This window comes from Acetobacter persici, assembly GCF_018256955.1.
Lineage (GTDB): Bacteria > Pseudomonadota > Alphaproteobacteria > Acetobacterales > Acetobacteraceae > Acetobacter > Acetobacter persici.
Map to the genome: position 1 here is coordinate 57,672 of NZ_JAERKU010000006.1, position 55,593 is coordinate 113,264.

A 55,593-nucleotide genomic window follows, 5' to 3' on the forward strand; every position below is an offset into this window, starting at 1 on the left:
CTTGTGCGTTACATCTATCCGCATGCGGAAATTGGCAAAGGCATTGCCCTGAACGGCGTTGTGGTGGCCATAGGCGTGGCACTGGGGCCAACGGCGGCGGCGGCTATTCTGACAGTGGCTTCATGGCCCTGGCTGTTCTGGGTGAATCTGCCGCTGGGCGCTGTGGCGCTGGTCATGGCATTTTCCGCATTGCCTGCCGTGCCGCCAAGTGGCGCGCGCCCGGATATTGCGGGCAGCCTGCTCTGTATGCTGGCGTTTGGGGCGCTGGTTATGGGCGGAGACGGGCTGGCGCATCAGTCCGGCATTATCCTGTCTTTTGGGTTGATTATGGTGGGGCTGCTGTCCGGCCTGCTGCTTATCCGGCGGGAGAGCGGGCTTCCGCAGCCTATTCTGCCAGTTGATATGCTGGCCAGACCGGACTTTGCCATCGCGTTTGTCACCGGGCTTTGCGGCTTTGTGGCCTCCAATTTTTACATTATCTCCATGCCATTTACGCTGCATGATGTGCTGGGCATGAGTGCTGCGGAAACAGGTCTGCTGATCACGCCATGGCCGATCGGGATTATGTGCGCGGCCCCTCTGGTGCGGCGTCTGGCCGATACGGTATCCGCCGGGGTGCTGTCTTCCATTGGGTTGCTGATGACGGCAACCGGATTTTTTCTGCTGTGGAGCATGCCCGCGCACCCGACTGCTCCTGATATTATCTGGCGGACCTGGCTGGCTGGGTGTGGGTTTGGCCTGTTCCAGCCGCCGAACAACCGCGCCATGATGGTCTCGGCGTCACATGCGCGGGCCGGGGGCGCAAGCGGCATGGTGCAGGTGGCGCGTCAGGCTGGGCAAACCCTTGGAGCCATGGGGGTCGCGGCTTTTTTTGCATTATTTGCAGAGGGTGCTGCGCTCAACTGCCTGCTGACTGCGGGCTGCGTCGCGGTGTTTGCCGCGTTGCTGAGTTCCAGCCGGTTACTGGCGGGACGCCGGGCTGACAAGCCAGCCTGACAGAGCGGGTATTAAAAAATCAGACTTCAAAAAAGGCTGGCGCGCAGCAAGCGGCCAGCCCGGAGAATGCGCGATCAGATCTCGCTTTCACCAAAGATGCGGGTCACATCGCCGCTCCATGCGCCGTAATAGCGTTCCAGCCAGCGTTCCGCCTGCGTGGGGCCACCGGCGGCCATGGCGGTCAGCGGGGCCAGATAAGCCCATTCTTCCCGCTCGTTTTCATCCACAAAGCCACGGGCCTGAAGGCCATCCATGGCAATGCCGATAACCTGTGCGGCTAGATCCCGCACGGTGCCTTCACCCCACGGGGTATTCAGCGCCTGAGACGGCACCAGCGCCCGCAGCTTGGCGTAATCTTCCCACGGGCGCTCACACACCAGTTCATAAGCGGCTTCCAGTGCGGCATCATCATACAGCAGGCCAACCCACAGGGCGGACTGGGCCAGCATCATTTCGGCGGAGCCCGCATCGGCGCCGCGCATTTCCAGAAACTGCTTGAGGCGCACATCGGGGAAGGCGGTGGAGATGTGGTTTTCAAAGTCAGCCAGAGTAGGGGTGACATCCTCCAGCCCGTCCTGACGGTCCCCGTTCATCCATGCGCGGAAGGAGCGGCCGGAAACATCGCGCATCTTGCCGTCACGGATAATGAAATACATGGGCACGTCCAGCACCCATTCCGCATAGCGTTCAAACCCGAAGTCTTTTTCAAACACGCAGGCGGGCATCCCGGCACGGGCGTTGTCCGTGTCTGTCCAGATGCGGGCGCGGTTGGAGAGGAAGTTGTTGGGCTTGCCCTCAAAGAACGGTGAATTGGCGAACAGAGCCGTGGCAACGGGTTGCAGGGCCAGAGAGACCTGCATCTTGCGCACCATGTCCTGCTCAGACCCGAAATCCAGATTGACCTGCACGGTACAGGTCCGCTGCATCATATCCAGACCCAGCGCGCCCACTTTTGGCATGTAATTGCGCATAATGGCGTAGCGGGATTTGGGCATCCACGGCTGGTCGGCCCGTGTGGCGGTCGGGTGGAAGCCAAGCGGGCTGAAGCCTAGTCCCAGTTTGCGCGCCAGCGGGCGCACGGACTCATAATGCGCGGCCAGTTCTTCCGCGGTTTCATGCAGTGTGCTCAGGGGGGCGCCGGAGAGTTCAAACTGTCCTGCCGGTTCCAGAGAAATGCCAGCGCCCTTCTGCTCTTCAATGCCTTTCAGGCCAATAATCTTGCCTTCATCCAGAATGGGCTGCCAGTCATCCGGTTCCACTTCCTGAAGGCCGTCCAGCAGCGCCTCTATGCCTGCCGGGCTGTAAGGAGGTGTTGCGTAAGCCGTGCGGCCGGCCTGCGGACTGGTGCCGTTTGCCGCAGCCTCCGGGCGGACCCAGCCGAATTTTTCATGCTCCGTGCCAATGCGCCATGAATCGCGGGGCTTGCATCCTTTGGCAAAAACCTCGGCCAGCTGAAAAACTGAACGAACGGGTGTGTCGTCGTGGGCATCGGCGTGAGACATTAGAAATCACTGTTCCTTGAAAAACAGCCCGGCAGCAGGAGGCGGGCCAGAACGAAGGTAAGGGTATTCTGACTAATCCTGCGCGGAGCGCAAGCCGTCGCCCATAAGCGCCAGTCCTGCGGCCACCGCCGTATCAGCCCGCAAAACCAGCGGCCCCAGAGAAATGGGGGTGATAGCCGGACGCGCAAGGAGGGCGCGGCATTCCGTATCGGAAAAACCGCCTTCCGGGCCAATTAGCAGGCCATCGCCCGCGCGGGCATCGCGCAGGGTGGCGTGGAGCGTAACGCCACGGTCCTCCGCACGCTCCATCGCGGTAAACAGACGGGCCTCCTCCGGCCATGCGCCCAGAAGGCTGGCAAGGGGGCAGGGCTCGGCAATGGTCGGGATATCCAGCCGCTCGCACTGCTCGGCGGCTTCCGTGGCGATGGCTTCCAGCCGTTCCGGGTTGGTGCGGTGGGTGTTGGTGCGTTCTGTCATGACGGGCAGGAAGCGCGTCACCCCCAGTTCCGTCCCCATACGCAGGACCATATCGGTCGCATCGCGCTTGAGGAGTGCGAAGGCCAGAACAAGCTCCGGCCGGGGAGAGGGTGGGCGCAGGGGCTCCGTCAGGCTCAGGCTGCCGCGATCCTTGCGAATCTCGCCCAGAGTGGCCAGCCATTCCCCCATTTCCGCATTAAATACCCGCACAGGGTCTCCGGCCTTTTTCCGCATGACGGTGCCCAGATAGCGGGCCTGCGCCGGGCTGAGCAGGCAGGATGCGCCTGCGCGCGCGGCACCTTCGGCAGCGTCCAGCGGGATGAAAAGGCGGGGGAGATGCTCGGGCGAACTCATGGCATTCAGCAATCAGGCAGGGTGCAGAGGAAGGGGAGGCACGGTCCGGGTGGATCGGTCTCGGAATGATCGCCTGATGTTTAGGCGGTAATCCACGTCCGCGCAAAGAGGTTCATGCCAGAGCGCAATTTATGGCATACCCCCGGCACCTGTTGTGTTTGCTTAAAGGACTGCCTGTATCGTGTCAGCGTCTTCCGGTCATACCGATATCCGGGTAACGGGCTGGATTGCCCGCCTGCCTCCGGCCCTGCGTCCTTATGCCCTGCTGGCGCGGCTAGACCGGCCTATTGGCACATGGCTGCTTTTCCTGCCCGGTGTCTGGGGGATTCTGCTGCCGCAGGGTGTGCCGGTTGCGGAGCGGGTAAGGCTGATCGTGCTGTTTGGCATCGGCAGTCTTGTCATGCGGGCCGCAGGCTGCGTGGTGAATGATATGTGGGACCGGGATATTGACCGGCAGGTAGCCCGCACCGCAGGCCGTCCGCTGGCGTCCGGCGCGTTGCGGATGCGGCATGCGGTGCTGTTTCTGGCTCTTCTGCTGGCGATTGGCCTCGCGATCCTGCTTCAGTTGAACGGGTTGTCCCAGATTCTGGGGGCGTCTTCTCTGGTGCTGGTGGCGTTGTACCCTCTGGCCAAGCGGTTCACATGGTGGCCGCAGCTTGTCATGGGCTTTACCTTCGGGTTTGGCGCGCCGCTGGGCTATGCTGCGGCGGCAGACCATCTCTCCCTTGCGCAGCTTGCCTTATATGTTGCGACTATCGTCTGGCAGCTTGGGTTTGATACCATCTACGGCTTTCAGGATATGGAAGATGATGCCCGGATTGGCGTAAAATCCACCTCGCGCCTGATGGTTGGGCGGGCAAAGGGCTTTATCGGCACCTGTTACGCCCTGATGGTAATTTTGCTGGCTGTGGCCGCAGGCCTTGCGGGCACTGGCAGGCTGTTCTGGCCGGTTCTGCTGCTGCCGCTGGTCCTGCTGTGGCGGCAGGTTGCGGGGCTGAACCCGCAGAATCCGGCGCTGTGTCTGGCGCAGTTCCGTGCCAACCGGGAAATTGGTCTGGCGGTGGCTCTGGCCTTTCTGGCGGGGCTTGTTGCTGTGTGAGCGGCTGATGCCGGTCCGGACTGGGCCGGTACTAGTCTGTCGGAAAAGTAATGAAAGGGGCGGGATCAGGTTATGATCCCGCTCTTTTTGGTTTTTAAAATAATTCATTCAGAATACTGATTTGAAAATGAGAAATATTCTCATTATGTAAGAATAAATTGAGATTTATCCTGAAAATCCTTATAAAAAGCAGATGCGCAAATTTACAGCTCTGACTGAACAGGAAATTCTTGCTCTGGCCATTTCCAATGAGGAAGAGGACGGACGCATTTATGCCGATTTCTCCTATACATTGCAGGAGAATTACCCCGACACCGCGAAAATTTTTGCGGACATGGTGCATGAGGAAGATGACCACAGGCGGCATCTGATTGATGTCTATGTCCGGCGGTTTGGCGCGCATATTCCTCTTATCCGCCGTCAGGATATTGCCGGGTTCATGCCGCGGAAGCCCGCCTGGCAGATTCAGGGGCAGGGGATTGAGGTCGTGCGGCGTTACGCGGAGGACATGGAGCGCGATGCCGCCCGGTTTTACCGTCAGGCCGCCCTGCGCACCAATGATGCCGAAACCCGGAAACTGCTGGGGGATCTGGCCACAGCGGAAGACCAGCACGGCCGCGCCGCCAGTGATATGACCTCCCGCCATCTGACGGAAGACAAACGTGAAGACGAGGATGAAAACGCCCGTCGGCGGTTTGTCCTCCAGATTGTTCAGCCCGGTCTGGTCGGGTTGATGGATGGGTCTGTGTCCACACTGGCCCCGGTTTTTGCGGCAGCCTTTGCCACGCATGACCCGCACAGCGCGTTTCTGGTCGGGCTGGCGGCCTCGTTAGGGGCCGGGATTTCCATGGGTTTTGCGGAGGCACTCTCGGATGATGGTGCCTTGTCCGGTCGCGGCAAGCCGCTTATCCGCGGGCTTGTGTGCGGGACAATGACGATGGCGGGCGGCATTGGCCATACCCTGCCGTTCCTGATTGACTCCTTCAGCGCCGCAATGGTGGTCGCTGTTGCCGTTGTGGTGGTGGAACTGTTCCTGATTTCATGGATACGGTGGCGGTATCAGGATACGCCTTTTGGCTCCGCCATTGTGCAGATTGTATTTGGCGGTGCGCTGGTTTTTCTGGCGGGTGTGCTGATCGGCAGTTCCTGAGCCTGAGCCTGAGCCTGAGCCTGTCTCTTTCTCTGTGTTTGCGCCCTGATAGCGCTGCCTCTGTTATCCGGCGTCTGCTGGTGGCATACTGTGGGTGCCATAATAAAGGCGCAGGCAAGAGGTTTGCTGGCGGCCTGTGGTCACCAATGGGAATGACAGCGCGTATGACACCACGTTCCGGCAAATTTTCCGCCCTTTGTCTCGCTCTTTCTGTAGGGGGCAGCGTGAGTGCACTGGCCCCTGTTGCTCCGGCTCTGGCGCAGGCCGGGACACAGAGCGCTGTTCAGAGCGCACAGCAGGCGGAAGCACCGGAGGGCATCACGCTCTCCGCGTCTGACAAGGCATGGCTTGGCAAGATTGAAAAGGCGCTCAACAGCGTCACGACCTTTCAGGCGCATATGCAGCAACTGGATGCGGACGGTAAGCGTACCACCGGCATTGTCTGGATGCAGCGCCCCGGCCAGATGCGGCTGGCGTATGACCCGCCAACCCCGCTCCTGCTTGTCGCCAGTCAGGACAAGGTGGTGTTCCGGGATAACCAGCTTGACCAGACGACCGTGATCCCGATGGATCGCACCCCGCTGGGGTTGCTGCTGCGCAAGCATGTCAGTCTGGCGGAGGATGTGACCGTCACCGGCTTTCAGCACGAGGGCGGCCTTGTGCAGGTAACGGTTGTGCGCACATCCTCCCCCGGTGATGGCAGCCTGACGCTGGTGTTTTATGATAACCCGGTCTCCCTGCGCTCATGGAGCGTGGTGGATGCGCAGGGGCGCGAGACCCGTGTGACTCTGTTTGATGTCAAAAGCGGAATTACCATTCCCGCCGGTACGTTCACGCTGCCTGCGCAGCCGGAATAAGGCGCACAGGCAGGCCACGGCTCTGCCCTGAGATTAAGGGCAGGGGTGGTAAAACAGAGGCGGCAACCCGATATCAGGGGCGAATATTTTCAGGACAGGCAGGTATGGCGGCACGGCGCACAACAGCTTCAGACATGGCGGTGGGTGAGGACCTTTTTGGAGGTCAGGCACCGTTGTCCGACCATGCGCCGTCGTCGGCCCATCCGGCACGTCCTGCCCCTAACCAGCCTCTGGCTGACCGCCTGCGTCCTGACAGGCTGGAGGATGTTGTCGGGCAGGCGCATCTGCTGGGGCCGGATGGAACGCTTACCCGCATGCTGGAGCGTGGTTCCCTTGCCAGCCTGATTCTCTGGGGTGGCCCCGGTGTGGGGAAGACAACCATTGCCCGGTTGCTGGCGCAGGCGGCTGGCCTCCGGTTTGTGCAGCTTTCTGCCGTATTTTCCGGCGTGGCGGACCTGAAAAAAGCCTTTGAAAACGCCCGCAGGCAGGCGGAGGCCGGAGGCGGCACACTGCTGTTTGTGGATGAAATCCATCGCTTTAACCGCGCCCAGCAGGATGGTTTTCTGCCCGTGGTGGAAGACGGGACGATTGTGCTGGTGGGGGCCACGACGGAAAATCCGTCCTTTGCGCTGAATTCCGCCTTGCTTTCCCGCTGTCAGGTTATGGTGCTGAACCGGCTGGATGATCCGGCGGAGGAAGCTCTGCTGGCCCGGGCGGAGGAAGAAACCGGCCGCGCGCTACCGCTGACAGAAGAGGGGCGGGCAACCCTCCGCGCCATGGCGGACGGGGATGGCCGGTATCTGCTGAACATGGTGGAGCAGATTCTGAGCCTGAAGACGGATGCGCCGCTGGATGCGCAGGCGCTGGCCCGCCTGCTGGCAAAACGCGCCGTGCTGTATGACCGGGACCGGGAAGAACATTACAACCTGATTTCCGCCCTGCATAAGTCCATGCGGGGTTCGGACCCGGATGCGGCCCTGTACTGGTTTGCGCGGATGCTGGAAGGCGGGGAAGACCCGCGTTACCTCGCCCGGCGCATGACCCGCTTTGCGGCGGAAGATGTGGGCATGGCGGACCCGCACGCCCTGCCGCTGGCCATTGCCGCGTGGGAAACCTATGAACGCCTTGGCTCCCCCGAGGGTGAGCTGGCTCTGGCCCAGCTTGTGGTGCATCTGGCCACGGCCCCCAAATCCAACGGCGTTTACAAAGCCTATGGCGCGGCCCGGCGGGCGGCCAAGGCCACTGGCAGCCTGATGCCGCCTGCCCATATCCTCAATGCCCCGACAAAACTGATGCAGGATATCGGGTATGGGAAGGGCTATCAGTATGACCATGATACGGAAGAGGGCTTTTCCGGGCAGAACTATTTTCCGGACGGCATGAAGCGCCAGACCTTCTATAATCCAACCGGAAAAGGCTTTGAGCGGGAGATCCGCCATCGTCTGGAAACATGGTCCCGCTTGCGGGATCGGCGTCAGTCGTGAATATCGTCGCATGAGTGTTGTGATTCTGACTGTCAGCGAGGACGAGGCGGATATTCGCCTTGATCGCTATTTTCGTCGCCATTACCCGCATCTGACGCAGGGTGCGCTGCAAAAACTGTGCCGTACCGGGCAGATTCGGGTGGATGGCAAACGGGCTGAGGCCTCGACCCGCCTGCAACCGGGCCAGTCTGTGCGGGTGCCGCCTATCCCGATGGCTGCTAAACCGGCGAAGGATGCCCCGCGCCCGCTGGATGAGCGGCTGGTGCGTGAAATTCAGGGCATGGTGCTGTATCAGGATAACCACCTGATTGTGCTGAATAAACCGGCAGGTCTGCCGGTGCAGGGCGGCCCCGGTATTACCAAACATGTGGATATGATGCTGGACGGCCTGCGGGCTGAAGCGGATGATCCGCGCCCGCGTCTGGTACACCGCATTGACCGGGATACATCCGGCTTGCTGCTGCTGGCCCGCACGCCCGGTGTTGCCGCCAAGCTGGCGGAAGCCTTCCGTGGGCGGGACGTAAAAAAGACCTACTGGGCTGTTGTGGTGGGGCGTCCTGACCCGATGGAGGGTGAGATTGATCAGCCTCTGGCGCGGCTCGGGGTTGGCGCAAACGCTATTATGGTGGCGGCAGACCGGAAAGACCCGGACGGTCAGTATGCCCGGACGGCCTATGAAGTCGTGGATTCGGCTGCGCGTAAATTTTCATGGCTGGCGCTTTCTCCGCATACGGGCCGGACGCACCAGTTGCGCGTGCATTGTGAATCGCTCGGCACCCCGATTCTGGGTGACCCGAAATATGGCGGGGGAACCGCGCATGTTGATGGCTTTGCCGACCAGTTGCATCTGCATGCCCGGCAACTGGATATGCCACATCCGGCCGGAGGGCGTCTGACGGTGACGGCCGAACTCCCGCCGCATATGCGTGAGACCTTCCGTTCTCTGGGCTTCACGCCGGGGGCTACGCCCAAACCGTCTCGTCGCGGCGGATAACAGCGACTTCTGGAACGCAGGAGGAAGGCCCATGCGGCTGAAATGGAAGATCGGTCTGGTGGCCGGAGCTGCCGTGCTGTTGGTGGGCGGCGGCAGTGTTCTGTCCGCCATGCAGGAGGCGGACTGGCTGCGCGTCCGGCTGGTAGCGGCTGTAGAGGAAAAAACCGGCCGCCATCTGGCGATTGACCATCTGCATGTCTGGCTTCTGCCGTTCCCGTGGGTGGAAGCGCGTGGCGTGCATCTGTCCGGCGTGGCAGAGGGTGATAGCGCAGCAGGCGCACCGGAGGAGCAGGCAGCCCGCACAATGCTGGATGTGGCGGAAGTGCGTGCGCGCCTTGGGCTGTTGCCGCTGTTCAGCCATCGCATTGTTTTTAATGATGTCAGCCTCATTCAGCCGCATGTTTCCCTGCGTCGCCTGCCGGATGGCCGGGCGGACTGGGTGTTTACGCCGCCTGTGCGGCCGGAAACCGGCGGGGGCAGCACGTCCTCGGGCCAGATGCACTGGGATGTCAGTGTTTCCACGCTTCGCGTCTCCAAAGCGGATGTGCGGTGGGATGATCAGCTCCGGCGCAAGACGGGCCAGATCGGGTTTGAGCGTATTCAGGCAAGTGATCTGGACGGCGCAGCCCCCACGTTTGACGTGCGGGGGGAAAAGGGGAAGGGCCAGTTTGTGCTGACAGGCCAGACAGGCCGCCTGCTGCCCGCACGCGCCAGGGACTTCCCGGTACAGTTCAAACTGGCGCTGAATGTTGCGGGCCACCCTGCGGGGCTTGCGCATCTTGATGGCAGGATCACGGACCCTGACGGCGCTCGGGTCTACGCGCTTCAGGCCGGAGGGTCTCTGGGGCAGTTGCGCGATCTGGAGCAGTTTTTCCCGCGGGCGGACTTGCCGGACGGGCAGAATATTTCCGTGGATGCGCAGATTGCCGGGGCAGGCCAGCAGCCCGTGGTGCAGGGGCTGCATGTGCATACCGGGCAGGTTGAACTGGGCCGTTTTGTGCCCGGCAGCAAGCTGACCCGCGCCATGCTGGACGCGACAAAAGCGGAGGACCCGCTGACGGTGCAGGCTGACGGCCAGCTCGGGGCGCAGGCTCTGGGGCTGCGAGGTTCTCTTGGCACGCTGGCGCAGATGACGGCGCTTGCCCTCGCGCCGGAAAAAACGGAAACTCCGGTGGACCTGACCCTTGTGGACGGGGCTTCCAGCCTGAAAATGGCTGGCACGCTGGGTGGTGGCCATTCGTCCGTAGAGGTGCATGGTGTGCTGGACCAGCTTGCTCCCGGCGGTACCTACCCGACAGCAGAGAGCGTGAAGGTGGATGGGCATGTGGAAGCCGCATCCACACTGGCGCTGGTGAAGAGGCATGCGCCGCAGGATCTGGTGCGCGGTCTGACGCTGAACATGACTGTGGAAAGCCCGCACGTCAGTTGGCGAGACCTGAGCTGGTCTCAGGTCACCAGCCATGTGGTGGTGCAGAACGGGAAGCTGGTGGCGGACCCGGTGCAGGCTGAAGGCTCAGGCACCGCGCAATCCGCCCGGTTTGTTTATGATGCCTCCGGCAACAGCCCGGCCTATGAGATTGCAATGCACCCTGTCGTGCTGCCGGTGGCGGCTGTGCAGGGCTGGATGGGGGTACCACCCCTGATGCAGGGGGCGCTGATGCTTGTCGGCGCCGTTAGTATGCAGGGGGATGATACTGAGGTACGGCGGCGGACGCTGGCCGGGCATATCGGCGCGTCCGTGGTGGATGGCTCCATTGGCGGGGCGGCGCTCCGCACTCTGCTGGGGCCGGATATCCCGTTGAAAGGCAAAATGCCGGTGCGCTGCTTCGGTACCCACATGCAGCTTGCTGATGGAACGGCGCAGATTGATCTGCTGGCTATGGAAACCCCGTTCCTGTCCCTGCACGGCCACGGCACAGTGGGCCTGGGCGCGCACACGCTGGACCTGCATCTCTCGCCGCGCGTGTTGCTGGGCGGGGCATCCGCGTCTTCCGACCTGCGGGTAACAGGCACGCTGGACGCACCTGTGCCAAAAATGGAGCCTTCTTACGGCGGGCGTTACGGGTTGAATATTGGCGGGAATGACGGGGGGAATGACAATTGCCCCACGCTGCTCTCCGCCGCGCGGGAAGGTGGGGCTGGCCCCGCGCCCACGGCCCCCCAAGCCGGGAAAGAGGGCAAGGTGATGAATATGCTGCGTGGACTGGGGCTGTTCAAATGACCGGCTCCGAGAAAGCGCCTACTCCGGCAGGGGCGCGCAAGCGGTTCTGGAAACAGGCCAGCGTTGTGCCGGAGCAGGACGGGTTTGCTGTCCAGCTTGACGGCAGACCCGTCCGCCTGCCGGAACGGACCGTGCTGGCTGTGCCCTCCCGCCCGCTGGCGGAGGCACTGGCGGCGGAATGGCAGGCGGCTGGCCTGACCGTAGGCGGATATTTCCGGCCGGAAGATCTGCCGCTGACCCGGATTGCCGGCTCCATGCTGGAGCGTATTCCCGGCGCGCGGGCGGGCGTGATCGACAGTCTGCTGGCGTATGCGAGCAGTGACCTGCTGTGTTATCGCGAGGCCGGGAATTCCAGACTGGCCCGGCGGCAGCGGGAGCTGTGGTCTCCCTGGCTGGACTGGTGTCAGGATACGTTCGGGATGGCGTTGCGCACTACGGAAGGTGTGATGCCCATCACCCAGCCGGACGCTACCATGCGGACGCTGCGTGCGCTGCTGGAGTCTCTCCCGGATGCGGAACTGGCCGTGCTGGGGGTTGCCGTCCCCGCGCTGGGGAGCCTCTATCTAGGGCTGGTTCTGGTTAAAGGGCCGGGTACGCCGGAGGAACTGGTTGCCTGCGCCACGCTGGATGAGCGGGAGCAGATGGCGATCTGGGGTGAAGATACGGATGTAACGGACCGTATTGCCATGCGCCTGCGGGATGTGGCGGACGCTGCCCTTTTTCTTGAACTGCTGCGTAAGGCGTAAAGCGTAAGTAGTAAGGCTTCCTGCTACTGCTGGCTGCGCCCGTGTTTTATGTGTTGATCGACACGCATCTGCCATGAATTTGCCCCGGTCTGCCTCCAGACAGAACATCACAGACTGATGAACGGGAGCGTTCTCTCAGCCTGAAAAGACGGTCATGTCACCGGATGAGGAGCATGCAGATGCGATATGAATCCACGGGTGGAGAACCTCGGCATCAGGTCCCGTCACGTTCCGGCTCCCGGGCGCGGTTGCAGGGGCGGGTGGCCCATGCTGTTGCAACCTGCGCCATGGGCTCCTGGTTTCTGCTGGGGCTGATCCCGGTCTTTGTCATCATCTATTCCATGAGCTGAAGCAGACGCTTCTGGTGACAGTGCAGTGACTCATCTTGCACAGGGGCCGGGGATTGTCTGATAGTCATCAGCGCACAGATTTTTTCAGGAGTTGTCAGAGTCCATGAATTACAGAACTGGTTTCCTTGCCGCAGCGGCAGTCATTGGTCTCTCCGTTGCAGCTCTGCCTGCCTCAGCACATCCCGGCCATGGGGGCTTTCCGCCGCCGGGTGGTCCGGGTGGCCCCGGCGGACCGGGTGGCTGCATGCCGGGTGGCCATGGTGGCGGGATGAGCATGCTGGAAGGGCTGGACCTGACCAAGCAGCAGCGCAAAAAGATCGACGCCATTCTGCGTGAAGCCCATGATCAGGATCACGGGGATGATATGCGGGATGATGCCTCCAAGATCCATCAGCAGATTCAGGATATCCTGACGTCTCCCGGCCCGGTTGATAAAGACAAGATTGCGGCGTTGCAGCAGCAGCAGGCGACTCTGCGGGCACAGGCTGAAGCCCGCCATCTGGACGTGGCCGCCCGCATCCATGATGTGCTGACGGCGGATCAGCTTGCGCAGGTCAAGGCGCGTCAGGCCAAGATTCATGACCTGATGGAGCAGCTCCGCGAGGTTGAACATCCCGCCCCGCCGGTTTCCGACAAGTAAAAGACAGACGTTTCTTGACTCGGTGAGAGCGGGGCTGTAACCCGTTCTCACAAATCAGGACCGCCACTCCGCGAGTGTTCGCGCAGTGGCGCGTCTCCTTTTGGGGTATTACGCTGTTGTTCGAGGCACTTTCAGGCAGGCTTTCAGGGGTTTTTGACGGGCTCGCCAAACGTGGCGCGCTGTCCGAAGCCGACGTTATGGAGGCAATGCGCGAAGTCCGTCTGGCTATGCTGGATGCAGACGTCGCGCTGCCTGTGGTCAAGGACTTTGTTAACAAGGTGAAGGAACGCGCCGTAGGGGCGGAGGTGCTGGAAAGCATTTCTCCCGGTCAGGCCGTTGCGAAAATTGTTAATGATGCCCTGATTGATGCCCTCGGCGGAGCGGGCGCCGTCCCGCTCAACCTGAACGCCGTGCCGCCTGTGCCTGTCCTGATGGTTGGCTTGCAGGGGTCTGGTAAAACCACAACATCCGGCAAGATTGCGCTGCGCCTGTCCACGCGTGAGCGGAAAAAGGTGCTGCTGGCGTCTCTGGATACGCAGCGCCCTGCCGCACAGTTGCAGTTGGCGCAGCTTGCCGAGCAGGCGCATGTCGCCTCCCTGCCGATTGTTGCAGGCCAGACACCGGTTGAAATCGCCCGGCGTGCGATGGATGTGGGTCGGCGCGAAGGCTATGACGTTGTTATTCTGGATACCGCAGGCCGTCTGTCCATAGACGAAGCGCTGATGGAAGAGGTCCGGCAGGTTCGTGCCGTGACCCAGCCTGCGGAAACCCTGCTGGTTGTGGATGCCATGACCGGGCAGGACGCCGTGAACACGGCCAAGGCGTTTAATGACGCCGTGGGTGTGACCGGCGTGGTGATGACCCGTATGGATGGTGATGCCCGCGGTGGCGCGGCCCTGTCCATGAAGGCCATTACCGGTGCGCCCATCAAGCTGACCGGTTCCGGTGAAAAGCTGGATGCGCTGGAAGAATTCCACCCCGAGCGTGTTGCAGGCCGTATTCTCGGTCTGGGTGACATTGCCGGGCTGGTGGAAAAAGCAGCTGATACCCTTGACCATGAAGAAGGGGAGAGGCTGGCCAAAAAGATGATGGCCGGCAAGTTTGATCTGGATGATTACGCATCCCAGATCAAACAGATCAGCAAGCTTGGGTCCATTTCCGGAATTGTCGGCATGCTGCCGGGTATGGGGAAAATCAAGGAAGCCCTTGGTGACAAGGATCTTGATACCTCCGTTCTCAAAACGCATCTGGCCATTATTTCATCCATGACCAAAGGCGAGCGTAAAACGCCAGCCGTTATCAAGGCGTCCCGCAAGAAGCGGATCGCAGCCGGGTCAGGGACGAGTGTTCAGGAGGTCAACAAGCTGCTCAAGCAGTTTGATATGATGTCCTCAATGATGAAGCGCTTTAACAAGCTCGGCATGAAAGGTCTCATGCGCCAGGGTATGTCCGCGCTCATGCCTAAAGGAATGGGAGGAGGGCCGCCGGGTGGTGGCCGTCCCTTCCGCTAAGGCGGCCTGTTTCTATCCGAAGTTTTTTCAGGGTTTTGGAGAAGTCTGAATGAGTGTTAAAATCCGTCTTGCCCGTGCAGGTGCCAAGAAGCGTCCTTACTACCACATCGTTGTGGCTGACAGCCGCTCCCCGCGCGATGGCCGTTTTATTGAAAAAGTGGGTTCCTACAACCCGATGCTGCCGTCCGACCACGCTGAACGCGTGCGTCTGGTGAACGACCGCATCACCCACTGGCTGGCTCAGGGTGCGCAGGCAACCGACCGTGTTGCACGTTTCCTCGGCAACGCTGGTCTGGCTCCGAAGCCTGCTTACAACGAGCAGCCGAAGCAGGCCGCTCCGAAGAAGAAAGCCCAGGAACGCGCTAAAGCTGCTGCTGCCGCTGCTGAAGCCGCAGCCTGAAGCCAGAGCGAGCTAAGCTGACCGGATCATGCGCGCAGACCTTATCCAGATAGGCGTTGTTGGCAGGCCGCATGGCGTGCGCGGGCTTGTGCATGTGCACAGCCACGCAGCCGATGCGTCCGCGCTGGAAGCCTACAGGGTTCTGGTGGATGATAAGGGGCGGGAATGGTCTCTGCGCTGGCGCGGGGCGGACGGTGTGGCGGAACTGCGTGATGCGCAGGGCACGCCACTGGCCGACCGGACTGCGGCACAGGCGCTGGTCAATACCCGTCTTTTCGTGCCGCGTGACGCGCTGCCCGAGCCTGAGGAAGAAGAATTCTACCATGCTGATCTGATCGGCATGGAGGCGCGGGAAGGCGACTGCTCTCTGGGGCAGGTTGTCATGGTGCATGATTACGGGGGTGGCGCCAGTCTGGAGCTGACCGGGGGCGTGCTGGTGCCGTTCACCCGTGCCTGCGTGCCGGAGATTGATCTGAAAGGGCGTGTGGTGACCATCGTGCGTCCCGTTGAGGTCTCTGGTGAGGAAGGGCGCGGTGTGGGGGCAGTAAAAGCGGCGGGGCCTGCGGCATGAGCTGGCAGGCAACGGTGCTGACGCTGTTTCCGGAGATGTTTCCCGGTCCGCTGGGGCTTTCTCTGGCGGGTCGCGCGCTGGAAAATGGTGTGTGGTCCTGCACTGCGCAGGATATGCGGGAGCATGGTCTGGGCCGGCATCGGGCGGTGGATGATTCCCCGTTTGGTGGGGGCGCAGGCATGGTCATCCGCCCGGACGTGGTGGATGCCGCTCTGGCAGCCACGCAGGTTCCGGTGGATGTGCCGCGTGTGTTTCTCACACCGCGTGGCCGCCCGCTCCGCCAGCAGGACGTGCAGCGTTACGCACAGGGGCTGGGTCTCGTACTGTTGTGCGGCCGGTTTGAAGGCGTGGATGAACGCGTGCTGGAAAGCCGGAAGATCGAGCAGGTTTCCATTGGAGACTATGTTCTGTCCGGTGGAGAGACAGCCGCCCTTGTGCTGCTGGATGCCTGCATCCGGCTGCTGCCCGGCGTGATGGGGTGTGAGGAAAGCGGGGTTGAGGAAAGTTTTTCCGAAGGCCTGCTGGAGTATCCGCACTATACCCGTCCCGCCGTATGGGATGGTCAGAACGTGCCTGAAGTCCTGCTGTCAGGAAATCACGCGGCAATTGCTGCGTGGCGCCAGACGCAGGCGGAAGAAATCACGCGGGAAAGACGGCCGGACATGTGGTCTGCCTGGCTGGCTCGCAGGGAGAAAAACGGGGCTGCTGCCAACGGGAAAAACGGGCAGACAGACCCAACAGGGGTTTGAGGAAGGATACCGAAATGAACATTATTCAGCAGTATGAAGCTGCAGAAATCGAACGTCTGACAGCTGCTCGCGCCGTGCCGGAATTTGCAGCCGGTGATACGCTCCGCGTGTCCGTGCAGGTTGTTGAAGGTGAGCGCAAGCGTCTTCAGGCTTTTGAAGGTGTTGTGATTGCCCGTTCCAACAAGGGCCTGAACAGCAACTTCACCGTGCGCAAGATCTCCAATGGTGAAGGCGTGGAACGTGTGTTCCCGCTTTATGCGCCGACCATTGCGGAAATCAAGGTTGTGCGTCGCGGTAAAGTGCGTCGTGCAAAACTGTATTATCTGCGTGGCCGTAGCGGTAAGTCCGCTCGTATTGCTGAACGTCCGCGTGACGTTGCAGCACCGGCAGCTGCTGGCTAAAATCACGTTGCAGCAGGCGGCCTCTGGGCGGCCTGCTTTACCGCAAAACCCGGTTGGGCTTCGGCCCGCCGGGTTTTTGGGTGCTGAGAAGATGAAGGCGCGGGTTTTTCGTCTGTTGGACCAGGGCTGAGTTCAGGCTGATCTGCGCGAGTCCGTGCCGTTCCATGAAAGGGGAGGGCCATGGCGCCGCGTACGTTATTCGACAAGATCTGGGACCACCACGTTGTCGAAACTTTGCCGGATGGCACCTCTATCCTTTATATTGACCGTCACCTTCTGCATGAAGTGACAAGCCCGCAGGCGTTTGAAGGCCTGCGTCTGGCCGGGCGTAAGCTGCGTCACCCTGAAATGACGATGGCTGTAGTGGATCACAACGTTCCCACGTCTGACCGCACCAAACCCATTGAAGAGCCGGAAAGTCGCAACCAGATTGAAACGCTGGAGCGGAATGTGAAGGAATTCGGGGTTCCGTATTTCCCGCTGCTCTCTGCCTCTCAGGGCATTGTGCATGTGGTCGGGCCAGAGCAGGGGATTTCTCTGCCGGGCATGACCATTGTGTGCGGGGATTCCCATACGTCCACGCATGGTGCCATGGGGTCTCTGGCGTTCGGTATCGGCACGTCTGAAGTCGAGCATGTGATGGCAACCCAGACCATCCTGCAACGGCCTGCCAAGAACATGCGTGTGACGGTGGAAGGGCAGCTTGCTCCGGGTGTGTCCGCCAAGGATGTCATGCTGGCGATTATCGGGCATGTCGGCACCGCAGGCGGCACCGGGCATGTGATCGAGTTTGCAGGCTCGGCCATCCGGGGGCTGGACATGGCTGGCCGTATGACCATCTGCAACATGTCCATCGAGGCTGGGGCGCGTGCCGGGCTTGTCGCCCCGGATGACACGACGTTTGACTATGTGCGCAACCGTCCGTTTGCCCCCAAGGGCGAGGACTTTGAGAAAGCCGTCGCTTTCTGGCGCACACTGGCAACGGACGATGGCGCGCATTTTGATAAGGAAGTTTCTCTGCGCGCTGAGGATATCGCTCCCAGCCTGACATGGGGCACCAGCCCGGAAACCGTTCTGCCCATTACCGGCACGGTGCCGGACCCTGCACAGGAAGCGGACGAGTCAAAACGTGCGCAGATGCAGCGTATGCTGGATTATATGGGGCTTGAGGCCGGGCAGAAAATTGCGGGCACGCCGGTGGATGTGGTGTTTATCGGCTCCTGCACCAACAGCCGGATTGAAGACCTGCGCGCTGCGGCTCAGATTGCCGCAGGCCGGAAGGTGGCGGACGGCGTGCGCGCCATGATTGTACCGGGTTCCGGGCTGGTCAAAATGCAGGCGGAAGAAGAAGGTCTGGACAAAGTCTTTCTGGATGCCGGTTTTGAATGGCGTGAGGCCGGGTGCTCCATGTGTCTGGGGATGAACCCGGACAGACTGACGCCGGGGCAGCGCTGTGCGTCCACCTCCAACCGTAATTTTGAAGGACGTCAGGGGCCGGGTGGGCGGACGCATCTGCTGTCCCCCGCCATGGCGGCTGCTGCGGCGGTCACGGGCTGCCTGACGGATGCGAGGGAACTGGTCTGATGGAAAAATTTACAACCCTGTCTGCTGTTGCTGCCGCTCTGCCGGAAGACAACATTGATACGGACAAGATCATTCCGGCCCGCTTCCTGAAAACCACGCAGCGCACGGGTCTGGGGAAATATGCGTTTGACAGTATGCGCTATCGCCCGGACGGGTCTGAAAATCCGGATTTTATCCTGAATAAGGAGCCCTGGCGGAAAGCAGAGATTCTGGTCACATATGACAATCTCGGCTGCGGGTCTTCCCGTGAGCACGCGCCCTGGGCGTTGCTGGATTTTGGGATCCGCTGCGTGATTGCACCGTCTTTTGCGGATATTTTCTTCAATAACTGCTTTAAGAACGGCATCCTGCCGATCCGCCTCCCGCGTGAAATCTGTGATCAGCTCATGTCGGACTCCACCATGGGCAGCAATGCCCGGCTGACCATTGATCTGCCCCGGCAGGTCGTGATCCGCCCGGATGGTGAGGAAGTGCCGTTTGAAATTGATCCGTTCCGCAAGCACATGCTGCTTGAGGGGCTGGATGATATTGGCCAGACACTTCAGCACGAGACTGAAATTAAGTCCTTTGAACAGAAGGTTGCCGGGGAACGTCCCTGGATGCCTTCAATCACCCTTGATTGAAGAATGGGAAAAACCATGACTGCACAGCCTGCAAAACTGCTTGTTCTGCCCGGGGATGGTATCGGGCCGGAAGTGATGCGGGAAGTTGGCCGCGTTATCACATGGCTGGAAAAGAACCGTGGCCTTGCGTTTGACATCACGGAAGATCTGGTTGGTGGCGCGTCTCTTGCGGAATATGGCGAACCGATCCGGAATGAGGTGATTGAAAAAGCCCGCGCGGCGGATGCGGTTCTGTTTGGCTCCGTGGGAGACCCGCGCTGGGGGCATGTTGGTTTTGAAAAGCGGCCGGAAGTCGCCATTCTCAAACTCCGGCAGGAGCTGGAGCTGTTTGCTAACCTTCGTCCGGCCAAGGTGTTTGACGCGCTTGTGGATGCCAGCACGCTGAAGCCCGATGTGGTGCGCGGACTGGATATCATGATTGTGCGTGAGACAGTCGGCGGCATTTATTTTGGGGACCCGCGCGGGATTGAAACCCTGCCGGACGGCACCCGTCGCGGTATCAACACGGAAGTCTACACAACGCCGGAAATCGAGCGCGTGGTGCGCGTGGCGTTTGAAATGGCCCGCAAGCGCTCTGGCCATGTCTGTTCCGTTGAAAAATGCAACGTGATGGAAAGCGGTCTGCTGTGGAAAGAGGTTGTGACTGACCTCCATGCGCGTGAATTTTCTGACGTCAAACTCACGCATATGCTGGCCGATAACTGCGCCATGCAGCTGGTGCGTAACCCGCGCCAGTTTGACGTGATTGTCACCGGCAACCTGTTTGGAGACATTCTGTCCGATCTGGCCTCTATGCTGACAGGCAGCCTCGGTATGCTGCCGTCCGCCACGCTGGGTGCGGTGCAGTCTAACGGCAAATGTGCGGCCCTGTACGAGCCGATCCATGGCAGTGCGCCGGATATCGCCGGGCAGGGTATTGCTAACCCGATCGCGCAGATCCTCTCCTTTGCTATGCTTCTGCGCTATTCGCTCAACCTTCAGGAAGAAGCGAAGATGGTGGAAGAGGCTGTCTCTCACGTGCTGGAAAGCGGGTTGCGGACAGCGGATATCATGAGCGACGGCATGGCGCGCGTTGGTACATCCGTGATGGGTGAAGCCATTGTCCGTGAGCTGGATAAACTCCAGAAATAAGGTTTTCTTTTCAGGTGGCTGCTGTGCGGCCTGAAAAAAAACGGCCCCCGGTGTGAGAACGCCGGGGGCTTTTTTTGTTTGCTCCAATTTGTTGGGCCGGTGGGTAGACTGTTTTTCAATACGGTGAAAAAACAGTCTGTATGATCCATCAGATTTTTCCGGGAACAGTAAGAATGCGTTTGAAACGTTTACTGCTAGCAGGGGCTGCCTCGGCGCTGCTCATGGCAGAGGCCGCACAAAGCGGGCTGGCACAGACGGCTGCCGCCGGTGCCGCGCCGGTCATTACAGCCAATACAACTATAGCGTTTCTGGATGATATTCATGGTGCGCAAGCCATGGCATGGGTGCGGGCCCAGAACTTGCACACCACCAGCACGCTGGAAAAAGACCCGCGTTACGCCGGATTTTACAAGACCGTTCTGTCTGGCCTTCAGGCGCCGGACCGTCTCGCCATGCCGTCTCTCATGGGTGGGGCTGTCTGGAATTTCTGGCAGGATGCAGCCCATCCGCATGGGATCTGGCGGGAGGCCACTCAGGCCTCTTACCTGAAAAAAACACCGGACTGGACCGTGCGTCTGGATGTGGATGCTCTGGCAAAACAGGATGGTATCAACTGGGTCTTTAAAGGAGCAAATTGCCTTGCTCCTGCGGATGAGCACTGCCTTGTGGCGTTGTCCAATGGTGGGGAAGATGCTGAGACGCTGAGGGAGTTCAACACAAAAACCAGCCAGTTTGTGCCGGATGGTTTTGTATTCTCCCGTTCCAAGCAGACCGCGGCATGGGTCGATGCCAATACGATTTTGCTGGCGCGTGACTGGGATGGAAAAGGCACAACGCTGACGCCGTCAGGCTATCCGTATGTGGTGAAAACCATGGTACGGGGTACGGCGGCCGGGCAGGAGGCAGAGCTTTATCGCGGCGAGCCTTCTGATATGGCGGTCATGCCGATGGCGCTGACAGATGGAGACGGGCACCAGCTTGTGCTGATCCAGCGGAACGTGAACTTCTTTGAAACCCGTTATGCTGTGGTGGAGGGCGGCAAAAGCCTGCGCTGGCTTGCGCTGCCAGCAAAAAGCGAAATTCAGGGGATGCTCAAAGGGCGCCTGATCGTCTCTGTGGAGGAAGACTGGCACCCGGCCGGGCAGGCTGCAATTCCGGCGGGGAGCCTGTTGTCCGTTGACCCGGCCGCAGCGGAGCGGGATGTGCAGGTCATTTTCACTCCCGGTGCGTCTCAGTCCATTGATCAGGTGGGTGTTACGAAAAACACCGTGGTTGTGAGCCTGTTTGATAACGTGCGTGGGCGGGCAATGCGCTTTACCGCGCCGCAGGCTGGTCAGCCATGGCAGGCAACGCCGCTTGCGCTGCCGGATATGACCTCCATCCATATTGTCGATACGGATCACGCATCGGACACAGCGTTCCTGAGTGTGGAAGGGTATCTGGAGCCGTCTCAGCTCTGGCTGCTTGAGGGGAAGGGGCAGCCGCGCAAGGTCAAATCCGCTCCGGCGCGGTTCAAAACGGATAATCTGGTTACGGAGCAGTTCTGGGCGACTTCCACGGATGGTACCCGGATTCCGTATTTCATCGTGCATCGGCGTGACATAAAGCTGAATGGTGCCAATCCGACTTTGCTGACAGCCTATGGCGGCTTTCAGGTCTCTTACACCCCGCTTTACGCGCCGGAAATTGGCCAGCTCTGGCTGGAGCGTGGCGGTGTGTATGTGGTGGCGAATATTCGCGGTGGCGGGGAGTTCGGCCCCGCATGGCATGAGGCAGGCCGTAAATCAGGCAGACAGAAAGTCTATGATGACTTCGCCTCCGTCGGGCGTGATCTGATCAGCCGCAAGATTACCTCACCGCGTTATCTGGGGATTCGCGGGCGTTCCAATGGTGGCCTGTTGTCCGGGGTGCAGATGACGCAGCATCCGGACCTGTGGAATGCCGTGATTATCGGTGTGCCGCTGCTGGATATGGAGCATTTTGAAACCATGTCTGCCGGGGCTTCATGGGCTGCGGAATATGGGTCTATGTCCGTCCCGGCAGAAGCCGATTTCCTGCGGTCCATTTCTCCGGTGCAGAATCTGAAAGCGGGTATTTCCTATCCGGAACCGTTTATCTTTACAGCCACCAGTGATGACCGCGTTGGCCCCGTCCATGCGCGCCGCTTTGCTGCGCGGCTTGAGACAATGGGGAAGCCCTTCTTCTATTATGAAGATATTGAAGGTGGCCATTCCGGAACGGTGAACGCGCCGGAAGTTGCGCATGAGCGGGCGCTGGAAGCGGTCTATCTGTCTCATCGTCTGATGGACAAGGAATAAAAAAAGGGCGGGACACACTACGTGTCCCGCCCTTTTTAGCGTTCTGTGTGCGGAAGCTTTAGAAGCCTTCGCGCTCGAGACGCTTGCGTTCCATTTTACGGGCGCGGCGCACAGCCTCAGCAGACTCACGTGCTTTACGCTCGGAAGGCTTTTCGAAATGACGACGCAGCTTCATTTCACGGAAGATGCCTTCACGCTGCATTTTTTTCTTGAGCGCTTTGAGAGCCTGATCGACATTGTTGTCACGGACGAGAACGTGCACTTGGCCACTAACCCCTGTTTCAGAAAACCCGGATAACCCCGGTTTTGACGTGATATGGAAAAGACTCGGTTCAGCACTTCCGTGCCACCGATTCCTCTATTGGCGGCGTCTATAGCACGGGCTTGCAGAAAGACACAATTCGTTCTTGCTTCCAGGCAACAAACTCTTGTGAGGGCTGAACAGGGCTGTAAGGAGGCTGGTATGGCTATTTTGAAAATTGCCCGGATGGGGCACCCGGTTCTGCTCAGACGGGCGGAGGACGTTGCGGACGTCACCGCGCCGGAGATCACATCTCTGATTCAGGATATGATGGAAACACTGAAGGATGCCGGGGGTGTCGGGCTTGCGGCGCCTCAAGTCCATGTTTCAAAAAGGGTTTTCCTGTATTTTGTGCCGGAAAGCCGGAGTGAGGGAGAGGATGACCCATCCTGCGACGTACAGGTGCTGATCAACCCGGTGCTGGAACCCGTGGGGGAAGAGCAGGTGCCGCGTCTGGAAGGGTGCCTGTCCATTCCCGGCCTGCGGGGGGAAGTTCCGCGCTACAGGCGGGTCCGCTATGCGGGATATGATCAGAAAGGCAAGCCGGTGCAAGGCGTAGCCTCAGGCTTCAGAGCAAATGTCATGCAGCATGAAATGGATCATCTGGACGGGATTCTTTATCCCATGCGAATGGATGATCTTGGAAAGCTCGGATTTGATGCCGAGGTAACGCGATACGGAGTGCGGACATGACCACCACAGGATGGGGCAGGGTCGAGCAGGCAGTTTCTCTGGCTGTAGCCGGGCTGGCAACGGGCAGTATGCCATTCCCTGTTGAGCGGGATGCCGTGCGGGATACGGCGCTGCGCAAACTGGCTGCTGTTGCCGGGCAGCGCGGGTGGAGTGTGCAGGTTCTGCGGGATGTTGCCGGGCCGGAGGCAGACCTGCTGTTCCCCGGTGGGCCGGTGGAAATGGTCGAGGCCTGGTCAGACCTGTGTGACCGGGAGATGGTTGTTGCTATGCAGGAGACTGCGGAGCCCCGCCTGAGCCACCGTGTTCGGCAGGCCCTTCTGCTGCGTCTGCCGGTGGATCAGGCCATGCGGGCCGGAGCCAGAAGCGGATTTGCCACGCTGGCGACACCCTGTGCACGCGGCGCGTTGCGGCGTTCCCTGATGCGCACCGTCAATGCCATCTGGCAGGCGGCGCAGGATGAGTCCTCGGGCATGACGTATGTGACCAAACGGCTCACGCTCGGGGCGGTCTATGGGGCGACTCTGCTCTACTGGCTGGCGCGCGGGCAGGATGAGGCCGCTCTTGCGGCCTTTATTGATCGCCGGCTGGCTGGTGTGCTGCGTCTTGGGCAACTTCGCGCACGCCTGAGCGGCAGAAAGGCCCCTGTGCGTCCGGCTCCAGTCTGAGGCGCGGCGCGTGCAGCAAGGCGGCAGACGCTGATGACATCAGGATATCGCCCACATGATGAGGCCGGTGCCGGGCTGCTCTTTCTGCGGGAAGAGCAACTCAGACTGGCTCAGACCATGATGTTTCTGGCAGGGCGCGATATGGCGGCTGCCCTTGAACCGATTCTGACAGAAGAAAAACTGGGAAGCGCGCATTATCGGGTTTTGCAGGTGCTGGCGTTCAGCCCCGGTATTCCGGTCAGCCGCCTTCAGGACACATTGGGTGTTACCAAGCAAAGTCTGGGCCGGACGCTCGGCGAATTGCAGGACCGTGGCTATCTGGACAGTGAAACCGGGCTGCGGGACAGACGACAAAGGTTGTTGCGGCTCAGTAAAGAAGGGCAGGCTGTGGAGGCCCGTCTGTTTGCCGTTGTGCGCCAGCGCCTGAGTGCGGCCTATCGGGAAGCTGGAGGGGCCGCGGTGGAAGGGTTTCGGCGTGTGATGCACGGAATGCTTTCTGAAAGCAGCCGCGCCATGATGGCGGATGACGCCGCCGGACGAAGAAAGGGACGCAATGGAACTTAGTCACCGTGAGAGTGTCCCGGAAGAAGGAACGGCCCCCCATGTCATTGTGGTGGATGATGATCCGCGCCTGAGGCGTCTGCTGCAACGCTATCTGTCTGAACAGGGGTTCCGCATCAGCGTTGCGGCCAGTGCGGCGGAGGCCCGGCAGGCCTTACAGGGGATTCAGCCGGACGCCATGGTGCTGGACGTTACCATGCCGGGTGAAAACGGACTGGAACTGACGCGCGCCTTGCGGGATGCCGGGCAGGATCTGCCCATTGTGCTGCTGACGGCGCGTGGTGAACCCGCTGACCGGATTTCTGGTCTGGAAGCGGGCGCGGATGATTATCTGGGGAAGCCATTTGAACCACGGGAATTGCTGTTGCGGCTCAAGGCGCATCTGCGTCGTCTGACGCCCGCACCCGCCGCGGACAATCTGCGTATTATCCGTTTGGGGGAGAAAGAGTTTGATCCTGTCCGCGCCTTGTTGTCCGGCCCGGAGGGGAATGTGCATCTGACAGGGGGGGAGGCGGCTCTTCTGTCTGTTCTGGCGCGTCACCCGAACGAGGTTTTCTCCCGCGAGGAAATTGCTCGTGCGCTGGATATGGCGGAAATTGGCGAGCGTGCCGTGGATGTGCAGGTTACGCGCCTGCGCCGGCGGATTGAGCCGGACCCGCGTGAGCCGCGTTTTCTGCACACCATTCGCGGGCGCGGTTACGTGCTCAAGCCCGGTGTGCAGTGACATATTTTTGTCAGTGATGCCGCGATGAAACGGCGCGCACTCAAACTTTTTCCCTCAGGGGTGCTCAGGTCCCGTGGTGTGGAAAAATCCGTGCGGCGGGTGCTGCCCCGCTCCATGTTGGGGCGCTCTCTGCTGATTGTCCTGATGCCGTTGCTGATTACGCAGGCCATCTCGCTGGAACTGTTTTACGGAAACTTTCTCCGGGTTGTCTCCCGTCGGCTGTCAGACAGTGTGACGGCCGATATTGTTTTGTCTCTCAACGCGCTGGAACATCTGCAAAAGCGGAGTGACAAGGACTGGTTTGTGGCGCAGGCGCGGGACCATCTGCAACTGGTGGAAACATGGCATCCTGGAGCCCGTCTGCGGCGTTTTGGGTTTAACCACATTACCGGGCCGATGGATGATGATCTGGCGCACGCGCTGGATACCGCCATTGATTATCCGTTCTTTGTGAACTGGAAGGTGGACCCGCATACCGTGAAAATTTCCATCCAGTTGCCGGACGGGGTGCTGGATGTGGATGCCCCCCGCAAGCGGCTGGATGTGGGGCAGATCTGGCTGTTTGTCGGCTGGGCGCTGAGTAGTTCCATTCTGCTGTTTGTGGTGGCTAGTCTGTTCATGCGCAATCAGGTGCGGGCTATCCGCCGTCTGGCGCGCGCTGCTGAACAGTTCGGGCTGGGGCGGGATATTGGTCCTATCAAGCTGGAAGGCGCGCAGGAGGTGCGGAAGGCGGCTGTGGCGTTCAACCGCATGCAGGACCGGATTTACCGCTTTGTCTCCCAGCGGACCGGCGTGCTGGCCGGGGTCTCGCACGACTTACGCACGCCTCTGACCCGCCTGCGCCTTTCTCTGGCCATGATGCCCCGCAGCGGCACGGTCAAAGGCGAAGAGCTGAGTCAGGAAGTGGATGATATGATCGGTGATGTTGCCGAGATGGAACACATGATCGGCAGCTATCTGTCTTTCGCCCGTGGCGAGGGCGCGGAAAACCCGGAGCAGGTGGAAATGGCGCCGTTTATTGAGGACGTTGTCACAGCGGCCCGCCGGGCCGGGGCGCGGGTTGAGTCTGTGACCGTGCAGCCGGGTCTGTATGTCCATATGCGACCGGACGCCATGAAGCGCGCTCTGACAAACCTGCTGGACAATGCCCGCAGGCATGGGGGAGCAATAGCGGTCACCGCCTACGCGATGCAGGAAGGGGCCTGTATTCTGGTGGATGATGACGGGCCGGGTATCAGCCCGGAGCGGCGGGAGTCCGTCTTTCGGGCTTTTGAAAGTGGCCGTGGAGGTGGCACCGGTCTGGGCCTGACAATTTCACGCGATATCGTGCGGGCTCACGGGGGCGATATGGAACTCGAATCCTCGCCCGCCGGAGGGGTGCGCGTCAAACTGATCCTGCCCTAGGGCAGGAGGTCTGAGGCTGAAGGAATAGAGCTCAGCCAAAAAACGGTTTAGAGCGTATTCCCCGCACCGAAGTGGCCCGGGCCGCTATTGCCGCCCATCATACCCGTGCCGGTGCCGCCACCGCTGGAATTCATCATATTCTGCATCGGGTTGTAACGGCCCACATTGCCCAGAATCTGCTGGAGAATGTTGATGCTGGTGCCCGGTGTCGGCGTGACCTTGCTGATCATGGCCACAGAGCGGCTGTCTTTACGGTTCAGGGTCCGCAGGCTTTGCAGGGTGCCTGCGCCGTCAAACTTCAGGACAACGACCTGCTGCTTATCAATACCGGGGAAATCCAGCGGCCGCATGTAGGTCGTCATGGAAATGTAAATCCACGTGTTATCGTCAAAGGCACCCTTGGTGGTGGGGGAGCCCAGCAGATCGACCGCATCCGCACGGGTGCTGGAACCCGGTGTCAGCTGATTATAATCATCTGCCTCGATAAGGGAGCCGCGCGGCACGGGAGTGGGTGCAAACACGGAGCAGCCGGAAATGACGAACGCAGCCGCCAGCGCCCCACAGGCGGTGCCGAAGCGCGTCATACTTTTCTTGCGGTGCGGTGTCATGCGGTAAGGCGTCCCCAAATCTATGCGGTCACTCTGAGAAAGACCTACTCTGTCGGATGCCCCAACGGGCTCTGTGCGTCAATTCCTGAATTGTGCAGAGGGCGGGTTTTCAGGCTGATCATTGCGCTTGGGGCGCTTTATGTTAGGCCTGCAGAAAGGTGCTCCTGTAAATCCGCAGCAGGAGGCCGGTCTGTTTTTCCAGAAGCCAGAGTTTCAGGAGGTTTCCATGTCGCATAAGCCGGAATTTTCCCGCCCCGTTGCCGTGCGTCGAATCGGCGCATCAGGGCTGGATCTTACGGTCGAGGCTACGCCCGCCGAGTGCGCGCAGATTGCCAGACGTCTGGGTTTGCCTGAAATCAGCATGTTCCGCTGCAAATATACCCTCACTCTGGGGCGGCGGGATCTTGTGTCCGCCCACGGGGCGCTGGCGGTGCGTTTTAAACAGACGTGTGTGCGCACACTGGAACCGTTTGAGGATATGCTGGCAGGCTCCTTTGCGGTGCAGTTTGTGCCTGAGGAGCATTTTGAAGAAAGTGCCGCACCCGATCTGGAAGCTCTGGACGAGATTCCCTATGAAGGGGAATCGATTGACCTTGGGGAAGCTGCGGTTGAGCAGTTTGCACTGGATCTTGAGCCCTATCCCCATGCTCCGGACGCCAGTCTGCCCGAAGGGCTTGTCATAAGTGAGGAAGAGGCGGAAAAGCTTGGCGCGCAGGAAGCTGCGACGCAAAAAGTGAATCCGTTTGCCGATCTCGCACGGTTGCGCCGCAAAGATAGCTGACGTGCTGCGATAGGTTTTATTGCGCTCTTGCTTGCGAAAGAGGCGGCTCTCTGCTAGAGGCCGCCCTCAATCTGGTGATTAACCTGTTTTGTCTTTCGGTGGTGTGGATTGTCCACGGTGCCGGTAGTCTTTGATCTGTTTGGAGGGGCTCGGTCCCATGGCTGTACCCAAAAGAAAAACTTCGCCTTCACGTCGTGGCATGCGTCGCAGCCATCAGGCTCTGCGTGTGGAGGCTCATGCTGAATGCTCCAACTGTGGTGAGCTGAAGCGCCCGCACAACATCTGCAGCCACTGCGGCCATTATGACGGCCGTGAAGTGATTGCGGCTGGCAAGGCACTGAAAGTCGCTGTTCGCGCCTGAGGGCAGATGGCTCACATTGCCATAAGGTAATGTGTTGTTACGGGAGTAAGGCATCTGCGGCATGGCAGAGAAGCAGGCATGAGCGATAGAGAGATTTCCGAGAATTCCCCCGCTGAACAGAGTGAGGTTTTCAGCCTTGCTGTTGATGGAATGGGGGGGGACGGAGCTCCCGACGTGGTCGTTGCCGGGCTTGCCATCGCAGCTGATCGCCATCCCGGGATGCGCGTGCTCCTGACGGGTGATGAAGCCCGTCTGCGTCCGCTTCTGGCGAAATATCCCAAAGCGGAAGCAATCTGCACCATCTGGCATACAGATGCGGCCATCCCTATGGACATGAAGCCTACCGCCGCCCTGCGGGTGCGTCGGTCCTCCATGCGTCTGGGGATGGATGCTGTTGCAAGTGGCCGCGCCAGAGGCGTGGTCTCTGCCGGTAACAGCGGCGCCATGCTTGCTCTGGCAAAAATCGTCGTTAAGACCATGCCCGGCATTTCCCGGCCCGCCATGGCCGCCATCAGTCCGACAATCAAGGGTGATGTGGTTATGCTGGACCTTGGGGCCAACGTGGCGTGCGACTGGCGCAATCTGGTTGAATTTGCCGTGATGGGCGAGGCCTTTGCCAAGGCTGTGCTCGGCCTGCCCGCACCCAGCATCGGGCTTCTCAACATCGGCTCGGAAGAGCTGAAAGGTGATGAGAAGCTGCGTGTTGCGTCCGAGGCGCTACGTGAAAGCCCGCTTGCGGCCCAGTTCCACGGTTTTATTGAAGGTCACGACATTACGGCGGGCACGACCGACGTGGTGGTGACGGACGGTTTCACCGGGAATGTGGCCCTCAAGACCGGGGAAGGTGCGCTGAAAATGGCGTCCTCCCTGCTGCGGCAGGTTTTCAATCGCGGTATTATTTCCAAAATTGGCTATCTGCTTGTCCGGCCCGGCCTTGAGCGCATGAAGGAATGGCTTGACCCGCGCCGCTATAACGGTGCGGTTTTTGTCGGCCTGAACGGCGTTGTGGTCAAATCTCATGGCGGAACAGACGCCGAGGGATTTGCTGCGGCTGTGGATGTGGCCATGGATATGGTCACGCATGGATTTAATGATGGTATTCGTGAGCGCCTGACCCATATGGGGGCGCTTCTTTCCCGTCAGCAGGCCTCGCTTGAGCGTGAGCCTGAGACGACGGCTTCCTGATCAGATACGGGTTCAGGGCCTGAATGTCAGGCAGTCCTGAGTGCTGGTGTCTGGCAATGAAAGAACGGTAATGGCGAGACGTTCGCTTCTGGTAGGGTTTGGCGGGTTCCTGCCGGATCGGGTCGTGTCTAACGATGAACTGGCAGTCCGGCTTGAAACCTCCGATGAATGGATAAAAACCCGTACCGGCATCACCCAGCGCCATATTGCGGGTGAGCACGATACGGCGACCAGCATGGGGGCTGCCGCAGCACGCCGGGCACTGGATTACGCTGGCCTGAGTGCTGACGATATTGATGCCGTCATTGTCGCGACATCCACGCCCGATCAGGCTTTCCCGGCGACGGCCGTGCGGATTCAGGCCGAACTGGGAATGACGCAGGGCTTTGGATTCGATCTGGCCGCAGCCTGCTCCGGGTTTGTGTATGGTCTTTCCACTGCTGATGCGTTTATCCGGGCCGGACAGGCACGGAATATTCTGGTGATCGGCAGTGAGGTCTATTCTCGTATTGTCGACTGGTCCGACCGTGGCACCTGCGTGCTGTTCGGGGATGGAGCCGGCGCCGTTGTGCTCTCTGGCTCCGATGCGCCGGGCGATAAGGGGCTGCTTTCCACCCACCTGCATTCCGATGGTACAGCGGGGGACCTGCTGTATGTTGATGGTGCAGTAGGGCGCCGGGATAAAAGCGGTTACCTGAAAATGAGCGGGCGTGATGTGTTCCGGCATGCCGTTGCCAAGCTCTCTTCCTCAGTTGATGAGGCTCTGAAAGCCGAAGGTCTGGATTATTCAGACGTCAACTGGCTGGTGCCGCATCAGGCCAACATCCGCATTATTGAAGGTGTGGCGAAAAAACTGAGCCTGCCCGCCGAGCAGGTGGTGATCACGGTTGACCGGCACGCCAATACTTCAGCAGCCTCTATCCCGCTGGCTCTGGATGAAGCCGTGCGCGATGGCCGTATCCAGAAGGGTGATCTGGTGCTGATGGAAGCGCTGGGTGGCGGCCTGACCTGGGGTTCAGCGCTCGCCCGTCTCTGACGGTATTTTCAGAATTCTGACGGCAGGACGACGGGCGACCTCACGATAGAATTGACGAGGTCGTCCAACGTGTTACTTTCGTCAGTATGGAAACTGTCACGCGTGCCTCTCTGGTCGAACAGATCTATCAGCAGGTTGGGCTGTCCCGTAAGGAATCGGCTGTCCTGCTGGAAGATATTCTGGAAACGGTCATGCTTGCGCTGGAGCGCGGCGAAAGCGTCAAGCTCAGCGGTTTTGGTACTTTTTCCGTAAGGCAAAAAGGCCAGCGCTGCGGACGTAATCCAAAAACGGGTGAGGAAGTGCCGATTCTTCCTCGTTCCGTTCTGGTTTTCCGCCCGAGTCAGTTGCTGCGTGCGGCTATTAACCACGAGCCGCTTGAGGGTGGCGAGGCATATGACGATGAGTGATACCGACCAGCTTTCCTCCATGATCGACTCTTCCGGCCTGCCGGATGATGAAAATGGTGTGCAGACCCGCACGGAAAAAGGTCCGCTCGCGTTCCGCACCATTAGCGAAGTCGCTGATGAACTCCATGTGCCGCAGCATGTTCTGCGATTCTGGGAAACACGGTTTGAGCAGGTTCGCCCGCTGAAGCGCGGTGGTGGCCGGCGCTATTACCGCCCGGCAGACGTGGACCTCCTGCGCCATATTTCCGATCTTCTTTATGCCAAGGGCTACACGGTAAAAGGTGTGCAGCGCCTGTTACGTGAAGGGGCGGTGGAAACTGACGCCGCACCGCAAAATCCTGTTGTGACGGAGACTGTCGCTGACGTGCTCCCTCACGAACCGGCAGCACCAACATTCGAGGATGCGCAGGAGGGTGTATCATCTGCAGCAGAGCCAGCAGAAAATACGCATGTCGTTGAAAATTTTGCTTCTGCGGACATTTTAGAAGAGCAGCCTGCTGATGCTGATGCTGATGCTGATGCTGATGCTGATGCTGATGCTGATGGAGGCGGCGTAGAAGATGCCATCGGTCAGCTTCATCACTTCGCCGATCTTCAGCAGGAAACGCAAATTGTGCTGGGTCAGCCGGATGAGGTTGCTTCCCCGCAGGATAATGCTGTTGAGGCTGCATCTGCATCTGCATCTGCACCTGCACCTGCACCTGAAACCGCGTCTGCCGAGGTTGTTCGTCGGCTGGAAATGCGGAATGTACGCCTGAGAAATGATCTTGCGGACATTCTTGTTGAACTGGAAGCGTTTCGGGCCCGCATTACTGCGTGAAAAAATCCGCAAGGTGGCTTGTGCGGCGTGAAGGGGCCTGCTAAACACCCTTTCACCAAATGGACGGGCAGTAGCGCAGTCTGGTAGCGCATCAGTCTGGGGGACTGGGGGTCGTGGGTTCGAATCCCGCCTGCCCGATATTTGTCCAGTTGGTCTTCTGAAAATTTCAGAGCAGTTTGACGGGTGTTCAGAACATGAACACCCTTTTTGCTGTTCAGGCTTTTATGGCGTTATTGCCAGACGTCCAGCGGCGCCAGAGCAGATTGAGTGCTGCCATTGCCGCAGGCCCGACAAACAGGCCCAGCAGGCCCCATGTTTCTGCACCTCCCAGAATACCCAGCAGTACCCACAGGAAGGGGAGCTGCGTGCTGCCACCAATAAGCACCGGGCGGATAAAATGGTCGGCGACGAAAATGACCACTGCACCAATACAAAACGTCACAATGCCAGCCAGAGAGGCCGCTTTTGCAAGAATCAGCAGAGAAACAAGGCTGACGGCAATCATGGCGCAGAAGGGGATCATGGCGGCGACTGCTGTAATGACACCAAACAGGGCAGGGTGGGGCGCACCGGCAAGAGTGTAGACAATCCCCATCAGCACGCCTTCCCCGATACCAACCAGCACCAGCCCCAGCACAGTCCCGTGAACAGAGGCGACAATCTGGCGGGCGATTGTTTCACCGCGCTTTCCAAAAGCACGGCGGGACGCAATGCGGCACTGGCGGATGACAGAGGTGCCATCTTTATAAAGAAAAAACAGGGTCACGATTGAAAAGCAGAAAAGCGTGCCTCTGTGCGCAATCTGGGAACCGAGGGCTTTGGTAATAGCCATCCCTTTGCTGTCCAGCGCGCCCGTCAGGCTTGAGACATCTTCCGGGTTGGACAGGTGCGCCTGCCACCAGTTGATAAGCGTCTGGCTGCCGAAGGGCAGGCGGCTGAGTGCATCAGGCACCGGCACACCGTTTTTCCGGGCGTCTTCCAGCCAGCTCAGGGCGCTCTGGGCTTCTCCCACGGCTTCCAGCGTGATGAGCATGAGCGGGATGACAAAAATAAGGGCCATGGCGGCGGTAAAGAGAAACGGCAGGGCCGAGCCATTGGCGGCTTTAGGCCACGCAGCCTGAGCGCGCGTGTAAAGCGGCCATGTTGCGATGGCGAACACGCCCCCCCAGACCAGCGCGGGCAAAAACCCGTGGATGGTGTAGAGGGCAACAGCGAAGATGAAAATTGCCAGAACGTTCCGCGCTGTTTCCTGTCCCTTCCGGGAGCGTTGGCTCGGCTTGACCAGAATACAGCGTGGGTGCCCGGAGACTGTGGGCTGGCTTGTCGTGTCTGGCATATGGGGCGTTTCTCCTCTTACCCAGTAAACATATCATTTCTGACAAGTTTGCGCGTTCGCACGCTTTCGGTCGAGCAAAATATAGAGCGGCACGGGTGCTGCACAGGGCCGTTTTATTTTAAGGATTGCAGTCTTATCCCCCTATCTCTGGAGGGAGCGCTGCCCGTATAAGCAATCTGTCATGCTCAAAAATTTTCTTACTGTTGGCGGCTGGACCATGCTCAGCCGTATCCTTGGTCTGGTGCGGGATCAGCTTCTGGCAGCCTTTATGGGTGCGGGCGCGTTGCAGGACGCCTATCAGGTGGCGTTCCGGTTGCCGAACATGTTTCGGCGGCTGTTTGGCGAGGGAGCCTTCAATGCTGCCTTTGTCCCGCTGTTCTCGTCCGTCCTGACGAAGGAAGGGGAGGATGAAGCCCGGACATTTGCGCGTCGCGCTCTGGGCGTCATGCTGGTCTGGCTGCTCTTTCTGTGTGTGCTTGGGGAGATTTTCATGCCGCAGGTCTTGCGGCTGATTGCTCCCGGCTTTTCGCAGGCGGGTGAGCGGTATGCGCTGGCCGTCAGTCTCAGCCGGATTACCTTTCCGTATCTGGTGCTGATCTGCGCGGCGGCTCTGGTTGCCGGTGTGCTCAACGGCCTGCATCGCTTTGGCATCGCCGCGGCTGCGTATCTGGCCTTTAACGTGGTCGGGATTGCCGCCATCCTGTTTGCCTCGTCCTTTTTGCCGAATGTGGCCTATGCCGCAGCATGGGGGGTGACGGCCTCTGGCGTGGTGCAGCTTGGGCTGCTGCTGTGGGCTGCGCATCGTGCAAATTTCGGGCTGATGCCGCTTCGCCCCGCGCTGACGCCCCGCATCCGTCTGCTTGTGCGCCGCATGGTGCCGGGACTGGTGGGGAGCGGGGTTGGGCAGATCAACCTCACCGTAGATACAATCATCGGCACGCTCCTTCCTTCGGGCAGTGTTTCGCTGATGTATTTTGCGGACCGGATCAACCAGTTGCCTCTGGGTGTGCTGGGTGCCGCGGCGGGGACAACCCTGCTGCCGGTGCTGACGCGCCATCTGGCCGCCGGTGAGCATGATGCCGCACATTCCGCCCAGAACCGGGCCATGAGTTACGTTCTGCTTCTCACGCTGCCTGCGGTGGCCGGATTACTGGTGCTGGCAGGGCCGATCATGATTGTCCTGTTTGGTCATGGGTCTTTTACCGAGCGTGATGCGCTTCTGTCCGCACAGGCTTTGCGGGCCTATGCGATCGGCCTTCCGGCATTTGTGCTGGTAAAAGTCTTTTCCCCCGCTTTCTTTGCCCGGGGTGATACCCGTACACCGGTGTATGTCGGTATTGGTATTCTGGTGCTGAATTTTCTTCTCAATCTGCTTTTCATGAAGCCTCTGGCCCATATGGGGCCACCGCTGGCCAGCAGTCTGGCGGCGTGTGTCAATGTGGCGTGTCTGGCACTTCTGCTCCTGCGGCGTGACGCGTTGCGGGTTTCCGGAACGGAGCAGATCAGAATGGTCAAGACGGCCTGCGCGGCGGGTCTTATGGGGCTGGTGCTGGTCGGCGTTCAGGCTGTTCTGGCGTTTCCTGCCGGGCTGATTCTGCGCGTTCTCTGGCTGAGTGGCATGGTGGGGCTGGGGGCTGTTCTGTACGGTGTGTTCCTGCATCTGTCGGGCATTATGAATGGCGCGGACATTCTGGCGCGTGTGCAGCGCCGTCTGCAAAAACGCCGGAGCTGAAAGACGGGACGAAAGAACCATGACAGAGATTGTTCTGGCGCATCAGGTTGATCTGCAAACATGGCGGCAGGCGGCGCGGCACTATGCTCTGGCAGGTGTGCCGCCGGAGGCTCTGTCCTGGCGTGTTGCACAGTCTTCTGAAGACATGCCGCAGGTTTTTCAGGCCTCTGCGTCTGCACAGGCAGGCTCTCAGGCTGTTCTGCACCTGCCGCGCAGGCTGGTTGAATGGATTCTTCTGGGGCTTCAGTCCGCACAGGCTGAGAGGTTCGACTTACTTTATCGTCTGGTGTTCCGCGTGGCGCAGGAAAATCTGGATCTGGCAACCGCTTTGGATGATCCGGACGTGCGCCGTGTTGGGCTGCTTGTGGAGACTGTTAAAGCGGAAACGGAGCGTTTTCGGCTTGAATTTGCGGAGATATTTGCAGACCCCGCCCGGACCGTCTGGGAGACGACGCCTGCTGCGTATGTGGTGGAAGGGAACGCCGCGTATTGCATGGCGCGGTACGCCCGCCCGTGGGAGATCCGCACCCCGTATCGCAGAATGAAGTGGGACGGTAAAACGCTCTGGTTCGGTGCATCTGCTGCCGACACGACTTCTGAACCGCCGGGCGGATGGCAGCAGGCCGGTCACGGTCTGTGGCAGGACTGGCCCCGTACGGTTCTGACCCCGGACAGGGCAGAGGTTGAACAGACAGCGTCACTGGAGAGCCTGGGAGCGGAAGCCATGGACTGCCGGGCCTGTGCGCTCTGGCGTGCGGCCTCCCGCACTGTTTTTGGAGAGGGAGCCTCCTCAGCGCGTGTGATGCTGGTGGGCGAGCAGCCGGGGGATCAGGAAGATCTGGCAGGGCGACCGTTCGTAGGGCCTGCCGGGCAGGTGCTGGAACGCGCGCTGGAGGAGGTCGGGTTAAGCCGGAGCACGGTCTACGTCACCAATGCGGTCAAGCATTTTCGTTTTACATGGCGCAATGGCCGGCGGCTGCACCAAAAGCCGGAGCAGGACAACGTGCAGGCCTGCCAGATGTGGCTGGATGCGGAGCGACGGCTGGTCAGGCCAGCCTTGATTGTCATGATGGGTGTTACCGCAGCGCAAAGCCTGCTGCATCGACCGGTGACGATTTCTCGTGAGCGGTCCCGTATTTTCCCGTTGAGTGACGGCAGTCAGGGGCTGGTGACCGTCCATCCGTCCTATCTGCTGCGGCTGCCCAGTGAGGCGGATAAAGAGCGGGAATATGCGCGTTTTGTAGAAGATCTGAGGCGCGTCAAAACATTTATGGATAGCCTGCCCTGAGAGCTCAGGGCGCTTATGGTAAGAAGTAAGGTCAGTCTAGAGTGTTCACTTCAGGCTTTGCGCGCTTTATTGATACGGGCGTGCAGGTCTTTCCCCGTTTTAAAGAACGGGATGTATTTTTTAGAAACCTGAACTTGCTCACCTGTTTTCGGGTTACGGCCAATACGCGGGTCACGCTCTTTAATGGAAAATGCCCCAAAGCCGCGTAATTCCACCCGATTATTGTCTGCCAGACTCGTAGAAATAGAATCGAAGACAGTATTGACGATCAGGTTGATGTCTTTGAGCTGAAGATGCGGATGTTTCTGCATAAGAGCAGCAATAAGCTCGGACTTAGTCATGGTCCACCTTCCACATTCTGGACAGTCAGCCTGCCGGACGAACAGGGCGCCAGCGGATCTGCGTAACAAAAAAGGACGCCATATTAAAAAAGTGCGCAACCGGCCCTAAAGCTGGTGCGCACTCCAAAATTCACTAAGCCGGTATGATCCGTCAATACATAAATAGTCTGACAGTACGAACCAGAGGAATACTGTCAGACTTTAAAGATCAGGCTGTCGCTTTTTTGCTGCGGCGGCCGCGTGTGGCCCCTTCTTCACCTTCCGGTGTTGCATGAATTTTGCGGCCCAGACCAATTTCACGGGCCAGAGTGGAGCGACGTTCCGCATAGTTCGGAGCAACCATGGGGTAGTCAGCCGGCAGGCCCCAGCGCTCACGATACTGTTCCGGCGTAATGCCATAGGCGCTCTGCAGGTGGCGCTTGAGCATTTTCAGTTTCTTGCCGTCTTCCAGACAGACAATGTAATCCGGGAAAACAGAGCGTTTGACCGGCACGGCAGGCTGAAGCTTTTCCGGTTCATTCTGCGGCTGGTCAGCCGTTTTCAGAGCCTGATACACATCGCGGATCAGGGCGGGCAGCAGGGCCGGATCGGTCTGGTTGTTGGAAACATGCGCAGAAACGATTTCTGCCGCCAGATCAAGAATATTGGGATAGCTCTGGTTCTCTGTCATAACAATTCCGCTTATTTGTGGGGCTGAATGACTCACCCATACTATTCCAATTCTTGTTTGTGAATAGAGAATATAACAATGTGATTGAATAAAATTGAATATAGAATGAAAAACAGTCCTTGAAGAGAGTGAAGAATGGGGATGTATGCAAGTAAAATAAATATTTGGTAATCTGTTTTATGATTGATTTGTCTGCTTTGGCTTGTCTTCAGGCATGGGTCGGGTAATAGCTGGCGTTTGTTTTCAAGGCTCAGGTATTTGCAAATGGCATAATTGACTTTACGGTTCAGCCTACTACCAAAACGCTCTTGCTGCGTGCAGGCAGTCTTTTCAATAGACGTGGATTGGCTGCGAGAACCCTTTAATATTTGTAAGATCCCGGAAATAAGGACTGTTGGAAATGGCCTCTTGTCGCGCTGGCAGTAAACTGATTGTGCCTGTTGTGCTGTCTGGCGGAACGGGAAGCAGGTTGTGGCCAATGTCACGGGCCAGCTTTCCCAAACAGCTCTGGTCGCTGGTGAGTGAGCGCAGCATGCTTCAGGAAACAGTTTTACGGGGTCAGGCCGCCGGTTTCGCGCCGCCCGTGATTGTTTGTAATGAAGAACATCGTTTCCTTATTGCAGAGCAGTTGCGGGAAGTTCTGGTAGAGGATGCCAGCATTATGCTGGAGCCGGTTGGCCGCAACTCCGCACCGGCTATTACCGCAGCCGCTCTCCTTGTCACGCAGACGCACCCGGATGCTGTGTTGTGGATGATGGCTGCGGATGCGGATATCAAGAAGTCCGAAGCCCTGACACAGGCCATGACAAAAGCTGTGCAGGCCGCGGAGGCTGGCCGTGTCGTGACGTTTGGGATGGCGCCCACCCGGGCTGAAACCGGATATGGTTATATTGAAAAAGGTGCCCCGCTACCCGGCGTGGACGGGGTTTTTGCCATCAAATCTTTCCGTGAAAAACCCGCGCAGGCGGTTGCGGAAGAGTTTTTGAAAGACGGCAATTATTTCTGGAATTCGGGCATGTTTGTCTTCCGGGCTGATGTGCTGCTTGATGAAATGCGCCGCTATGCTCCGCAGGTTGTGGAGAGTGTGACTGCGGCGTTTGAGAAGCGGAAAACGGATCTCGATTTTATCCGGCTGGATAAAGCGGCTTTTGCTCAGGCTCCGGATATTTCCATTGACTATGCCATTGCTGAAAAAACCCAGGTTTCCGCTGTCATCCCGGCTGATCTGGGCTGGTCGGATGTGGGGAGCTGGGATGCGTTGTGGGATATCAGCCCCAAGACACCAGATGGCAACGTGCTGCTGGGGGATGTTCTGACAGAAGACGCGCATGGCTGTTACATCCGCTCCGAAGGCCCGCTGACGGCTGTGACGGGTGTGGATGATGTTGTGGTCGTGGTGACTGCGGACGCGGTGCTGGTCACGCATAAAGACCGTGCGCAGGATGTTAAAAAACTTGTCGATCGCCTGAAGACGGATGGTCGGGGTGAAGCGTCTGAGCACCAGAAGAATTATCGCCCATGGGGGTTTTATGAAGGGCTGATCCGGAACGAGCGGTTTCAGGTGAAGCGGATTGTGGTCAATCCGGGCGGGAAGCTGTCTTTGCAGAAGCATTTTCACCGGGCGGAACACTGGGTTGTTGTGGGTGGCGTGGCACTGGTCACAAAAGGCGATGAGGAAATTCTGGTGCGGGAGGACGAGAGTGTCTACCTGCCGCAGGGTTGTGTGCATCGGCTGGAAAACCCCGGCAAAATTCCACTGACGCTTATTGAGGTTCAGTCAGGTGCTTATTTAGGGGAAGACGACATTATAAGGCTGGAAGACAGTTATAATAGAAATTGATAAATAAATAAGAATAAAGGCATAAAAAAAGCTCCCGAAAAAGGGAGCTTTTTTTATGTTATCTACCCGACTCGCTTTTGAGGGCAGGCAGGCAACCGAGTCTGATCAGCCTGATTTTAGCGAATACCGAGTTCGCTCATCAGGAAATCCCGGAAAACGGCAACGCGTTTGGAACTGCGCAGCTCTTCCGGATAGACAAAATAGGCATCCACGGTCGGGGTCGTGATGTCGGGCAGAATCTGAATAAGATCAGGGAACTGCGCGGCGGCATATGTCGGGATGGACCCGATGCCAAGCCCAGCAGCAATAGCGGACGCCATCGCTGCCATACTGTTCACTTCCAGACGGGCATTCTGCTTTGTGGGAGTGTGTTTTACGCTTTCAGCCAGCCAGTTGATATGGGCAACCGGAGGGTGATGCTCTCCGAATAACACGAGCTGATGCGCAGAGATTTCATCAATGCTTCTCGGCATACCGTATTTTTCGATATAGAGCGGCGCAGCAAAAATCGGCAGGTGGAAATCTGCCAGATGCCGCTGAATGAGGTCAGGCTGGCGGGGGGCGTGCATCCGCACGGCCACGTCAGCTTCTCTCATGCCCAGATCAAGATCGCTGTCTTCCATAATAAGGCAGATATCAATGTCTGGATTAGCAGCCATAAACTTGTGCAGCCGTGGCATAAGCCAGCAGTTGCCAAAGCCTGTGGTTGTCGTAACCCGCAGACGTCCTGCGGCTTTTTCCTTACTTTCGGTTAAAAGCGTCTGGGTCATTTCAAGTTTTGAAAAGACCTCACGCACCGTCTTGTGCAGCGTCTCGCCCTGTTCAGTGAGGATCAGTCCTCGGGCGTGGCGATGAAAAAGAGGAACCTGAAGGACGTCCTCCAGCGCGGAAATCTGCCGTGAAACAGCAGACTGGCTTAGGTTAAGCACATCTCCCGCGTGGGTAAAGGAACCGGCTTCCGCCACAGCATGGAATACCCGGAGTTTGTCCCAGTCCACGCACGCCTCCTGCAAATTGAATGAAGTTATAAGAGCATAATTATCATGCTTCGAATTTCATTACGTGCAGTAATTGCCCGGACTGGTCAAGGGATGACCTGTTATTCGGCTCCCAGTTCAGCAAGATACCGTTCCGCATCCAGAGCGGCCATACAGCCGGTTCCGGCAGCGGTTACGGCCTGGCGGTAAATTTTATCCTGCACATCGCCCGCGGCAAAAACACCGGGGATGGAGGTGCGGGTGGTGCCGGGGGTGGTCTCAATATACCCTTCCGTATCCAGAACGACTTGCCCCTTGAAGATATCGGTGGTGGGGGAGTGGCCGATCGCGATGAAAATTCCGTCCGCGGGCACGTCCTGCGTTGTTCCGTCCTGCGTATTTTTAACACGAATGGCGCTGACAGTCGGCGGTGTGCCGCTGGCCAGAATGTCTTCCACCGTTGTGTTCCACAGGATGGAGGTTTTCGGGTTTTTGAAAAAACGGTCCTGCAGGATTTTTTCCGCGCGCAGTGTGTCCCGCCGGTGCACCAGCGTGACGTGTGCTGCGTGGTGGGTCAGATACAGGGCCTCTTCCACAGCGGTATTGCCACCGCCCACCACCACCACGTTTTTGCCGCGGTAAAAGAAGCCATCACACGTGGCGCAGGCGGAAACACCGGCACCCTGCAAGGTTTTCTCGCTCGGCAGGCCAAGCCATCGGGCTTGCGCACCTGTGGCGATGATAACGGCCTTTGCGACATACTCCGTGCCGGAATCGCCATTCAGGCGGAACGGGGAACCGGATTTGAAATCGACGGAAGTAATGATGTCATATTCAATCCGTGTGCCGACATTCTGGGCCTGCTGCGCCATCTGGTCCATCAGCCAGGGACCCTGCACAGCCTCGGCAAAGCCCGGATAATTTTCCACGTCTGTGGTAATGGTCAACTGCCCGCCCGGCTGAAGTCCGGCCACCAGAACAGGAGCAAGGTTGGCGCGTGCGGCATAAATGGCGGCGGTGTAGCCTGCGGGGCCGGCGCCAATAACAAGCAGATCGGTAGTGATGGTTTCTGTCATGGGAGGGCTGACCTTTGCATGCTGAGAGTCATGGTGCGCCAGAACGCACTTTACATGCCTTGCGATATGGCGGGTGTGTGCAGGGAGAGCAAGAGCGGAACCCGTTTGCGGCCTGTGCGTGTGCATGGCATATACGCCCCAGAGTATCTGGAAAAAGGCTGCGGCGAGAAATGGATCAGGCAAGGTGACGGAACTGGACGCTGTTGACCTTCGTATTGTGGCGGAGCTTCAGGAAGACGGGCGCATGACCAACGTCGAGCTGGCCCGCCGTGTCGGAATTTCAGCCCCGCCCTGCCTGCGGCGCGTGCGGCGGCTGGAAGAGCTGGGGGTGATCCGTGGCTACCATGCGGACCCGGATGCCGGGGCACTGGGATGGCCGATTACCTTCTTTGCGCTGATTGGCCTTGATAGCCAGAAAGAGACAGTGCTGTCCGCTTTTGAGGACGAACTGTCCCGCTGGCCGGAGGTGCGGGAATGCCACATGATTCGTGGAGGCGGAGACTTTCTGGTGCGCCTGATTGCCCGGGACGCCGCGCATGAAAACTCGCTCACCCGGCGTCTGACAGAAGGCCCGCACGTTATTCGTGTGCAGACACTGCAAACCATCCGCACAAGTCTGGACCGGACCGGCGTTCCGATTTTTCCGGGTGAGGGCGGTGCCGCGTGATAGCGGCGGCTGTGGAGAAAGCGCCTGACGTACGGCCCGGGCCGGATATCAGCATCATTGTGCCGTGCTATAATGAGGTTGGTAACGTTGGTCCGCTTGTGGCCGCGCTGGAACGCGCGCTGGATGGCCGCCGGTGGGAAGTCATTTTTGTGGATGACAACTCGCCAGACGGGACCACGGCTGCTGTTCACGCCATAGCGCGGACAGACTCCCGCGTGCGGGGCCTGTGCCGCATTGGCCGCCGGGGGTTGTCTTCTGCGGTGATTGAGGGAGCTTTGTCGTCCTCCGCGCAGGTTGTTGCCGTGATGGATGGCGACATGCAGCACGATGAAAGCCGTCTTGGCGCGCTGATAGATGCCGTGCAAAGCGGGGCTTGTGATATTGCCGTGGGCAGTCGCCATGTAGAGGGCGGTGATAATTCCGGTCTGGCCAACGCCTGGCGGCATACCTTGTCTGATGGTGGGATCAAACTTGCGCAGATGCTGCTGCCCGTGCGGCTGGGAGACCCGATGAGCGGGTTCTTCGCCCTTCGGCAGGATATGTTTGCCCGGATTGCTCCGCATCTGTCGGGCACCGGGTTTAAAATTCTGGTTGATCTGTTGCTGTCGTCTCCTCAACCTTTGCAGGTGCAGGAAATCGCTTGCGGATTTCGGGCACGGGTTGCTGGTGAAAGCAAGCTGGACGCGCTGGTCATGCTGCAATTTGTCGCGCTGCTGCTGGACAAGCTGTGCCGCGGCTGGCTGCCTTTGCGGTTTGTGGCCTTTGCGCTCGTCGGGGTGATTGGGATCGGGACCAATCTGCTGGTTATGCAGTGTGCCCGCGCGCTTGGGGCGGACTTTCCTCTGGCGCAGGGGATTGGCACGGTTGTGGCCATGGTCGTGAATTTCCAGCTTGATAACAATTTCACCTACCGGGACAGACGTCTGCGCGGTGTGCGCTGCGTATGGGGTCTGTTGCTCTTTATGGTCGTCTGCTCCGTGGGAGCGCTGGCCAATGTTGGCGTTGCCGACATGGTGTATAATCAGAGCCGCGCCTTTAACGAGGCCAGTGTCGCCGGGGCTGTGATCGCGGTGGTCTGGAATTACGCAATGTCCTCCACCATCATCTGGCGCCCGTGATCCCGCGTATGCCACGCATTACCGGGGTACGGGCTGGGATATGGGCATGGGGCATCGCGTTAGGCGTTTTGACGCTCTGCCGCCTGATGATGGCAGCATGGGTACCGCTGACCCCGGATGAAGCATACTACCGGATCTGGGCGCTGGCACCGGCCGCCGGGTATCTTGATCACCCGCCGCTGGTGGCCCTCTGGATCCGGGCCGGACTGGCGTTGTTTGGGGATACCGCTCTGGGTGTGCGGGCCATGGGGCCTGTCTCAGCACTGGCCGGGACGGTGTTTCTTGCTCTGACTGCCCGCGACTGGCTAAAGACCCGTGCCCGGATGGGGGGAGAAAAGGCGACCCTCACGCCGGATGACGGTATGGTGCGAACCGGCCTGCTGCTGAACGGCACGCTTGCTCTTGGTGTCGGCACTCTGATCATGACGCCGGATACACCACTCCTGTTTTTTATGGCTTTGCTGGTCTGGAGTCTTGGGCGCGTCTGTCTGGCCGGGCAGGGCACTGGCTGGTTACTGGCCGGGCTGGCCGCTGGCCTTGGTTTTGAAAGTAAATATACCGCCGTGCTGCCGGTTGGTGGCGTGCTTGTCTGGCTTCTTCTGACCGGTGCCGGGCGTGCGTGGCTGAAAACCGTCTGGCCCTGGGCTGGCGGGGGCGTGGCTTTGTTGTGTGCTGCGCCTGTTATCGGGTGGAATGCCGCGCATGGGTGGGTGAGCTTTCTCAAACAGGGAGGACGCACCAGTGACTGGCATCCGGCCAAAATGCTCACTTATTTTGGTGAGTTGCTGGGCGGGCAGGTGGGGCTGGCTTCTCCGGGTGTGTTCGTGTTTTTTCTGGGGGGCGTCTGGCTGCTGTGGCGGCAAAAAGACAGCTTCTCCCGTCTTCTGCTCCTGATGATCGCCATCCCGGCTCTTGTCTTTGTGCAGCACGCATTTGGGGCGCGTGTGCAGGCAAACTGGCCGGTTGTGCTTTATCCTGCTCTGGCTGTGGCGGCAGTGCTGCCTGTCTGGCGGGGTGCCGTGGCATCCAGCCTGCTGGGGATGGCGCTGGTGTTAGTGATTGTCATGCAGGCTATTTTCTCGCCCGTTACACTCTCCCCGCATTTTGACATGACCTTGCGGCAGATGGGCGGCTGGCAGGACTTTGCCAGAACAGTCGCTGATCACACGCCCCCATCCTCTGTGCTGATTGCTGACGAATATGGTCTGGCGGCTGAGTTGTCATTTTACGCACCTCCGGGGCGTCCGGTGATGGCGGTTGAGCCGCGCTGGATGCTGTTTGATCTGCCGCGTGCTGCGTGTGGAGAGGGGTATCTGATTCGCAGCCACAGGCGGCATGACCAGCCGGATGCGACTCACTTTATCGTGCTGGATGAGGAGCCGTCTCTGGTCCGGCAGCGGCACGGAGTTGTGGCTGATACATACTCGGTTTTTCATGTGCAGATGCGGTGTGATGCCACAGGTCATGCGCGTGATGCCGTGACTCTGCCCTGAAAAAAGACGGGAAAAACCCATTCTGCCCGGAGGAATGCCGTGTCTGCTTGGACAGGGGCGCGGAACGGGATTACGATGTGACAAGAGTGACAAAAAAGGAAAGCGGGGCGTATGTCTTCTCCACTGAATGTGGCCGTCCAGATGGACCCTCTGGAGCACATCAATATTGATGGTGATTCCACATTCGCCATGATGCTGGAAGCGCAGGCCCGTGGGCATGCGCTGTTTGTGTATGAAGTCGGCTCCATGGCGCTGGGGGAAGGGGTGACAGAGCCCGGAGGAGTGGCGAGAGCACAGGTGAGTGCAGCCGTCCGCCCAGTGACAGTGCAGCGCGAGCGCGGCAATCATGCCAGCTTTGGCCCGGTCGTCCGTCGGTCACTGGGGGAAATGGATGTGGTGCTGATGCGTCAGGACCCGCCGTTTGACATGGCGTATATTACGGCCACGCATCTGCTGGACCATGTGCACGGTATTGGCCCCGATAAGGCGCTGGTGGTGAATGACCCGCGCTGGGTGCGGGATTCTCCGGAAAAACTGCTGGTGACCCATTTTCCGGGCCTGATGCCGCCAACACTGGTGACATGGGACGTGGAGGAAATCCGCGCATTCCGCCGGAAGTGGCGCGACATTATTGTCAAACCGCTATTCGGGAATGGTGGAAGCGGGATTTTCCGTATTCGTGAAGATGATCAGAATCTGAACGCACTGCTGGAAATGCATTTTGCCCGCTCCCGTGAGCCGCTGATGATCCAGCGTTACGAACCTGCGGTCAAAGCCGGGGATAAGCGGATTATTCTGGTGGATGGGGCACCGATCGGGGCCATTAACCGGGTTCCGTCTGGTGAGGATCACCGGTCTAACATGCATGTTGGCGGTGTTGCCCGTAAAGTTGACCTGACTGCGCGTGATAAAGAAATCTGCGCTGCAATCGGGCCGTTCCTGAAAGAGCATGGGCTGATTTTCGTCGGGATCGACGTGATCGGCGAGTATCTGACGGAAATCAACGTCACCTCACCGACAGGGCTTCAGGAACTGGAACGGTTTGACGGTATTAACGGCGCCGGACTGATCTGGGAGTGCATTGAAGCCACACTGAAAGGAAAGGCTGACTGAACGTCAGGAGGCTTTGTCGGCCTGAGTAGTAACCGATGCAGCAGAAGAATGTTCTGTCTGGTGTGTCGGGCCGTCCTCTGCGTCCGGGTCCGGCAGGACAGGGTCTTTACCAAAGCGATTGTCAAACCACTGCATCAGCGGGGATCGAAAATAGTAAATCGCAATCGATGACCAGATGATCAGTGAAAGGATGGCAATAAACAGATTTAGCATGGCAGTTTTCTTTTCACCCCGTTCTTTCAGAGCGGAACGTAAGGGCACAATGGGGCTGAAGACAAGGGCGCTTTTGTGGCAGGCATTATTTAATACAGGGAAGATGCGTTGTGGCTCTTGAAGAAATTACAGCAAGCAGGCAGAGAGAGAGCATGAGTGACGTTCTCCACGAATGCCCGCCCGGTCAGGGTGAAGATCCGGTGCCTCCTCCTTCACGCTCGGCGCTGGATGCAGAGGCTGTAAAAGTTGCCTACCGTCGGTGGGCCGCCGTCTATGATACCGTTTTTGGCGGTGTTTCGGGCGTGGGGCGCAAGCGCGCGGTTGAAGCTGTCAACGCGCTGCCAGGCACAAAGGTGCTGGAAGTCGGCGTGGGGACGGGGCTTGCGTTGCCCTGCTATACTCAGAACAAAAAAATTACGGGCATTGATCTCTCTGGTGACATGCTGGCCCGTGCGCGGGAACGCGTGCAGAAAGAGCATCTGACCAATGTTGAGGCCCTGCTGGAAATGGATGCGGAAGAGACCAGCTTTGCTGATGCCTCTTTTGATATTGCAGTCGCCATGTTTGTGGCGTCCGTGGTGCCGCATCCGCGCAAGCTGCTGAGCGAACTCAAGCGTGTTGTGCGCCCCGGCGGCCACATTCTTTTTGTGAATCATTTTCTGGCACCCAACGGTGTACGGGGCGCGGTTGAGCGCGGAATGGCGCGGGCGTCCCGCTCTCTGGGCTGGCATCCTGACTTTGCCATGGAGTCCCTGCTACCGCCGGATGATCTGGCACGGGCACAGATCCAGCCAGTGCCGCCGCTTGGTCTGTTTACACTTGTAACACTCGACCGGACGTAAAAAACCCGGTCCCGTCGCCCCTGCCGCCTTTTCTGCACAAGGCAGAGCAGACGGCGGCGCGGGACTTAACGGGTCGTCTGTCAGAATAAAAACCGTTATTATACATGTTTTACAGAGTCCGCAGAGCGTAAACGCGCTGTGGTCTGAGTAAGGTATAGGTTACGGAAATGACCTCTACCGGGCACACAGCCGGAACGGGAAGAAAAAGCATGATGAAGCAGACTGCATCGGGTACGGGTGTGGGAGCAGGGTATCTGCTTGTCGCCGCGGGAGCGGGACTGCTTGGTGGGGGTGCTTCCGTACTGCGGCAGGCCGGTGTGATGCCTGATCATGGTATCTGGCCTGTTCTCGAACATGTTCACGCCCCGCTGATGCTTCTGTTTGTTGTTCTTCCGGCGCTCGTTTGTGGGTTCAGTAACCTCTGGCTGCCCAGAGCCCTCGGCCGGACAGGGATGGTTCTGCCTGTGCTGAATGGTGCAGGACTTGGCCTGATTGCTCTCTCTGGTGTTCTGACGGTTGCTCTTGGTGCGCAGGTTCTGCTTGTGCTGCTCTGGAGCGCGGGGATGCTTTGCGCCATCATGGTTGTGCTCGCGACCATTTTTGACAGCCGTGCCGATTTTGAAGACGCACAGGCATTTTCTCCCTTCGTGTGGGGCGAAATGCTGGCGTCTGCGGTGCTGTTGCTGACGGTGCCAGTTCTGGCTGCCGTCATGACGCATCAGCTTCTTTCCGGGGCGTCAGCGGATATTCTCCCACTTCTGGATGGCTTTGCAGAGCCTGTTACACTCGTCACATTGCTCGCCGGGTTTGGTCTCGTGTTTGAAGCAGGGGCGAGAGGCAGCCGCTTTTCTGAAAAGCCGGTGGTTGCCATTATGGCCACGACGGCATCCGCTTCTGTCATTATCTGGGTGCGGGGCGTTTTCGCGCATGGGCTGGCTGCCAGTGTGCAGCAGCCGGGTGTGCTGACGTCACCTGAAAACGCTGTGCTGTCCGCCTCAACGTTGGCCTCTGTCCTTCTGGCCGCCTTGTGGATGGCGGGAACATGGCGCAGCCGCCTGTCCCTGCGCGTCCCGATGTTGTGGGGGCTTGGGTTTCTGGCCATTGTGTCCACGGGCTGGGTTGCGCAGTTTATGCAGGGCGAAGGCCTTCATTCTGCGCTTGAGGTCGGTGCCGTTTATGCGACGTTCTGCGGGCTGTATCTGTGGCGTGGTGAAAGTGGCGGATACTGGTATCCGCGCCTGCCAGCCATTTTGCAGTTCGTGCTGATGGCTGCCGCGACCGGACTGTCCTTTTCTCCTCTGTCTGCCGCAACGCAGATCTGGAGCGGCGCTCTGCTTGGCGCATCTCTCCTCTGCTTTCTGGTGACGATGGGTATGAGCCTCTTCCAGAACCGCAAAGCGGAGAGCGATTATGTCGGCACCTCTGCCCCGTCAGCCATGCTTTCTTCTTCTGAAGGAACAGTGCAGTCATGAGTGAGACTATCGCCAGCGCCGCCCCAGCGGAACGTATCCGCTTTAAGGCCGACAGAGTTGGCACCACAGCGAAAGACTGGGTGCAACTGCTTAAGCCGCGCGTAATTTCCCTCGTGGTGTTTACCGGCGCGGCCGGGATGATTATGGCTCCCGGCCATCTCAATCCGTTTGTGGCGGCGGTGTCCATCCTGTGCATCTGTCTGGCGTCCGGCGCGGCAGGGGCCATCAATATGTGGTATGACCGCGATATTGATGCCGTAATGCAGCGGACCATTACGCGGCCTATCCCGGGTGGGCGTATTCCGCCGCAGGAAGCTCTGGCTTATGGCGTAGGGCTGTCCTGCCTTTCCGTGTGTCTGATGTGGATGGCGACGAACGCTCTGGCAGCCGGTATTCTGGCCTTCTCGATCTTCTTTTATTCCGTCATTTACACCATGTGGCTCAAGCGCTCCACGCCGCAGAATATCGTGATAGGCGGGGCTGCCGGTGCCTTCCCACCCATGATTGGCTGGGCAGCCGCAACCGGCCATATGGCGGTGCTGCCGGTCGTGATGTTCGGGATTGTGTTCTTCTGGACACCGCCGCATTTCTGGTCACTGTCCCTGTATGCCTGCAAGGATTATGGCCGGGCGGGTATCCCCATGCTGCCGGTTGTTAAAGGGGCGCGGCATACGCGGTGGAACATTTTTGTCTATACACTGGTGCTTCTGGCCATCTCGCTCATACCGTCTTTCCTGCATCTGAGCGGCTGGCTGTATACGGGCACGGCTCTGGTGCTTGGACTTGGCTTTGTGGCGTGTGCTGTGCGTGTACTGCGGGAGCCACAGGATGCGACCGGCATCAGCCTGCAGGGCGATAAAGCGGCGCGTCTGTCGTTCCGCTTTTCTCTGGCCTATCTGTTCCTACTGTTCTGCGGACTGCTGGCTGACCATATTCTGACGGGGTGGATGCACTGATGAACACGTCAAGCGTTCTAAGTTCGCAGGAAATTGCAGAGAAAAAGCGCCGCCAGAAAGGCCGTCTGTCTGCCATGCTGGGCTTCATGCTGGTGATAGCTGGTGTCATGTATGGGCTGACGCTCACACACTTCTAAGTAATGGCATGCTCCCGTCCGGCGGGAGTTGCTGTGGCGCGGCTTAACGCTACCTTCTTCAGCAACGCTTTCCGTGGTTTACGTTCTCAGAAGAACGAGAGGAAGAAGGCTGTCGCTCAGGCTTCTTCCTGCCGGGGTGTGCGGGCGGTTTGCAGCAGCGCATCCATCTGGATGCTCACGCCCTTTTCCTTGAGTTTCAGGATATCAGCCTCCAGATCCGCAATTTTGCGTTTGCTCCAGAAATGCAGGAACAGGCCAAATGCGGAGGCAGAGACACCTAACACCACAACGGCAATTTCCAGAAATAGCATGGTGTCTGTCCTGATCTGAGCGTGAAAACTAAAAAGCCTGCATGCTCATAAAGAGCGATGCAGGCTTTGTGAAGCGGCGTGGGCGTTATGCGCCACGCCCCTGCTGAATGGCGGAGAGCAGCCAGCGCCCCCCACGGGAAGGACGGGTAAACGTCCAGAGTTCGGTAATTGTAACCGGCTCGGTCGAGCTACCTTCAATAACCTGCCCTGTGGCATTGGTCGTCAGGTCAATCAGGCTGTAGCGCATGGCAACAGTTGCGTAGTCCATGCCAGCTTCCTGCCAGGCTTCGGCCAGATCGCCCTGAATGAAGTGGACATCAGACACCACATTCCGAGCGCCCTGACTGGCCAGCGTGGCGAGCTGCTGGTTGAAGTAGGACACCATTTCCGGCGTGGCCATCTGCTGGAGAGCCGGGATGTTCTGCTGGTTCCATGCGGTCTGGATATCCAGCAACGTTTGCTGGAAGGCCTGATAGTCCGTGCTGGTGATCGCCAGTGTGGAACCGCCCGTACTGGCAGGGAAACCTGCAGGTGTTGTAGTCTGTGTCGGGCCGGTGGCGCCGGAGTTCAGTGTAAAAGCCGAGCCACCGGAGCCGGAGGATTTATTCCCGGAAAAACGGCGGACCAGCCACATCACGACCATAACAATCAGCCCGATCTGGATCAGCAGACCAATAAAGCTGAACAGCCCGTGCACGCCGCCCATAAAGCCGTGCCCGCTCAGCAGACCAAACAGGCCTGCGCCCAGCATGCCCCCGGCAAAACCCGTCAGGAACGGGTGACGCGCGGCGGTCCCCATACCCATTCCGCGGTTAAGCGGTGCGCCGTAATTATTCTGGCCGGGATAGCCATTATAGCCCGGAGCCGGGCCGCGCGGCGTAATGGAGCGGTCCATGGGGGCTGCGCCATAGGGCGTTGTGTTGGTGGTGGGCGGTGCGCTCCATGTCCGGCTGCCGCGGCTGCCCATGGAGCTGCCCTGACCCGGGCGTGCGTCAGCATGCTGCGCCAGTGGGCCACCAAGCATGCTGAGGGTCAGAAAAGCGGTTAAAACAGGCGTAAGAAAACGCTTTTTCACGGTGTCTGGTCTCTCCGGACGGTGTAGGCCCCGGCAAGGCTCAGGGCATCTACCCTTAATGTGGGGGCGTCACTGCCAAAACGGAACTGCAAATCGTCCGCTAATGTCATGGAAGCGAAAATTTCCAGCAGATTGCCTGCCAGAGTGAATTCTTCCGCTGCCTCGGCAATCTGACCATCGCGGATCATGAAGCCGGAGGCACCACGGCTGTAATCCCCTGTCAGGCCGTTGATGGAAGAGCCCATCATCTCTGTGATGAACAGGCCTTCCTTGATATCCGCCATCAGAGCCGCAGGTGTGACGCTGCCGGGCTGGAACGCCAGATTGGTGGGGGAGGGAGCCGGTGGGCTGGAAGATCCTCGCGCGGCGCGGCCATTGCTGGTCAGCCCAAGCTGGCGGGCGCTCCGGGTGTCCAGAATCCAGCTTTGCAGCACACCATTTTCTACCAGCGCCAGCGGTTTGCCCTGCACGGCCTCTCCGTCAAACGGGCGGGACCGCAGGCCACGCAGGCGCGTGGGGTCATCTGTGATGGTGATTTCTCTGGCAAAAATCTGCTGCCCGAGCTTGTCCTTCAAAAAAGACGTGCCCCGCGCGATGGAGGACCCGCTGATGGCCCCCACCAGATGCCCCAGAAAACTGTTCGCCACACGCGGGTGAAACACAACCGGATATTTACCGGTGCGCGGGCGGCTGGGGTTCAGGCGGGCCACGGCCTTGCGGCCTGCGCTCAGGCCCAGCGCTGCGGCATCTTCCAGATCAGCAAGATGGACCGTGCCGTGATAGTCATAATCCCGCTGCATGCCATCGCCTTTGCCTGCCAGTACGCAGACAGAGGTGGAATGGCGGGTGCGGGCATAAGACCCGGCAAAATCCTGCGACGTCACGAGAATGACTTCCGTGCGGCTGAAAGAAGCGCTGCTGCCAGCGCTGTTGGTCACACCCTCAACGGCCAGAGCAGCCTCTTCCCCGGCACGGGCGCGGGCCAGCAGGGCGTTGGCATCGGGTTCTGCCGTATCCGTCAGGTCCAGTGCGTTCTGGGTGAATGTGCCGGTCAGCCCCTGCTGGGCGAGGCCTGCATATTTATCATCCGGCAGCATCCGGGCCATGGCCAGAGCCTGCTCAATCAGCCCGTCAAACCGCGTCGGGTCGAGGGTGGTGGTGGAGACAATGGCGGTTTTCTGGCCTGCAAACACCCGCAGGCCGAGGTCTGTGGTTTCAGAGCGTTCCAGCTCTTCCGTCACACCATTACGCACCCCCGCGCCCAGCGCGGTGCTGGAGACAAAAACCGCATCTGCGGCATCCGCTCCGGCATGGCGCGCGCGGCGGACAAGATCAGAGATCTTTTCGAGGGTTTGTGCGCTCATGCCGCGAGGTTCTCCGTAATCGTGTCCAGAGACAGGACGTGTTTGACAGGCCCCAGTGCGGCCAGTGTCGGCTTCTGGGTGAAAATCCGGGCGGCAACGCGGCGGATATCCTCCGTCGTGACAGCCTCCACGCGGGCAACTGTTTCCGCAACCGGGATCAGACGGCCAAAGAGCTGAAGCTGGCGGGCAATCTGTTCACACCGGCTGCCCGTGCTTTCCAGAGACATCAGCAGAGAGGCCTTGAGCTGCGCACGGGCGCGGGCCAGTTCGTCTTCCCCCACGTTCTTCTGAACTTTTTTAAGCTCTTCCAGCGTAACGGGCACCAGTTCCGCACATTCTTTTTCACCCGTGCCGGCATAAATGCCGAACACGCCGCCATCGAGGAACGGCGCATTGAAGGAATAGACCGAGTAGACCAGACCGCGCTTTTCCCGGATTTCCTGAAACAGGCGGGAGGACATCCCGCCGCCCAGCAGCAGGGAGAGCATCAGAGCCGCGTAGTAATCAGGGTCATTATACCCCACGGAGGGGAAGCCCAGAACCACATGGGCCTGATCCAGATCTTTCTCCTGCCGGAACTCGCCGCCGCCATAAATGGACGGCGTGCCGGGGATGAGGGATGTGGTGCCGAGGTCGGCAAAATGCCGCTCCACCTGCCGCACAACGTCCTCATGGTGCAGGTTGCCTGCTGCGGCCACTACCATGTTGCCCGTGGTGTAATGCGCGCTCATGTAGCGCATCAGCGTGTCACGGCTCATGGTGCGGATCAGATCTTCCGTGCCCAGTGTCGGGCGGCCCATGGGCTGGTTGGGGTAGGCGGTTGCCTGAAAATGGTCGAACACCACATCATCCGGCGTATCGTTCGCCTGCCCGATTTCCTGAAGGATCACACCGCGTTCACGTTCAATTTCCGTCGGGTCAAACGTGGAATGGGTCAGGATATCGCCAATGATATCAATGCCCAGATCCAGATTTTCCTTCAGCAGCTTGACGTAATAGGCCGTCTGCTCCCGTGCGGTATAGGCATTGATATGCCCGCCCACATTCTCAATTTCCTCAGCAATCTGGAGTGCGGAGCGACGCTCTGTGCCCTTGAACGCCATATGCTCAAGGAAGTGGGAGACACCGTTTTCTTCCGCGGTTTCATCCCGCGTGCCGGTGGAAACATAGGCTCCGAAGGAAACGGTTTCGACGCGCTCCATACGTTCTGTCACAACAATCAGGCCCGAGGGCAGACGGGTCAACTGGATCGGATCGGTCATTCTTGTCCTGAAAAGAAAGGCCGCACACGCGGCCTGAAGAAAGGGGAGTTCAAGGAGATCAGGCGTTAGAGAGCACTGCTGCGCGCACGGCATCCTTTACGGCATCCGCCGTGGCCGGAACGGTGCGGTAACGCTCTTCACGCGAATAGAGGTCTGCCAGATGCACGGGCAGAGCAGGCCGGATGCCCGTAGCGGCAACCATTGCATCCGGGAATTTGGCCGGATGCGCCGTGGCCATGGCGACCATCGGTACCCCGGCTTCGCGGAAGCGGCGGCCTGCGGCAATGCCAATGGCGCTGTGCGGGTCCGCCAGATAACCGGAGCGGTCATGCAGGCTTTTGATTTCCGCTTCCGTCGCAGCATCATCCAGTGCCAGACCGGAGAAGAGTGTGCGGGCCGTCTCCCACGCTTCCGCCGGAACATCCATGTGCCCGCTGGTGCGGAAGGTCGTCATAATGCGGGCGCAGGCTTCAGCATCACGCCCCAGCAGTTCAAACAGCAGGCGTTCAAAGTTGGAAGAGACCTGAATATCCATGGAGGGGGAGAGGCTGGGCATGACGGACTTCATCGTCATGTCATTCGCATTCAGGAAGCGCGTCAGAATATCATTCCGGTTGGAGCCTACGCACAGATGGCGGACCGGCAGGCCCATTTTGCGTGCGGCCCATGCGGCCAGAATGTTGCCGAAGTTGCCGGTCGGCACGGCAAAGGAGACTTCCTGCTCCGGTGCGCCAAAATTGAGCGCGGCATACACGTAGTAGGGAATCTGGGCGGCAATGCGCGCCCAGTTGATGGAGTTCACGGCGGAGAGATGCATGTCCTTGCGGAACGGCATATCCGCGAACAGGGCTTTGACCAGATCCTGACAGTCGTCAAACGTGCCCTCAATGGCCAGATTGGTCACGTTGGGTTCAAGCACCGTCGTCATCTGGCGGCGCTGCACTTCAGACGTACGGTCTTTTGGGTGCAGGATAACCACGGAGATGCGCTCACGCCCACGGCAGGCTTCAATAGCGGCGGATCCGGTATCACCCGATGTTGCGCCCACAATGGTCACATGCTCGTTGCGCTCACTCAGCACATGTTCAAACAACTGGCCCAGCAACTGCATGGCCATATCTTTGAAGGCCAGCGTGGGGCCGTGGAACAGTTCCTGCACAAACAGGCCATTTTCCACCTGCGTCAGCGGGACAATGGCCGGATGGTCAAACCCGGCATAGGCTTTCTCGCACAGGGCGCGCAAAGTGCCGGGGTCAATATCTTCCCCGACAAATGGCCGCATGATCCGGGCGGCAAGCTCCGGATACGGCAGGCCGCGCATGGCTTGCCACTCGGAGAGTGAAAAGCTGGGCCATGTTTCCGGCAGATACAGGCCGCCATCTTCGGCAAGGCCCGTCAGCAGGACATCAGAAAACGAGAGAGCGGGAGCCTTCCCCCGGGTCGAGATATAGCGCATGGCCAGACTTATACCCTGAATGGGAGACGGCGCGAAGTAGCCTTCTGCATCCGTCTGCTCAGGTTGGGGGCGGGGTGGTGGGCAGTGTGAGCTGATAAACCGTGACGGGCCATTTCACAGTGGCCTTACCGTTCTGGAAGGCCGCGGTGTGGTCAAGCTGCATGGTGGGCACAAACAGATGCCCGTGCCCGTCCAAGCCCGGGGTGCCGGGGTAGGTCAGGCGCGGGTCCGTAATCAGCCTACGCGGGATGCGGCCGGTGCTGTAGCTGAGAATGCTGCCAGTGCTGACATCAGACCAGTAGAGCGTGCCATCCGGGCCAATGGTCATGCCACCCAGTGAGGGCGTTTTGTACCACTGGGTAACAATTTCTTCCATGGCGGCGGGGGTAATGTCCGGGTCCGTAAAGGTGCTGGTGTCCACACGGGCGAGGTAATTGCCCGGCGCCTGTAGCACAATCCAGCGCCCATCCGGGCTGATGGCAATCATGCTGGAATCAATGGCGGCGGGGCGGCCATCTCCCCAGTTGAGTGTGCCGCCGGGAATCTGGATGGGCCGCGTGGCTGTGAGTGCCGGATGGCGGTCCAGAAAGCGGCGTGTTGAGCCGGCGGGAATATCAACAACCAGCACGCCCGCAACACCTGAGTCGGCAAGATAGGCTGTGTTGCCGTAGACCGCGACGCCGGAGAGAATACTGTCCGGATGCAGGGCTGTTTTCTCGATGGCGATCGTCCCCAGAACGATATTCTTCTTGGTATCAATATGGATCAGCTTAGGTTGCGCCACCGCCGGAGCCTTGCGGTCAGGCACCCCGCTGTCCAGCACCCAGAGCGTGCCATCAGGCAGAAGGGTCAGCCCTGCCGCGGCGATAATCCGTCTGGCGCTGTCGCCCTCCGCGGCGTTCCAGTCGGCATCCGGGTAGGGCGTAAAACTGCCATCCGTGTTGCGGACGGAAAGCTGCGGGCCGGGATTGCCCACCCATGCCGGGGCTTCAAACAGCATCCGGCCATCGGGCAGGGGGACCACGGCATCCCAGATCTGTTTGTCAGACTGCGTAAAGGGTGTGAGCGCCGAGGCCGTGAGTTCCGGCACTTTCGGCATATGTACCGCCCATGCGGCGTGGGGTGGCAGGGCAGCGGCAAGGCTCGCGGT

At 59.4% G+C, this 55,593-nt stretch carries 57 protein-coding genes and 1 tRNA gene (2 of these 58 running past the window's edge); 42 read left to right on the forward strand and 16 right to left on the reverse strand.

Annotated features, from left to right (window positions below):
- Positions 1 to 996, forward strand: partial view of an MFS transporter gene (locus tag JK199_RS08660; RefSeq protein ID WP_212375270.1) — the 3' portion only. It extends 414 nt beyond the left edge of the window; only the last 996 of its 1,410 coding nucleotides appear in the window; the start codon falls outside the window, past its left edge; its stop codon occupies positions 994 to 996.
- Between the two features lie 74 nt (positions 997 to 1,070).
- Here JK199_RS08660 and JK199_RS08665 read toward each other — a convergent pair whose 3' ends face one another.
- Together JK199_RS08665 and JK199_RS08670 are read right to left on the reverse strand one after the other, a co-directional pair.
- Positions 1,071 to 2,498, reverse strand: coding sequence for a glutamate--cysteine ligase (locus tag JK199_RS08665; RefSeq protein ID WP_212375272.1), 1,428 nt, complete (start codon positions 2,496 to 2,498; stop codon positions 1,071 to 1,073).
- 72 nt (positions 2,499 to 2,570) lie between these two features.
- On the reverse strand, positions 2,571 to 3,329 hold the full coding sequence (locus JK199_RS08670) for a 16S rRNA (uracil(1498)-N(3))-methyltransferase (protein WP_212375274.1): 759 nt from the start codon (positions 3,327 to 3,329) through the stop codon (positions 2,571 to 2,573).
- Positions 3,330 to 3,510: 181 nt separating this feature from the next.
- On the opposite strand from JK199_RS08670, the gene ubiA reads away from it, so the two are divergent.
- The 18 genes from ubiA to JK199_RS08760 all read left to right on the forward strand — a co-directional run bounded on the left by ubiA (position 3,511) and on the right by JK199_RS08760 (position 22,158).
- On the forward strand, positions 3,511 to 4,428 hold the full coding sequence (ubiA, locus tag JK199_RS08675) for a 4-hydroxybenzoate octaprenyltransferase (protein ID WP_212375276.1): 918 nt from the start codon (positions 3,511 to 3,513) through the stop codon (positions 4,426 to 4,428).
- A gap of 193 nt (positions 4,429 to 4,621) precedes the next feature.
- The gene (gene mbfA, locus JK199_RS08680) at positions 4,622 to 5,578 is read left to right on the forward strand and encodes an iron exporter MbfA (RefSeq protein ID WP_212375278.1); all 957 of its coding nucleotides are present in this window, start codon (positions 4,622 to 4,624) and stop codon (positions 5,576 to 5,578) included.
- A gap of 164 nt (positions 5,579 to 5,742) precedes the next feature.
- On the forward strand, positions 5,743 to 6,435 hold the full coding sequence (locus tag JK199_RS08685) for a LolA family protein (RefSeq protein ID WP_212375280.1): 693 nt from the start codon (positions 5,743 to 5,745) through the stop codon (positions 6,433 to 6,435).
- Positions 6,436 to 6,539: 104 nt separating this feature from the next.
- Positions 6,540 to 7,919, forward strand: coding sequence for a replication-associated recombination protein A (locus tag JK199_RS08690; protein ID WP_212375283.1), 1,380 nt, complete (start codon positions 6,540 to 6,542; stop codon positions 7,917 to 7,919).
- 10 nt (positions 7,920 to 7,929) lie between these two features.
- Positions 7,930 to 8,913, forward strand: a complete 984-nt coding sequence (locus JK199_RS08695; protein WP_212375285.1) for an RluA family pseudouridine synthase — start codon at positions 7,930 to 7,932, stop codon at positions 8,911 to 8,913.
- 31 nt (positions 8,914 to 8,944) lie between these two features.
- Positions 8,945 to 11,134: an AsmA family protein gene (locus tag JK199_RS08700; RefSeq protein ID WP_212375287.1), complete on the forward strand. Its 2,190-nt coding sequence runs from the start codon at positions 8,945 to 8,947 to the stop codon at positions 11,132 to 11,134.
- Positions 11,131 to 11,880: an ATP12 family chaperone protein gene (locus JK199_RS08705; protein WP_077931412.1), complete on the forward strand. Its 750-nt coding sequence runs from the start codon at positions 11,131 to 11,133 to the stop codon at positions 11,878 to 11,880. The genes JK199_RS08700 and JK199_RS08705 overlap by 4 nt, the downstream gene beginning before the upstream one ends.
- 179 nt (positions 11,881 to 12,059) lie before the next feature.
- The gene (locus JK199_RS08710) at positions 12,060 to 12,230 is read left to right on the forward strand and encodes a hypothetical protein (protein ID WP_202205684.1); all 171 of its coding nucleotides are present in this window, start codon (positions 12,060 to 12,062) and stop codon (positions 12,228 to 12,230) included.
- A gap of 103 nt (positions 12,231 to 12,333) precedes the next feature.
- Entirely contained in the window at positions 12,334 to 12,870 is a 537-nt protein-coding gene (locus JK199_RS08715) for a Spy/CpxP family protein refolding chaperone (protein WP_077931413.1), read from the forward strand.
- A 116-nt stretch (positions 12,871 to 12,986) separates the two neighbouring features.
- Positions 12,987 to 14,381: a signal recognition particle protein gene (ffh, locus tag JK199_RS08720; protein ID WP_077931844.1), complete on the forward strand. Its 1,395-nt coding sequence runs from the start codon at positions 12,987 to 12,989 to the stop codon at positions 14,379 to 14,381.
- A 49-nt stretch (positions 14,382 to 14,430) separates the two neighbouring features.
- The gene (gene rpsP / locus JK199_RS08725; protein ID WP_025825857.1) at positions 14,431 to 14,781 is read left to right on the forward strand and encodes a 30S ribosomal protein S16; all 351 of its coding nucleotides are present in this window, start codon (positions 14,431 to 14,433) and stop codon (positions 14,779 to 14,781) included.
- Positions 14,782 to 14,809: 28 nt separating this feature from the next.
- Positions 14,810 to 15,352 carry a ribosome maturation factor RimM gene (gene rimM / locus JK199_RS08730; protein WP_212375290.1) on the forward strand — a complete coding sequence of 181 codons (543 nt, stop codon included), beginning with the start codon at positions 14,810 to 14,812 and terminating at the stop codon, positions 15,350 to 15,352.
- The gene (gene trmD, locus JK199_RS08735) at positions 15,349 to 16,101 is read left to right on the forward strand and encodes a tRNA (guanosine(37)-N1)-methyltransferase TrmD (protein ID WP_212375292.1); all 753 of its coding nucleotides are present in this window, start codon (positions 15,349 to 15,351) and stop codon (positions 16,099 to 16,101) included. Before rimM ends, trmD begins: the two co-directional genes overlap by 4 nt.
- Before the next feature lie 14 nt (positions 16,102 to 16,115).
- A complete protein-coding gene (gene rplS, locus JK199_RS08740; protein ID WP_025825863.1) occupies positions 16,116 to 16,502 on the forward strand; it encodes a 50S ribosomal protein L19 in 387 nt (128 codons plus the stop codon).
- Between the two features lie 180 nt (positions 16,503 to 16,682).
- Positions 16,683 to 18,086, forward strand: a complete 1,404-nt coding sequence (leuC, locus tag JK199_RS08745; RefSeq protein ID WP_212375295.1) for a 3-isopropylmalate dehydratase large subunit — start codon at positions 16,683 to 16,685, stop codon at positions 18,084 to 18,086.
- The gene (leuD, locus tag JK199_RS08750) at positions 18,086 to 18,709 is read left to right on the forward strand and encodes a 3-isopropylmalate dehydratase small subunit (RefSeq protein WP_077931416.1); all 624 of its coding nucleotides are present in this window, start codon (positions 18,086 to 18,088) and stop codon (positions 18,707 to 18,709) included. The genes leuC and leuD overlap by 1 nt, the downstream gene beginning before the upstream one ends.
- A gap of 15 nt (positions 18,710 to 18,724) precedes the next feature.
- Entirely contained in the window at positions 18,725 to 19,840 is a 1,116-nt protein-coding gene (leuB, locus tag JK199_RS08755) for a 3-isopropylmalate dehydrogenase (RefSeq protein WP_212375297.1), read from the forward strand.
- Positions 19,841 to 20,013: 173 nt separating this feature from the next.
- Positions 20,014 to 22,158, forward strand: coding sequence for a prolyl oligopeptidase family serine peptidase (locus JK199_RS08760; RefSeq protein ID WP_244985019.1), 2,145 nt, complete (start codon positions 20,014 to 20,016; stop codon positions 22,156 to 22,158).
- Between the two features lie 58 nt (positions 22,159 to 22,216).
- Here the strand turns inward: JK199_RS08760 and rpsU are convergent, their stop codons facing one another.
- The gene (gene rpsU, locus JK199_RS08765) at positions 22,217 to 22,420 is read right to left on the reverse strand and encodes a 30S ribosomal protein S21 (RefSeq protein ID WP_006557524.1); all 204 of its coding nucleotides are present in this window, start codon (positions 22,418 to 22,420) and stop codon (positions 22,217 to 22,219) included.
- Between the two features lie 201 nt (positions 22,421 to 22,621).
- Here rpsU and def point away from each other — a divergent pair, with 201 nt between their 5' ends.
- The 5 genes from def to JK199_RS08790 are packed head-to-tail and all read left to right on the forward strand — an operon-like array spanning position 22,622 to position 26,506.
- Complete coding sequence (gene def, locus JK199_RS08770; protein WP_212375299.1) at positions 22,622 to 23,152, forward strand: peptide deformylase; 531 nt, start codon at positions 22,622 to 22,624, stop codon at positions 23,150 to 23,152.
- A complete protein-coding gene (locus JK199_RS08775) occupies positions 23,149 to 23,817 on the forward strand; it encodes a ubiquinone biosynthesis protein COQ9 (protein ID WP_212375301.1) in 669 nt (222 codons plus the stop codon). Before def ends, JK199_RS08775 begins: the two co-directional genes overlap by 4 nt.
- Before the next feature lie 33 nt (positions 23,818 to 23,850).
- Positions 23,851 to 24,381 (forward strand): MarR family winged helix-turn-helix transcriptional regulator, encoded by a 531-nt coding sequence (locus JK199_RS08780; RefSeq protein WP_025825876.1) that lies wholly within the window; start codon positions 23,851 to 23,853, stop codon positions 24,379 to 24,381.
- A complete protein-coding gene (locus JK199_RS08785; RefSeq protein WP_025825878.1) occupies positions 24,371 to 25,102 on the forward strand; it encodes a response regulator in 732 nt (243 codons plus the stop codon). The genes JK199_RS08780 and JK199_RS08785 overlap by 11 nt, the downstream gene beginning before the upstream one ends.
- A gap of 24 nt (positions 25,103 to 25,126) precedes the next feature.
- Entirely contained in the window at positions 25,127 to 26,506 is a 1,380-nt protein-coding gene (locus JK199_RS08790; RefSeq protein ID WP_212360598.1) for a sensor histidine kinase, read from the forward strand.
- A 47-nt stretch (positions 26,507 to 26,553) separates the two neighbouring features.
- On the opposite strand, the gene JK199_RS08795 is transcribed toward JK199_RS08790, so the two are convergent.
- A complete protein-coding gene (locus JK199_RS08795; RefSeq protein ID WP_077931420.1) occupies positions 26,554 to 27,114 on the reverse strand; it encodes an outer membrane protein assembly factor BamE in 561 nt (186 codons plus the stop codon).
- A 226-nt stretch (positions 27,115 to 27,340) separates the two neighbouring features.
- Here JK199_RS08795 and JK199_RS08800 point away from each other — a divergent pair, with 226 nt between their 5' ends.
- The 7 genes from JK199_RS08800 (at position 27,341) to JK199_RS08830 (ending at position 31,842) form a co-directional block, all read left to right on the forward strand.
- Entirely contained in the window at positions 27,341 to 27,895 is a 555-nt protein-coding gene (locus JK199_RS08800) for a YceD family protein (RefSeq protein ID WP_212375303.1), read from the forward strand.
- Between the two features lie 157 nt (positions 27,896 to 28,052).
- Complete coding sequence (rpmF, locus tag JK199_RS08805) at positions 28,053 to 28,256, forward strand: 50S ribosomal protein L32 (RefSeq protein WP_025825885.1); 204 nt, start codon at positions 28,053 to 28,055, stop codon at positions 28,254 to 28,256.
- A 78-nt stretch (positions 28,257 to 28,334) separates the two neighbouring features.
- On the forward strand, positions 28,335 to 29,441 hold the full coding sequence (gene plsX / locus JK199_RS08810) for a phosphate acyltransferase PlsX (RefSeq protein WP_077931421.1): 1,107 nt from the start codon (positions 28,335 to 28,337) through the stop codon (positions 29,439 to 29,441).
- Positions 29,442 to 29,511: 70 nt separating this feature from the next.
- Positions 29,512 to 30,477: a beta-ketoacyl-ACP synthase III gene (locus JK199_RS08815; protein WP_077931847.1), complete on the forward strand. Its 966-nt coding sequence runs from the start codon at positions 29,512 to 29,514 to the stop codon at positions 30,475 to 30,477.
- 50 nt (positions 30,478 to 30,527) lie between these two features.
- Positions 30,528 to 30,884 carry an integration host factor subunit alpha gene (locus JK199_RS08820; protein WP_342356306.1) on the forward strand — a complete coding sequence of 119 codons (357 nt, stop codon included), beginning with the start codon at positions 30,528 to 30,530 and terminating at the stop codon, positions 30,882 to 30,884.
- Positions 30,885 to 30,903: 19 nt separating this feature from the next.
- Positions 30,904 to 31,704 (forward strand): MerR family transcriptional regulator, encoded by an 801-nt coding sequence (locus JK199_RS15770; protein WP_408742364.1) that lies wholly within the window; start codon positions 30,904 to 30,906, stop codon positions 31,702 to 31,704.
- A 64-nt stretch (positions 31,705 to 31,768) separates the two neighbouring features.
- Positions 31,769 to 31,842 (forward strand) — tRNA-Pro (locus tag JK199_RS08830).
- A 76-nt stretch (positions 31,843 to 31,918) separates the two neighbouring features.
- Here JK199_RS08830 and JK199_RS08835 read toward each other — a convergent pair.
- A complete protein-coding gene (locus JK199_RS08835) occupies positions 31,919 to 33,040 on the reverse strand; it encodes an AI-2E family transporter (protein ID WP_086656093.1) in 1,122 nt (373 codons plus the stop codon).
- A 181-nt stretch (positions 33,041 to 33,221) separates the two neighbouring features.
- Between JK199_RS08835 and murJ the strand changes: the two genes are divergently transcribed.
- A complete protein-coding gene (gene murJ / locus JK199_RS08840) occupies positions 33,222 to 34,772 on the forward strand; it encodes a murein biosynthesis integral membrane protein MurJ (protein ID WP_212375307.1) in 1,551 nt (516 codons plus the stop codon).
- Positions 34,773 to 34,791: 19 nt separating this feature from the next.
- Positions 34,792 to 36,060, forward strand: coding sequence for a UdgX family uracil-DNA binding protein (locus JK199_RS08845; protein WP_212375309.1), 1,269 nt, complete (start codon positions 34,792 to 34,794; stop codon positions 36,058 to 36,060).
- A 50-nt stretch (positions 36,061 to 36,110) separates the two neighbouring features.
- Here JK199_RS08845 and JK199_RS08850 read toward each other — a convergent pair whose 3' ends face one another.
- The gene (locus tag JK199_RS08850) at positions 36,111 to 36,401 is read right to left on the reverse strand and encodes an integration host factor subunit beta (RefSeq protein ID WP_025825898.1); all 291 of its coding nucleotides are present in this window, start codon (positions 36,399 to 36,401) and stop codon (positions 36,111 to 36,113) included.
- 208 nt (positions 36,402 to 36,609) lie between these two features.
- Positions 36,610 to 37,071, reverse strand: coding sequence for a MucR family transcriptional regulator (locus JK199_RS08855; protein ID WP_025825900.1), 462 nt, complete (start codon positions 37,069 to 37,071; stop codon positions 36,610 to 36,612).
- Between the two features lie 400 nt (positions 37,072 to 37,471).
- Here JK199_RS08855 and JK199_RS08860 point away from each other — a divergent pair, with 400 nt between their 5' ends.
- Entirely contained in the window at positions 37,472 to 38,911 is a 1,440-nt protein-coding gene (locus JK199_RS08860) for a mannose-1-phosphate guanylyltransferase/mannose-6-phosphate isomerase (protein ID WP_212375311.1), read from the forward strand.
- A 116-nt stretch (positions 38,912 to 39,027) separates the two neighbouring features.
- On the opposite strand, the gene JK199_RS08865 is transcribed toward JK199_RS08860, so the two are convergent.
- Both JK199_RS08865 and trxB read right to left on the reverse strand, forming a co-directional pair.
- Positions 39,028 to 39,909 (reverse strand): LysR family transcriptional regulator, encoded by an 882-nt coding sequence (locus tag JK199_RS08865; RefSeq protein ID WP_025825902.1) that lies wholly within the window; start codon positions 39,907 to 39,909, stop codon positions 39,028 to 39,030.
- A gap of 101 nt (positions 39,910 to 40,010) precedes the next feature.
- The gene (gene trxB, locus JK199_RS08870) at positions 40,011 to 40,964 is read right to left on the reverse strand and encodes a thioredoxin-disulfide reductase (protein WP_212375314.1); all 954 of its coding nucleotides are present in this window, start codon (positions 40,962 to 40,964) and stop codon (positions 40,011 to 40,013) included.
- 124 nt (positions 40,965 to 41,088) lie between these two features.
- On the opposite strand from trxB, the gene JK199_RS08875 reads away from it, so the two are divergent.
- The 4 genes from JK199_RS08875 (at position 41,089) to gshB (ending at position 45,355) form a co-directional block, all read left to right on the forward strand.
- Positions 41,089 to 41,631: an Lrp/AsnC family transcriptional regulator gene (locus JK199_RS08875; RefSeq protein ID WP_051551761.1), complete on the forward strand. Its 543-nt coding sequence runs from the start codon at positions 41,089 to 41,091 to the stop codon at positions 41,629 to 41,631.
- A complete protein-coding gene (locus JK199_RS08880) occupies positions 41,631 to 42,749 on the forward strand; it encodes a glycosyltransferase (protein WP_212375415.1) in 1,119 nt (372 codons plus the stop codon). The genes JK199_RS08875 and JK199_RS08880 overlap by 1 nt, the downstream gene beginning before the upstream one ends.
- 8 nt (positions 42,750 to 42,757) lie before the next feature.
- On the forward strand, positions 42,758 to 44,242 hold the full coding sequence (locus tag JK199_RS08885; protein WP_212375316.1) for a glycosyltransferase family 39 protein: 1,485 nt from the start codon (positions 42,758 to 42,760) through the stop codon (positions 44,240 to 44,242).
- 111 nt (positions 44,243 to 44,353) lie between these two features.
- Positions 44,354 to 45,355 (forward strand): glutathione synthase, encoded by a 1,002-nt coding sequence (gene gshB / locus JK199_RS08890; protein ID WP_212375318.1) that lies wholly within the window; start codon positions 44,354 to 44,356, stop codon positions 45,353 to 45,355.
- A 3-nt stretch (positions 45,356 to 45,358) separates the two neighbouring features.
- Here the strand turns inward: gshB and JK199_RS08895 are convergent, their stop codons facing one another.
- Positions 45,359 to 45,568 (reverse strand): hypothetical protein, encoded by a 210-nt coding sequence (locus JK199_RS08895; RefSeq protein WP_212375320.1) that lies wholly within the window; start codon positions 45,566 to 45,568, stop codon positions 45,359 to 45,361.
- A gap of 152 nt (positions 45,569 to 45,720) precedes the next feature.
- On the opposite strand from JK199_RS08895, the gene JK199_RS08900 reads away from it, so the two are divergent.
- The 4 genes from JK199_RS08900 to JK199_RS08915 all read left to right on the forward strand — a co-directional run bounded on the left by JK199_RS08900 (position 45,721) and on the right by JK199_RS08915 (position 48,975).
- Complete coding sequence (locus JK199_RS08900; protein ID WP_025825911.1) at positions 45,721 to 46,410, forward strand: class I SAM-dependent methyltransferase; 690 nt, start codon at positions 45,721 to 45,723, stop codon at positions 46,408 to 46,410.
- Positions 46,411 to 46,619: 209 nt separating this feature from the next.
- Positions 46,620 to 47,882 (forward strand): cbb3-type cytochrome c oxidase subunit I, encoded by a 1,263-nt coding sequence (locus tag JK199_RS08905; RefSeq protein ID WP_212375322.1) that lies wholly within the window; start codon positions 46,620 to 46,622, stop codon positions 47,880 to 47,882.
- Positions 47,879 to 48,838 carry a heme o synthase gene (locus JK199_RS08910; RefSeq protein ID WP_212375324.1) on the forward strand — a complete coding sequence of 320 codons (960 nt, stop codon included), beginning with the start codon at positions 47,879 to 47,881 and terminating at the stop codon, positions 48,836 to 48,838. Before JK199_RS08905 ends, JK199_RS08910 begins: the two co-directional genes overlap by 4 nt.
- A complete protein-coding gene (locus tag JK199_RS08915) occupies positions 48,838 to 48,975 on the forward strand; it encodes a hypothetical protein (protein WP_167552548.1) in 138 nt (45 codons plus the stop codon). The genes JK199_RS08910 and JK199_RS08915 overlap by 1 nt, the downstream gene beginning before the upstream one ends.
- Before the next feature lie 116 nt (positions 48,976 to 49,091).
- Here the strand turns inward: JK199_RS08915 and JK199_RS08920 are convergent, their stop codons facing one another.
- The 6 genes from JK199_RS08920 to JK199_RS08945 form a co-directional block, all read right to left on the reverse strand.
- Entirely contained in the window at positions 49,092 to 49,286 is a 195-nt protein-coding gene (locus tag JK199_RS08920; RefSeq protein WP_212375326.1) for a hypothetical protein, read from the reverse strand.
- Positions 49,287 to 49,371: 85 nt separating this feature from the next.
- Positions 49,372 to 50,361 carry a Tim44 domain-containing protein gene (locus JK199_RS08925; protein WP_212375328.1) on the reverse strand — a complete coding sequence of 330 codons (990 nt, stop codon included), beginning with the start codon at positions 50,359 to 50,361 and terminating at the stop codon, positions 49,372 to 49,374.
- A complete protein-coding gene (locus JK199_RS08930; RefSeq protein WP_212375330.1) occupies positions 50,358 to 51,725 on the reverse strand; it encodes a TldD/PmbA family protein in 1,368 nt (455 codons plus the stop codon). Before JK199_RS08930 ends, JK199_RS08925 begins: the two co-directional genes overlap by 4 nt.
- Complete coding sequence (locus JK199_RS08935) at positions 51,722 to 52,987, reverse strand: M16 family metallopeptidase (protein WP_086656102.1); 1,266 nt, start codon at positions 52,985 to 52,987, stop codon at positions 51,722 to 51,724. Before JK199_RS08935 ends, JK199_RS08930 begins: the two co-directional genes overlap by 4 nt.
- A gap of 58 nt (positions 52,988 to 53,045) precedes the next feature.
- The gene (thrC, locus tag JK199_RS08940) at positions 53,046 to 54,443 is read right to left on the reverse strand and encodes a threonine synthase (protein WP_212375332.1); all 1,398 of its coding nucleotides are present in this window, start codon (positions 54,441 to 54,443) and stop codon (positions 53,046 to 53,048) included.
- A 58-nt stretch (positions 54,444 to 54,501) separates the two neighbouring features.
- Positions 54,502 to 55,593, reverse strand: partial view of an L-dopachrome tautomerase-related protein gene (locus tag JK199_RS08945; RefSeq protein ID WP_212375417.1) — the 3' portion only. The gene runs 60 nt beyond the window's last position; only the last 1,092 of its 1,152 coding nucleotides appear in the window; its start codon lies off the right edge, out of view; its stop codon occupies positions 54,502 to 54,504.

Excerpts from the sequence above, each read along its gene's own strand:
- JK199_RS08790 (WP_212360598.1), top strand. The coding sequence starts at position 25,127 with ATGAAACGGCGCGCACTCAAACTTTTTCCCTCAGGGGTGCTCAGGTCC.
- JK199_RS08895 (WP_212375320.1), bottom strand. The coding sequence starts at position 45,568 with ATGCTAAATCTGTTTATTGCCATCCTTTCACTGATCATCTGGTCATCG.
- JK199_RS08845 (WP_212375309.1), top strand. The coding sequence starts at position 34,792 with ATGACAGAGATTGTTCTGGCGCATCAGGTTGATCTGCAAACATGGCGG.
- JK199_RS08860 (WP_212375311.1), top strand. The coding sequence starts at position 37,472 with ATGGCCTCTTGTCGCGCTGGCAGTAAACTGATTGTGCCTGTTGTGCTG.
- rpsP (WP_025825857.1), top strand. The coding sequence starts at position 14,431 with ATGAGTGTTAAAATCCGTCTTGCCCGTGCAGGTGCCAAGAAGCGTCCT.
- JK199_RS08900 (WP_025825911.1), top strand. The coding sequence starts at position 45,721 with ATGAGTGACGTTCTCCACGAATGCCCGCCCGGTCAGGGTGAAGATCCG.
- leuC (WP_212375295.1), top strand. The coding sequence starts at position 16,683 with ATGGCGCCGCGTACGTTATTCGACAAGATCTGGGACCACCACGTTGTC.
- gshB (WP_212375318.1), top strand. The coding sequence starts at position 44,354 with ATGTCTTCTCCACTGAATGTGGCCGTCCAGATGGACCCTCTGGAGCAC.
- leuD (WP_077931416.1), top strand. The coding sequence starts at position 18,086 with ATGGAAAAATTTACAACCCTGTCTGCTGTTGCTGCCGCTCTGCCGGAA.
- JK199_RS08875 (WP_051551761.1), top strand. The coding sequence starts at position 41,089 with ATGGCATATACGCCCCAGAGTATCTGGAAAAAGGCTGCGGCGAGAAAT.
- mbfA (WP_212375278.1), top strand. The coding sequence starts at position 4,622 with ATGCGCAAATTTACAGCTCTGACTGAACAGGAAATTCTTGCTCTGGCC.
- JK199_RS08935 (WP_086656102.1), bottom strand. The coding sequence starts at position 52,987 with ATGACCGATCCGATCCAGTTGACCCGTCTGCCCTCGGGCCTGATTGTT.
- JK199_RS08780 (WP_025825876.1), top strand. The coding sequence starts at position 23,851 with ATGACATCAGGATATCGCCCACATGATGAGGCCGGTGCCGGGCTGCTC.
- rpmF (WP_025825885.1), top strand. The coding sequence starts at position 28,053 with ATGGCTGTACCCAAAAGAAAAACTTCGCCTTCACGTCGTGGCATGCGT.
- JK199_RS08670 (WP_212375274.1), bottom strand. The coding sequence starts at position 3,329 with ATGAGTTCGCCCGAGCATCTCCCCCGCCTTTTCATCCCGCTGGACGCT.
- rplS (WP_025825863.1), top strand. The coding sequence starts at position 16,116 with ATGAACATTATTCAGCAGTATGAAGCTGCAGAAATCGAACGTCTGACA.
- JK199_RS08815 (WP_077931847.1), top strand. The coding sequence starts at position 29,512 with ATGGCGAGACGTTCGCTTCTGGTAGGGTTTGGCGGGTTCCTGCCGGAT.
- JK199_RS08850 (WP_025825898.1), bottom strand. The coding sequence starts at position 36,401 with ATGACTAAGTCCGAGCTTATTGCTGCTCTTATGCAGAAACATCCGCAT.
- JK199_RS08910 (WP_212375324.1), top strand. The coding sequence starts at position 47,879 with ATGAGTGAGACTATCGCCAGCGCCGCCCCAGCGGAACGTATCCGCTTT.
- JK199_RS08905 (WP_212375322.1), top strand. The coding sequence starts at position 46,620 with ATGATGAAGCAGACTGCATCGGGTACGGGTGTGGGAGCAGGGTATCTG.
- JK199_RS08885 (WP_212375316.1), top strand. The coding sequence starts at position 42,758 with ATGCCACGCATTACCGGGGTACGGGCTGGGATATGGGCATGGGGCATC.
- JK199_RS08685 (WP_212375280.1), top strand. The coding sequence starts at position 5,743 with ATGACACCACGTTCCGGCAAATTTTCCGCCCTTTGTCTCGCTCTTTCT.
- leuB (WP_212375297.1), top strand. The coding sequence starts at position 18,725 with ATGACTGCACAGCCTGCAAAACTGCTTGTTCTGCCCGGGGATGGTATC.
- plsX (WP_077931421.1), top strand. The coding sequence starts at position 28,335 with ATGAGCGATAGAGAGATTTCCGAGAATTCCCCCGCTGAACAGAGTGAG.
- JK199_RS08855 (WP_025825900.1), bottom strand. The coding sequence starts at position 37,071 with ATGACAGAGAACCAGAGCTATCCCAATATTCTTGATCTGGCGGCAGAA.
- JK199_RS08665 (WP_212375272.1), bottom strand. The coding sequence starts at position 2,498 with ATGTCTCACGCCGATGCCCACGACGACACACCCGTTCGTTCAGTTTTT.
- JK199_RS08795 (WP_077931420.1), bottom strand. The coding sequence starts at position 27,114 with ATGACACCGCACCGCAAGAAAAGTATGACGCGCTTCGGCACCGCCTGT.
- JK199_RS08785 (WP_025825878.1), top strand. The coding sequence starts at position 24,371 with ATGGAACTTAGTCACCGTGAGAGTGTCCCGGAAGAAGGAACGGCCCCC.
- JK199_RS08700 (WP_212375287.1), top strand. The coding sequence starts at position 8,945 with ATGCGGCTGAAATGGAAGATCGGTCTGGTGGCCGGAGCTGCCGTGCTG.
- JK199_RS08775 (WP_212375301.1), top strand. The coding sequence starts at position 23,149 with ATGACCACCACAGGATGGGGCAGGGTCGAGCAGGCAGTTTCTCTGGCT.
- JK199_RS08690 (WP_212375283.1), top strand. The coding sequence starts at position 6,540 with ATGGCGGCACGGCGCACAACAGCTTCAGACATGGCGGTGGGTGAGGAC.
- JK199_RS08695 (WP_212375285.1), top strand. The coding sequence starts at position 7,930 with ATGAGTGTTGTGATTCTGACTGTCAGCGAGGACGAGGCGGATATTCGC.
- JK199_RS15770 (WP_408742364.1), top strand. The coding sequence starts at position 30,904 with ATGATCGACTCTTCCGGCCTGCCGGATGATGAAAATGGTGTGCAGACC.
- JK199_RS08915 (WP_167552548.1), top strand. The coding sequence starts at position 48,838 with ATGAACACGTCAAGCGTTCTAAGTTCGCAGGAAATTGCAGAGAAAAAG.
- JK199_RS08920 (WP_212375326.1), bottom strand. The coding sequence starts at position 49,286 with ATGCTATTTCTGGAAATTGCCGTTGTGGTGTTAGGTGTCTCTGCCTCC.
- trxB (WP_212375314.1), bottom strand. The coding sequence starts at position 40,964 with ATGACAGAAACCATCACTACCGATCTGCTTGTTATTGGCGCCGGCCCC.
- JK199_RS08710 (WP_202205684.1), top strand. The coding sequence starts at position 12,060 with ATGCGATATGAATCCACGGGTGGAGAACCTCGGCATCAGGTCCCGTCA.
- thrC (WP_212375332.1), bottom strand. The coding sequence starts at position 54,443 with ATGCGCTATATCTCGACCCGGGGGAAGGCTCCCGCTCTCTCGTTTTCT.
- def (WP_212375299.1), top strand. The coding sequence starts at position 22,622 with ATGGCTATTTTGAAAATTGCCCGGATGGGGCACCCGGTTCTGCTCAGA.
- JK199_RS08930 (WP_212375330.1), bottom strand. The coding sequence starts at position 51,725 with ATGAGCGCACAAACCCTCGAAAAGATCTCTGATCTTGTCCGCCGCGCG.
- JK199_RS08760 (WP_244985019.1), top strand. The coding sequence starts at position 20,014 with ATGCGTTTGAAACGTTTACTGCTAGCAGGGGCTGCCTCGGCGCTGCTC.
- murJ (WP_212375307.1), top strand. The coding sequence starts at position 33,222 with ATGCTCAAAAATTTTCTTACTGTTGGCGGCTGGACCATGCTCAGCCGT.
- trmD (WP_212375292.1), top strand. The coding sequence starts at position 15,349 with ATGAGCTGGCAGGCAACGGTGCTGACGCTGTTTCCGGAGATGTTTCCC.
- JK199_RS08835 (WP_086656093.1), bottom strand. The coding sequence starts at position 33,040 with ATGCCAGACACGACAAGCCAGCCCACAGTCTCCGGGCACCCACGCTGT.
- JK199_RS08800 (WP_212375303.1), top strand. The coding sequence starts at position 27,341 with ATGTCGCATAAGCCGGAATTTTCCCGCCCCGTTGCCGTGCGTCGAATC.
- JK199_RS08705 (WP_077931412.1), top strand. The coding sequence starts at position 11,131 with ATGACCGGCTCCGAGAAAGCGCCTACTCCGGCAGGGGCGCGCAAGCGG.
- rimM (WP_212375290.1), top strand. The coding sequence starts at position 14,810 with ATGCGCGCAGACCTTATCCAGATAGGCGTTGTTGGCAGGCCGCATGGC.
- JK199_RS08715 (WP_077931413.1), top strand. The coding sequence starts at position 12,334 with ATGAATTACAGAACTGGTTTCCTTGCCGCAGCGGCAGTCATTGGTCTC.